Genomic DNA, 55,978 nt, shown 5'->3' on the forward strand with positions numbered 1-55,978 from the left:
GTACCACTCGCATCCGCCGAGAACGACCTGCACCGCCCATCCACCGAAAGACCCCGCTGCCGCGAGAACTCCACGAACATGCCGGGCGACGCCATCACGGTCGCGCCGCCCGCGAGGGCCAGATTCGTCTCGCCGGAGCGCAGCGACTGCACCGCCATGTGCAGCGCGACGAGCGACGACGAGCAGGCCGTGTCGACCGTCACCGCGGGTCCCACGAGGCCGAGTTGGTAGGCGATGCGCCCGGACATCACGCTGGGCGTGGAGCCGGTGAGGACGTTGCCCTGGACGGACTCGGGGGCGTCGTCCATGCGCGGCCCGTACTCCAGAGCGGTGGCGCCGACGAAGACGCCGGTGCGGCTGCCGCGCAGGGTGTGCGGGGCGACGCCGGCACGCTCGACGGCTTCCCACGCGGTCTCCAGGAGGAGCCGCTGCTGCGGGTCCATGGCACTGGCCTCGCGCGGCGAGATACCGAAGAACGCGGCGTCGAACTCGCCCGCGTCGTGCAGGAATCCGCCGTGGCGTACGGAGCTGCGGCCGGGCCGGTCCGGGTCAGGGTCGTAGAGGTCTTCGGGCCAACCGCGGTTCACGGGGAACTCGCTGATCGCGTCGGTGCCTTCGGCTACCAGGCGCCACAGGTCGTCGGGCGAGGCGATGCCGCCGGGGTAGCGGCAGGCCATGCCGACGATCGCGATCGGCTCCTGCGCGTCGACCGGGGCGGCCGCCCCCCTGTCGGCAAAAGCGGCGCTGGAGCCGAGGAGTTCGGCCTCGATGAAGGAGGTCAGGGCCTGCGGGGTGGGGTGGTCGAAGAGGAGTCCGCCGGGCAGTTTGAGACCGGTCGCCCGCGCGAGGGAGTCGCGCAGTTCGGTGGACATCAGCGAGCTGAAGCCCAGGTCCTTGAACGCGGAGTGCGCGGGAACCCGGTCGTCGGGCCCGTACTCGAGCACCTCCGCGATCAGGGTGTTGACCGCCTCGGCGACCGCACGGGTGCGGGCGAGCCCATCCAGCGCGGCGATACGGCGGCCGAACTCGCCCTGCGGGGAAAGCGTTCCGTCGGTCGCGACCGGGTCGGGCGCGGCTGCCGGGGCGAGTGGTGCGCGGCGGGTGCCGTCGAACCAGTACCGCTGACGCTGGAAGGCGTATGTGGGCAGCTCGACGGCGCCGGCGCCGGTGCCCGGGTCGCCGTACACCGCGGCCCAGTCGGTGGCCGCGCCGCGCACATATGCGGTAGCCAGGGCGCGCAGCGCGGAGCGGGGCTCGGCGCGGCCCGCGCGCAGTGCGGGCACGGCGACGACGGCCCGCTCGCCGTCCGGTGCGCGCAGGCAGGCCTCGGCGAGTGTCGTCAGGACGCCGTCGGGGCCGAGTTCCACGAGGGTGCCGGCGCCGGATGCCTCCAGGGTGCGCACGGCGTCGAGGAACCGGACGGGGCGGCGGACCTGCTCGACCCAGTAGCCGGGCGAGGTCAACTGGGCGTCGGTGGCGATCGCGCCGGTGACGGCGGAGACGACGGGGATACGGGCCGACGCGTAGCTCAGTTCATTCGCGGTCGCCCGGAAGGCGTCCAGCATGGCGTCCATGTGCGGGGAGTGGAAGGCGTGGCTGACGGTGAGCCGCTTGGTGCGGCGGCCGAGCCCGGCGAAGTGGGCGGCGACCCCTTCGGCGGCCGTCTCGTCGCCGGAGATCACCAGCGCGTCGGGGCCGTTGATCGCGGCGAGGGCGAGCCCGTCGGTGAGGTGTGCGGTGACCTCGTCCTCGGTGGCCTGGACGGCGATCATGGCGCCGCCCTCGGGCAGGGCCGCCATCAGGCGGGCCCGCGCGGCGACCAGCCGGGCGGCGTCGGGGAGTTCGAACACCCCGGCCACGTGGGCCGCGGCGAGTTCGCCGATGGAGTGTCCGGCGAGCGCGTCGGGTCGCAGTCCCCAGGACGTCATGAGGCGGAAGAGGGCGACCTCCACGGCGAACAGGGCGGGCTGGGTGAAGCCGGTGCGGTCCAGGCCGTCGCCGTCGGCGATCACCTCGGCGAGCGGCCGTTCCAGGAGCGGGTCGAGTTCGGCGGCGACGGCGTCGAAGGCGGCCGCGTACGCGGGAAACGCCTCGTACAACTCGCGTCCCATGCCTATGCGTTGGGCGCCCTGCCCGGTGAACAGAAAGGCCAGTGTGCCGGGTTGTACGGTGCCGCGCACCACGGACGGTCCTGTGCTGCCGTCGGCGAGGGAATGCAGCGCGGAGTGCAGTCCGTCCTGGTCGGCGGCGAGGGCGACGGCGCGGTGGTCGAAGGCCGTGCGGCGGGTGGCCAGGGCGAGGCCGACGGCCGCAGGCTGCTGTGCGGGCCGTGCGGCGGTGAACTCCCGCAGCCGATCGGCCTGTTCACGCAGGGCGCTGTCGGTGTGGCCCGAGACCACCCAGGGCAGCACGGGGGGCGCGGCGGCCTGCGGGGGCTCGTGGCGCTCGGGGGCCTCGGCGACGACGACGTGGCAGTTGGTGCCGCCCATACCGAAGGAGCTGACCCCGGCGACCAGTTGGTCGTCGGGGCGCGGCCAGTCGGTGAGCTCCCGTTGTACGGCGAGCCCGAGTTCGTCGAGGGGGATACGGGGGTTGGGGGTCGCGAAGTTGAGGCTCGCGGGCAGGGCGCGGTGGCGCAGGCCGAGCAGCGCCTTGATCAGTCCGGCGATGCCGGCGGCGCCCTCCAGGTGACCGATGTTGGTCTTGACCGAGCCGACCCGCAGTTCACTGCCTTCGCTGCGGCCGGCGCCCAGGGCAGCGCCGAGGGCGCGGGCCTCGACCGGGTCGCCGAGCGGGGTGCCGGTGCCGTGCAGTTCGACGTACTGCACTTCGTCGGGCGTGGTGCCCGCGTGCGCGTGGGCCTCGCGGATGACGGCCTCTTGGGCGGCGGCGCTGGGCACGGTGAGCCCGTCGGTGGTGCCGTCGTTGTTGACGGCGCTGCCGCGGATCACACCGTGGACACGGTCGCCGTCGGCGAGCGCCCGGTGCAGCGGCTTGAGGACGAGGACCCCGCCGCCCTCCCCGGGCACGAACCCGTTGGCGCGGGCGTCGAAGGTGTAGGTGGTGCCGTCGGGCGAGAGGGCGCCGAAGCGGGACTCGGTCACGAGGTTCTCGGCGAGCAGGTTGAGGTTCACGCCGATGGCGAGCGCGGCGTCGGACTCGCCGGAGCGCACGCTCTCGCAGGCCAGGTGGACGGCGACGAGCGAGGACGACTGGGCGGCGTCGACGGTGAGGCTGGGGCCCTGCAGCCCGAGGTGGTAGGAGACGCGGTTCGCGATGACGCCGCGGTTCACGCCCGTCATGGTGTGCTGGGTGACGGCGTCGGTGCCGTGCAGGTAGAGCAGGCTCGTGTAGTCGTCGCGCAGGGTGCCGACGAACACGGCGGTACGGCTGCCGCGCAGTGCGGCGGGCGGCAGCGCCGCGTCCTCCAGTGCCTCCCAGGCGAGTTCGAGGGCGAGGCGCTGTTGCGGGTCCATCGCGGCGGCCTCGCGGGGCGAGACGTGGAAGAAGGGCGCGTCGAAGTCGGCAACCGCGTCGAGGAATCCGCCACGCCCCGCGCCCGCGTCCGCGCCGGACGGGCGCCCGTCCGGCGCGGGGGTGATGGCGCTGCGGCCCTCGGCGAGCAACTGCCAGTAGGCGACCGGGTCGGGCGCTTTGGGAAAACGGCACGCCATCCCGATGACGGCGATCGGCTCATGCGGTCCACCGAGCGTGTCGGCGTCGGCAGTCATGGTGTCGTGCGCGTTCCTCGCCACGTCGTGTGCCCTCTCCCCTACTGCGTTTCTTCAATGGTTCGAGACTTATCTGTTCCGTTTTCGACCGTACCGACCGCTGATTTCCCACCTCCCAATGCCCGATCACAGAGCGGTAATCGGGCGGGCACCGGGAGAAGCGGAATTACGGCAGCCGAATTCCGAGGCGGTGGCTGAAGACGTCGCGCGGGTCCCATGCCGCCTTCACCCGCTGCAGGCGCGGGTAGTTGTCCTTGAAGTACAGCTCGGTCCAGGGGATGCCGGAGGTGTTGAGGGCCGGGTCGGCCATGTCCGCGTCGGCGTAGTTGATGTAGCAGCCGTCGTTGACGCCGCCGGGCCGCGGCACGCCGCCGGTCGCGGCGTAGACGTCCTGATAAGTGGTGCGGACCCATGCGTCGTGGAGCGCGTCGTCGGCCGGGTCGGTCCACAGGGGGCAGAACAGCAGCTTCGCGAAGGAGTCCCGCTGGGCGACGACGGTGTCGCCGGGCGCCGCCTCGCTGATCTTTCCGCCGTAGCTGACGAAGAAGATCATGCCGTACGGGCCGGGGTAGTCGGCGCGAGTCAGCGCCCGGTACACGGCCTTCAGCTGGGCGTTGGGCATCACCTTTCGTACGTACGCCGACTTGGCCTTCCAGCGGGGCACGGACGCCTCGACCATGCCGGACCATTCGGTGACGGCGTACAGCCACGGTGCCCGGTAGCGGTCCCCGACGTGGTACTTCACGCCGGTGCCCTTGCTGATGGCGGCGAGGTAGTCGTCGAGCAGCCGCTCCGCGTCCGGCACCGAGGTGGCGTCGACGGTGGTGCTCATGCGGAACGAACCGGCCGCCTTGTGCGTGGTTTTGAGCTGGGTGTAGAGGAACCGGCCCGGTGAGTCGGGCGCCGAGTTCTGCGCGTGCCACTCGTTGAAGTTGCGCAGGAGGCGCGTGAAGCTCCGCTCGTCGAGGTCGCTCCAGGACCAGCTGACGTCGGAGAGCAGCACCTCGGCGGGCGGCTTGGGCAGCAGCCGCGCCGGGTCGTCGCCCTCGGCGCCGGGCGAGCGCAGCCAGTAGCGGGTGATGACACCGAAGTTGCCGCCGCCCGCGCCGGTGTGGGCCCACCACAGCTCACGGTGGGGGTCGTCGACGTCGCGGGTGGCCACCACTTTGCGGGCGCGCCCCCGCTCGTCGACATGGACGACCTCGACGGCGTACAGGTGGTCGACGGTGAGGCCCCGCGAGCGGGACAGCGCGCCGTAGCCGCCGCCGACGATGTGGCCGCCGGCGCCGACGGTCGGGCAGGTCCCGCCGGGCAGCGATACGCCCCAGCGTTTGTAGAGGGTGCGGTACACGGTGCCGAGCAGCGCGCCGGGCCCGACGGATATGGCGCGCATCTGCGGGTCGTAGTCGATCTGGTCGAGTCCCGCCATGTCGATGACCACGCGGACACCGGAGTTGGCGACGAAGTCCTCGTCGCAGTGGCCGCCGCTGCGGACGGCGACCTTCAGGCCCTTGTCGACAGCTTCCTGCACGGCGGCCACGACCTGTTCCGCGGAGCTGACGACGCGTATGTAGTCGGGCTTGCCGACCCAGCGCTGGTTGGAGCCCGATATCAGGCCCAGGTACCGCGGATCATCCGGTGTGACGTGGACCGGGGCGGGGGCCGCGGCGGCACTCCCGGCTCCGGGCGCGGTGGGTGTGGCCGCTGCCGTCGCGGCCGTGCCAAGGGTCGCGGGTGCCGCCACGGCGCCACCGGTCACCGCGGCGCGTTTGAGCAGGCCCCGGCGGGAGAATTCGGTCATGACCGCGTACCTCCATGAGACATGAGGAGTGGGAGGGGCGACGGCGGCGCGGGCCGCCCTGTCGCTCCGTACGCGGACGATTCCAGCCAGGTCCCTTCGGCCGGTAACCCGCCGTCAACACGGGCTCCGGCCGGTCAAGACCGTGGGATGGGCGGCGGAAGGGATTCCGCCGCCCACGGTCCCCGGTGGGGTGTCAGACCTTCCAGGCGCCCTTGGCGGCGGCGGAGTCCACGAAGTCGGCGAAGGCGCGCGGTGCGCGGCCCAGTGCCTGCCGCACGCCGTCGGAGACCTTGCGCTCCTGGCCCGACTCGACCGGTCGCAGGGCCGCGGCCCACAGCTCGGCGTCCACTGCCTCGACGCCGCCCGCGGTGAGCTCCGCGACGAATTCCGCCACGGTCAGGGCCGTGTAGCGGGCGCTCCTGCCGGTGGCGCCCTCGATCAGAGCGAGCGCTTCGGAGATGGTCACGGGGGCGGGCCCGGACAGTTCGTAGATGCGCTCCGCGTGGCCGTCATCGGTGAGCGCGGCGGCCGCGACCTCGGCGATGTCCTCCACGTCGATCCAGCTGGCCGCGCCGTCACCGGCCGGCAGGCGCACCTCGCCGGCGAGGACGTAGTCGTTGAAGAGGCCCTCGTCGAAGTTCTGCGCGAACCAGCCCGGGCGCAGCACGGTCCAGGCAAGTCCGGATGCGCGTACGGCCCTCTCGGCCGCGAGGAAGCCCTCGCTGGTGGCATTGGACTCGCCGTAGTAGCCGGGGATGTCGACACCGCGCGCGGACAGCAGCACCAGGCGCCGGACGCCGGCGGCCACGGCCCGCTCCACGAAGGCGGGCAGGAGTCCCGCGGGGCCGCCGTCGAGCTGGACGACGTACACCCCTGACACACCGTCGAGGGCCGGTCCCCAGGTGCTGTCGTCGAGCCAGTCGAAGCGCTCGGCGCCCGTGCCGGAGCGGGAGGCCGCACGGGCGGGAACTCCTCGCTCGGTGAGCCGGCGCACGACGCGGCTGCCGGTCTTTCCCGTGGCGCCGATTACAAGAACGGTTGGTGTCGTCATGGTGGGGAGCATAGGTGCCCAACTGCCGTGCTCAGAGGGCCGGTTAACGGCCAGTGGGTGCGTCGTGAGGGCGCCCGGGCACCATCGGATGCGCGACCTCGTTGTCCGCGGTCGCCCTGCTCGACATGACGAATTGGGAGTTCCCGCATGACTGCCCTCACGAACAAGACAGCACTGGTGACCGGTGGCAGCCGGGGCATCGGGCGTGCCATCGCGCTGCGGCTGGCCAAGGAAGGCGCCCGCGTCGGCGTGCACTACGCCTCCAACGAGACGGCTGCCTCAGAGACCGTCGCCGCGATCGAGGCCGCCGGTGGCAGCGCCTTCTCCTTCGCCGCCGAGCTGGGTGTGCCCGGTGACGCCGACGCGCTGTGGAAGGCGTTCGACGAGCGCGCGGACGGCCTCGACATCCTCGTCAACAACGCCGGCCACCTGGCCCACGGCACGATCAGCGACGTCTCCGAGGGCGACTACGACAAGGTCTTCGCCATCAATGCCAAGGCCCCGTTCTTCATCATCCAGAAGGGCCTGGAACGGCTGCGCGACGGCGGCCGGATCATCAACATCTCATCCGGTGTCACCAAGGTCGCCTTCCCCGGCATGACGTCGTACGCCGCGTCCAAGGGCGCGGTCGAGGTGCTGACGCTGACGCTCGCGCAGACCCTCGGTGAGCGCGGGATCACCGTGAACGCGGTCTCCCCCGGCACCATCGAGACCGACCTCCACCCGTGGATGGCGGACCCGGACGCCAAAGCGGGGGCGGCCAAGTTCTCCGTGTTCAACCGGGTCGGCCAGCCCACCGACGTCGCGGACGTCGTCGCGTTCCTCGCCTCGGACGACGCGCGCTGGGTGACCGGCCAGAACCTCGACGCGAGCGGCGGTTCCGGTCTCGGCATCTGACCGCGCGCACAGCGGGAACGGCCAGGACGCTGCCCCAACCGGGCATGAACGAACGTCGCTTCCTCCACCACGGTCGCGGTGGGGGAAGCGACGTTCGTCATGCCGTGCGACGGCGTACCCTGCGGCTCGTGGCCGGTCAGGACGACTTGATGCCGAGGCCGTGGGTGAACAGGTTCTTCGGGTCCCACTTGGCCTTGGCCGCCTGCAGCCGGGGGTAACCGTCCTTGAAGTACAGGGTGCTCCAGGCGATCCCCGAGGTGTTCAGGGCCGGGTCGGCGAGGTCCGCGTCGGCGTAGTTGATGAACGCGCCGTCGTTGACACCGCCCGGACGCGGCACCCCGCCGGTGGCCGCGAACACATCGCGGTAGAACTCACGGCTCCACTTGAGGTTCTCCGCGTCCTCGGCAGCGGTGGCCCACAGGTTGACGAAGAGCATCTTGATGATCGAGTCGCGCTGCGGGGACGCGGTGTCCGCGGGCGCGAGCTTGTTGGCGGCACCGCCGTAGCCGACCATCTCGACCATGGCGGCCGGATTGTTGAAGTCACTGCGGGTCAAGTGGCGCCAGAAGGCCTTGATCTGGGCGTCGGGCATGGTCTTGCGCAGATAGGCCGACTTGGCCTTGAAGCGGCCCTTGCCCTCGAGGCCTGCGCCGATGCCCGGCCAGTTGAGGACGTTGTCCAGCCAGTCCACCCGCTTGCGGTCGTCGACGCGGTACGTCAGGCCGGTACCGGCCACCATCGCGGCCAGGTAGGCGTCGAGCAGCTTGTCGGCGTCGGGGGCGCTCGCGTCGATCTGCGTGCTCATCGCGAACTCGCCGTAGGAGCGGTGCCGCGGCTTGAAAGCGCTCCACAGCTTCGCGTACGGCGAATCGGCGGCGCAGTTGGCCGCGTGCCAGCGCGTGAAGTTGCGGAGGAGGCCGGTGAAGGCGGCCTCGGTCATGCCGTTCCAGGAGAAGGCGATCTCCGAGACGATCAGCTTTTTCGGAGCCTTGGGCAGGAGCCCGGCGGGGTCGGTGCCGGTGGCACCGAGGGCGCGGAACCAGTAGCGGGTGACGATTCCGTAGTTGCCGCCGCCGGCGCCGGTGTGGGCCCACCACAGCTCGCGGTTGGGGTCATTCGTCTCGCGGGTGGCGACGGTCGTGCGCACCGTCCCGGCGCGGTCCACGGTCACGATCTCGATGGCGTACAGATGGTCCACGCTCACGCCGTGCGAGCGGACCAGGGGGCCGTATCCGGCTCCTGCTATGTGGCCGCCGAGCGCCACCGTCGGGCAGGTGCCGCCGGGCAGCGTGACGCCCCAGTTGTCGTACAGGTGCTTGTAGACGCCGCCCAGTTGGGCTCCTGGCTGCGCGGCGATGGCGCGGTGGGTGCTGTCGTAGCCGATGTCCTTCATGGCCGAGATGTCGATGAGGACACGGACGCCGCGGTGGCTCGTGAAGTCCTCGTAGCAGTGGCCGCCGCTGCGGACCGCGAAGCGCAGGCCCTTGGCGAGGGTCTCGCGGACGGCCTGGGCGACCTGGGCGGTGCTGGAGGCGACGAGGATGTAGTCGGGGGTGCCGACCCAGCGGGCATTGGCCCCGGTGACCAGCTCGTCGTATCGCGGGTCGGTCGGCGTCACGGTGATCAGTTCCGGCCCGGCGATCGTCTCGGCCGCGCTGCGCTCGGCGAGGAACGGCGCGCCCGCCCAGCCGCCGAGCGCGAGCGCCGTACCGCCGACCGCGATGCTGCTCTTCTTCATGAATACCCGGCGAGAATGATGGCTCATTACCATTACCTCCATGAGGCTCGGATTCCAGAAACGTTTACGCATGGGGGATGGAATGCGGACCGAGCGGGTAGACAAAGAGAGGAATTGCCCCCGTCGCGCCGGGCATTGGCGCGTTCTTACCCCCGTGGCTCGCAACGACACCGGACCGTACCGGCCAGAATTCACAGCGGGCTCATCACGCGCTAATTCCGTTTGTGGAGGACCGCCGGGAGCACCACGAAGCTCCGTTGCGGTAAGGCGACTCGGGACAGTCGCCTTACCGCAACGGAGCTTCGTGGTAGTGGGGCCAGGCCTCAGGTGAGGGGGGCGAACGCCTCGCCGTCCGTGTCCCGGATGACGGCGCAGACATCGCGCAGCGCCGCCTCAAGCCGGTCGATCTCCTCGTCCGTCACGTATACGGACGGCTCGAAGCGCAGGGTGTTGACCGCGCTCGACGTCGGGAAGACGCGGATGCTGTGCGCCCGCAGGATGTGTCCGGCGACGTAGTAGCCGAAGTACCCGGTCGCGACGGCCTGACGCAGCGCCTCCCCCGGCGCGCGGGCCTGGTCGTGGAACTCCAGGCCGAGCATCAGACCCCGGCCCCGCACGTCCTTGACCACGCCGGGGAAGTCGGCCCGGACCGAGTGCAGCATGGCGAGCAGCCGCTCGCCGCGCTCGGCCGCCCGCCGGTAGACCGCGCCGTCGTCCGCCTCCAGGATGTCCAGAACCTTGTGCGCGATGAGGCAGGAGAAGCTGTCCTTGGCGAAGGTCGAGCTGTGCGACAGTTCGAACTCGGGGCCCCGGTACAGCGGTTTGCGCACCAGCATGACCCCGGCCTTGGCGATGCCGCCGCCCAGGCTCTTGGCCAGCGTGTAGTAGTCGCCGCGCAGGCCGATGCGGGTGGCCGCGAGGAAGGATCCGGTGCGGCCCATGCCGCTCTGGATCTCGTCGACCACCACCGGGATGGAGCGCTCCGCGCAGACCTCCTGCACCTCACGCGCAAACTCCCGGCTCAGCTCGTGGATGCCGCCCTCGCCCAGGACCGGCTCCAGGACGAAGGCCACGAGCAGCGGGAAGTCACGCTCCGCGAGGCGTACTTGACCGTCTTCCACGGTCGGTACGAGCAGCTGGGCGCGCTCCTCGTCGATGACTTTGCGCAGGGTGCCGGGCCGGTCGCGCGCCACGAACCGGGCCTGGGCGGCGAGGGCCCGATACGGCAGGCGGTAGTGCGGGTCGTCGGTCAGCTGCACGCTGCCGGCGAGCTTGCCGTGGTAGGCGCCCTCGGGGGCGAGGTACAGCGGCGGGCGGGCCAGTTGCGCCGCGTTGTGCCCGCGTACCTCGGTGACGAGCGCGTCGATCGAAGCCGCGAGGGCCGCGGGCACCGTGGCGGTGCCCGCAGCGACCCGGGCCACCACCTCCGTCAGCTGTCCGTCGATCTCATCGGTCAGCTCCGCAAGGCGCAGTCCGCGGTCGAGTTCAGCGTGTTTCATGGCCGCCTCGACGGCCTCCGCCCCGCTGTTGGCGAAGATCGCGTAGAACTCTTCGTCGTCGCATCGCTCGCGCCGCAGGACGCGGTTGAGCGCGGCCGCCAGGTCGCCTGCGTAGGGATGCCGGGAGAACTGGGCGTGTGCGGGGGTCTGTTCGTCGAGGAGTCGCTTGGCGTACGCGGTGATCTCGGGGTTGTTGTGCCCGAGCATCAGTGAGCCGTAGCCGCCGACGTAGTCGAGAACGGCGACCTCTTCGCCGTTCTCGCCACGTCGGTAGAGGGTGTTGCCCACGCCGCGTACGTACTCGACGTCCAGGCCGCAGGCGGCCAGCTCGGCGAGGATGAACGGCTCGGACAACTTCACTGCGGCGATCGTCTGTTCGGCGCCCATGCGGCCCTCTCAGGCCTGTCGGCCGGCCGGCTCGGCGGCCTCCGCGACCGCGGCTGCCCGGGCCGCTTCGACGGTGTCGGCGGGCGGCGGCCCGACGGTGTCGTCGGGCTCGGCGGGGGCGGCCGTGCCGATGGCGGGGATGCCCCGCAGCAGCGTGAGCACCACCACGGCCGTGAGCACCGCGATGCCGGCGCTGACCCAGGCCGTCGCGTGGAAGCCGGCCGTGAAGGCGTCGCGGGCCGCGGCGAGCAGTTCGTCACCGGGGCCCGAACTCAGCTTCTCCGCGGCGGCGGTCGCGCCTCCGACGCTGTCCCGCGTGGCCTCCGCGGCCTCGGCCGTGATGCCCGCGGGCGCGGTGTCGGCGACCTCGCCGCGGTAGACGGCTACGGCGACGCTGCCGGTGCCTGCGATACCGAGGGCCAGGCCGAGGTCGTACGCGGTCTGACCGGTGGCGGCGGCCGAACCGGCCTTCTCCGGCGGGGCCGCGCCGACCGCGAGGGCGGTGCCGAGCACGCTGATCGGGGCCACCCCGAACATGATGACGGTGAGGCCCATGGCGGCCGGGACGATGCCGTCCTTGTCGGGGCCTGCTTGCGCACTCAGCCAGAAGCCGACCAGGGTGATCACCAGGCCGCCCGCGATGACGAGGGCGGGCCGCGTCCGCCTGGCCAGGACCGGCGTCAGCTGCGAGCCCACGATGAGCCCGGCCGCGCCCGGGAGGAGCCATACACCGGCCATCAGCGGGCTGAGTTCACCGGCGACCAGGAGGTACTGCGGCACCAGGTACTCGACGCCGTTGAGCGCCATCATGCCGAACAGGAGCGTGAGCAGCGCGCCCGTGAAGGCCCGGTTGCGGAAGAAGCGCATGTCGAGGAACGGCGACTCCAGGTGGTTCTGCCGGCGTACGAACACCAACGCGATCACGACACCGATCACCATCGCGGCAATGTTCGCGAGGGACGCGCCGTGCTCCGCGGTCTTCTTGATGCCGTACACGATCGGCAGGATCGCGGCGAGGAAGAGGACGACGCTGGCGAGGTCGAGGCGCCCCGGGTTCGGGTCGCGGTACTCGGGCAGCAGCACGGGCGCGAGGAGCAGCGGCACCAGCATCACCGGCACGCCCATCAGGAACACCGAGCCCCACCACCAGAATTCGAGCAGCACACCGCCGACGACGGGGCCGATGGCGACGCCGAGGGAGAGCGAGGTGACCCACATGGCGATGGCCGTGGCCCGCTGCTTGGCGTCCTCGAACATGTGGCTGATGAGGGAGAGCGTCGAGGGCAGTACGGCCGCGCCCGCGATGCCGAGCAGCGCGCGGGCCGCGATGAGCATCCCGGGGCTGACCGCATAGGCGGCGAGCAGCGAGGAGGCGATGACACCGAGGGCGCCGAAGATCAGCATCCGGCGGCGGCCGATCCGGTCACCGAGTGTGCCCATGACCACCAGGAAGCCGGCGGTCATGAAGCCGTACATGTCGGTGGTCCACAGCACCTCGGAGCTGGTGGGCTGCAGGTCGGCGGAGAGATACGGCGTCGCCAGCCAGAGCACACCGAGGTCGGCGGTCATCAGGGTGACCGGGAGCAGGAGCACGATCAGGCCGAACCACTGCCGAGGGCCGGCGCGCAACCCCACCGCGGAGGAGGTGTTGGAGGACATGGGGGTTTCCCTTTCTTGATGTGGCCGCACAGCCGGTTCTCGAGGTGACGGCTCAGCCGGAATGGGTGCGGATGCGGTCGAGGATCTCGGCGGCCACCGTCCGCGGGTCCTGTTGTGGCTGCCAGTGCGAGGTCTCCTCGAGCGTCACGAACCGGTAGGGCCCGGTGACGTACTGCGCGGTCCGCTCGGCGGCCAGTTCGCTGACGGCCGGGTCGGTGCGGCTGTAGACGAAGGTGGTGGGCACAGCGACCGGGCCGAAGCCGAAGAAGTCGGCGACCAGGTCGTTGGCCCGGTACCAGTTCAGGGCCGCGTCGAGCGTGCCCGGACGGGTGTGGGTGGTGACGTAGCGCTCGATCTGGGCGTCGGTGAGGATGCCGTCACCGAGTTGCGTGAACCAGTTGTGCAGTTCGGTGGCGCCGTCGGCCAGGAAGTGGTCGGCCGCTCCGGGTGACATCAGGAACTTCACGTAGGTGGAGCTGCGTTGCTGCTCCTCGTCGACGCGGTAGGCGACCTGGTAGGCGTCCATGTGCGGGATGGCGAGAGCGGTGAGCGTGCGTACCCGATCGGGGTGTTTGGCGGCGAGCCACCAGGCCACGATGGCGCCCCAGTCGTGGCCGACGACGTGGGCGGTCTCGATGCCGAGGGCGTCGAGGATGCCGAGCGCGTCGGCGGCCAGGTGCTGAAGGCCGTAGGCGGGCACGTCGGTGGGACGGGCGCCCGGCGAGTAGCCGCGCTGGTCGGGTGCGACGGTGCGCAGGCCGGCCTGGTGCAGGAGCGGCGCGGTCTCGGTCCAGGACTCCTTGTTGTGCGGGAAGCCGTGCAGGAGCAGCACCGGTTCACCGTCGCCCGGCCCGTCCACCTCGACGTCGAACTCCAGGACGTCCAGCTTGATCTGATGGGTCGTCATTTCTGGACCGTCCCGGCCAGGACGGCCTCGATCTCGGGGGTGTGCAGGACGGAGGGCGGATCGACGAGGCCGATCACGCGACAGTAGGCGCGGGCAACGGCGGCGTCGCGGGAAGCGGCCTCCTGCACCTGTGCGATGAAGGCGTGCGCCTGCAGCACCTCTTCGGTGCGCTCACCCTCGACCTCGGGGAAGCTGAGGTCGGCTCCGACCGCCATCTCCCAGCAGCCGTCGATGGCGTCCTGGGCGAGGTCCTTGAAGTACGGGATGGGGTCGGGCCTGTGAGTGTCGGCGAGGTGGCGGCGCAGCACCAGGGAGCCGAGCGCGGCGACGGTCATGCCCTGGGCGTAGCTCGGGTTGAAGCTGCAGACGGCGTCGCCGATGACGAGCAGCCCGGCCGGGAAGTCGGTCATGCGCTGGTAGTGGCGGCGCTGGTTGGCCGGGAACTTGTAGGCGACCGGGTCGTCGATCGGCTCTGCGACCTGGAGCACTTCGTGGATGTCGGGGGCGGCCAGGGACTTGATGAAGTCGTGGAAGCCCTCGGGGTCGGTGGGCGGGTGGTCGCCGAGGATGCCGTAGGCCGTGACGATGGCGCGGCCGCCCTCGATCTTCTGGCAGATCGCGCCGCGCGGAACTACGGCGGAGGCGACGGTGTTGATGGAGATATTGCCCTCGAACGCCTCGTCCGGAATCCGGTAGAAGCGGGTGGTGTAGCCGAGGCCGATCTTGTGCTTCTCCTCGGGGACCGCCTCGTAGCCGAACTCCTGCAGCCATACGGGGGTGCGCGAGCCGCGCCCGGTGGCGTCCACGACCAGGTCGGCGTGGACGGTCTCCTCGGTGCCGTCGCGGCGGACGACGACACCGGTGACGGTGCGGCGGTCCTCGCAGGTCTCCAGGCGCAGGATGTCGGTCTGCTGAAGGAGGCTGATCTCGGGCAGCGCGAGGACGCGCTCGCGCACATGCCGCTCCAGGAGGGGGCGGCTGAGGGTGAGCACCATCAGGTCGGAGGCGGTCTTGTGCAGCCGCTTGCCGTTCATGATCCAGCGGACGTCGTCGGCGACGTCACCGCTCTGTGCGCCGGCGCGCTTGAGCTCCTCGGTGATGCCGGGGAAGTACTCCTCGGCGATCTGCTGGCCGCGGGCGAGCAGCCCGTGCAGATGGCCCCCCTGGGGCAGGCCGCGACGCAGGTCGTCCGGGCCGGTCAGTTCGTCACGGTCGACGACGACCACTTCCGCGAAGGTCTCGGAGAGGGCACGGGCGCAGAAGAGCCCCGCCAGACTGCCGCCGAGTATGATCACGCGCCCTTCGCGTTGCCTGGTCATAGTGGTCATCTCTCCTCGGTTTCGCACTGCGCGCCGCGACGGCACCGGCGCGGTGAACGGGAAGGTGAAATAGGAAGGTGCAAGGGGCAGCGGGAGGGCACTGTCACCACCGCGTGCGCCCGTATCGACGTTAAGGGCGGCTGTTCCATCGCCCGCCCATTGCACGGCAATGCGGGGGTCATCGAGCGGTGGCCTCGCCTCGCGGGCGGGCGCGGGTGCGGGTCGGCACGGCGTGAGCGTGGGCGCGGGTCAGCGCAGCGCGGCCGCCCGCCAGTCGGTGAGCGCCGTCTGCGCGGCCACTGGCAGACGCCGGGCGACGACGGTGAGGAGGAGACCGTCGTGGTGTGCCCAGCGGCCTTCCGCCCGGGTGATCTGGGGGGCGTGCGGACAGTGCAGGGCGGCGGTGAAGACGGGGCTGTCGGCGCTGAAGGAGATGACCGCGTCGCCGAAGTCGGGGCGCTGCCCGGTGAGCGGGTACCAGCTCTTGTAGATGGCTTCCTTCATCGAGAACAGCAGCCGGTCCCAGTGGATTTCGGGCTCGGTCCGCGAGCAGCGCTTGATGAGGTCGAGCTCCTCGCGGATGGCGATGGACTCCAAGACGCCTTCGGGCAGCGGGCCGTTGGTCTCGGCGTCGATGCCGAGCGTGTTCACGACGGAGGTGCGGGCGAGGGCCACGGCGCGGTAGCCGTTGCAGTGGGTCATGCTGCCGATGACGCCGTCGGGCCAGCGGGGCGCGCCGTGCTGGTCGGGCAGGACGGGCCCCGGCGGGAGGCCGAGGCGGGCGAGCGCACGGCGCGCGCAGGTCCGCACGGTGGTGAACTCGTCGCGCCGCTTGTCGACGGCGTTCTTCACGAGTTCGGCTTCTGCCGGGTACAGCGGCGCGTCGGGCAGGTCGCGGGTGGCCTCCTCCGCGACGACGCCGGGCGGGAGTATGTCCTGGATCATGACTGGTCAGCCTTCGGTGCGGTGGTCGGGGAGGATGTGGCGCAGTCCGGGACTGGGGTGGCCGGGGCGGCGCCATTCGCGCGGATAGCCCACGGACACCTCCTCGAAGCGCACTCCGTCGTGCCAGGTGACCCTGGGTATGTGGAGGTGCCCGTAGACCACGGCGCGGGCGCGGAAGCGCCGGTGCCAGTCCGCGGTGCGTACGGTGCCGCACCACTGCGCGAACTCGGGGTGGTGAAGGATGTCGGTGACCTCCCGGACCAGGGGGAAGTGGTTGACGAGCACCGTGGGCAGCTCCGGGTCGAGGGCGGAAAGGCGCCGCTCGGTCTCCTCGGTCCGTGCCTCGCACCATGCTTCGCGGCTCGGGTAGGGGGCCGGGTCGAGGAAGAACTCGTCGGTGCACACCACGCCCTTGTCGTACGCGACGGCCAGGGACTCCTCCTTGGTCGTGGTGCCGGGGGCGCGGAACGTGTAGTCGTACAGGACGAACAGGGGCGCCACGGCCACGGGGCCGCCGGGCCCTTCCCACACCGGGTAGTCGCACTCGGGCGTGTGCACGCCGAGGCCGCGGCACAGTTCGACGAGGAGGTCGTAGCGGGCCTGGCCGCGCAGCTGGATCGGGTCGTCGCGGGGCGTCCACAGCTCGTGGTTGCCCGGGGCCCAGATGACCTTGGCGAAGCGGTTGCTGAGCATTTCGAGTACGGAGGCGATGTCGTCGTACATCTCGCCCACGTCGCCCGCGACGATCAGCCAGTCGTCGTCGCTCGTGGGGCGCAGCCCTTCGGCGAACTTCCGGTTGTCCTCGTACACGACGTGCAGATCGCTGATGGCGAGGAGGCTGCTCCGGGACCGGCTCATGCCTACTCCTTGATCTCGCAGATCGCGGCGCCCGAGCTGACGGCGGCGCCGATCTCGGCGGCCAGGTCCTTGACGGTTCCCGACTTGTGGGCGTTCAGGGGCTGTTCCATCTTCATCGCTTCGAGGACGACGATCAGATCGCCTTCGGCGACTTCCTGGCCCTCTTCGACGGCGATCTTCACGATGGTGCCCTGCATCGGCGAGGTGAGGGTGTCGCCCGAGACGACCGGGCCCGCCCTCCTGGCGGCGCGGCGCAGCGGCCGCGCCCCGGCGGCCAGCCCGGTACGGGCCAGCTGCATGCCGAGCGCTGCGGGCAGAGACACTTCGAGGCGCTTGCCGCCGACCTCGACGACGACGGACTCGCGGCCGGCCTCGTCCTCGTCCACCTCGGCGGGGGTGGCCGCGAAGGGCTTGATGTCGTTGCCGAACTCGGTCTCGATCCAGCGGGTGTGGACCGTGAACGGGTCGGCGGAGCCGGTCAGTTCGGGTCCGAAGGCCGGGTCGGCGACGACGGCCCGGTGGAAGGGGATGGCGGTGGCCATGCCCTCGACCTTGAACTCCGCGAGCGCGCGGGCGGCGCGCCGCAGGGCCTGCTCACGGGTGGCGCCGGTGACGATCAGCTTGGCCAGGAGTGAATCCCAGGCGGGGCCGATGACGCTGCCGGATTCCACGCCCGCGTCCAGGCGGACGCCGGGGCCCGACGGCGGGTCGAAGAGGGTGACGGTGCCGGGGGCGGGCAGGAAGCCTCGCCCGGGGTCCTCGCCGTTGATACGGAACTCGAAGCTGTGGCCGCGGGCTTCGGGGTCGCCGTAGCCCAGGGCCTGACCGTCGGCGATCCGGAACATCTCCCGGACCAGGTCCAGGCCGGTGACCTCCTCGGTGACCGGATGCTCCACCTGCAGACGGGTGTTGACCTCCAGGAAGGAGATGGTGCCGCACAGGCCGACGAGGAACTCGACCGTGCCCGCGCCCACGTATCCCGCCTCGCGCAGGATGGCCTTGGACGCGCGGTACAGCTCCGCGTTCTGCTCCGGGCTCAGGAACGGCGCCGGGGCCTCCTCGACCAGCTTCTGGTGACGGCGCTGAAGGGAGCAGTCGCGGGTGGAGACGACGACCACGTTGCCGTGGGTATCGGCCAGGCACTGCGTCTCGACGTGGCGTGGCTTGTCGAGGTAGCGCTCCACGAAGCACTCCCCGCGGCCGAACGCGGCGACCGCCTCACGCACCGCCGAGTCGTACAGTTCCGGCACTTCCTCCAGGGTGCGGGCGACCTTCAGGCCGCGTCCGCCCCCTCCGAAGGCAGCCTTGATCGCGATGGGCAGGCCGTGCTCATGGGCGAAGGCCACCACCTCGTCCGCGCCGCTGACCGGATCCGGCGTGCCCGCGACCAGGGGTGCCCCGGCCCGCTGGGCGATGTGCCGGGCGGCGACCTTGTCCCCCAGGTCCCGGATCGCTTGCGGAGGCGGTCCGATCCAGACCAGGCCCGCGTCCAGGACCGCCTGCGCGAACTCGGCGTTCTCCGACAGGAAGCCATAGCCGGGATGGACGGCGTCGGCACCCGAATCCTTGGCGGCGGCGAGCACCTTGGCCATGTCCAGATAGCTGGCGGCCGGAGTGTCACCGCCCAGGGCGAACGCCTCGTCCGCCGCGCGCACATGGAGTGCGTCGCGGTCCGGGTCGGCGTAGACGGCCACACTCGCGATTCCCGCGTCCCGGCACGCCCGGGCCACACGGACAGCGATCTCGCCTCGATTGGCTATCAGCACCTTGCGCACTATGACTCGCTTTCAGGCGGTTTCAGCGATACAGCAAGGGCGAGGGGCCGCCGACGCCGTCGGGCGCGCGAAGTGGTGGCGTGCCGACAGATCCCCCGCATGTACGCCGCCGGACCGGTAACCGCGATCAGGCGGTACTCGACTTCACGCTAGCCAGCCCCGCCCAGCAGGCGGTCATCGCCCGGAAATCCCCGGGGCCCGAGCGCGGGGAGAGGCGGATTACCGGCCCGTGAGCGCCGTACGCGCAGGTCCGGGCATGCGCCGGTGCGGAGGGCACACTTCCCGAAGTCTCCTGGGGCGCAGGAAGGTTGGGGCCGCTCCCGGTGCCGCTGGTCTACAACGGTAGCGAGCCTGGCCGAGAGGAGTTCACGATGCACGGGACACGTGCCGCTGGATCACGTCACCGCACGGGTGGGCGAGCGCACCCGGGTGAAGAAGTACGCCGGGGGACAGCATGATCGGCCGTCGTGGGTTCCTCGGGGCGGCCGGTGCGGCCGGCGCCGCCGTCGTGGTGGGTTTTGATCCGCTGGGCCGTGTGTGGGTCACCGAGGCCGAGGCGGCGACCGTGCCGTTCGCCGGCGTCCCGGCCCTCGACGGTGAGCTCGCGCTCGACGACGCGGCACGGGACGGGGCCGCCACCGACCTCGGCAACATCGTCTTCCACCGGCCCCGTGCGGTGCTCCGTCCGGGTTCGGTGCGCGACATCTCCGTGATGGTGCGGTTCTGCCGGGTGCACGGCTTGACCGTCTCGCCCCGCGGGCAGGCGCACACCACGTACGGGCAGGGCCTGTCCGACGGGCTCGTCATCGAGAACCGGCATCTCGACCGGATCCGCCCGCTGGGCCCCGATGCCGTCGAGGTGGACGCCGGGGCCAGGTGGCGGGAGCTGGCCGAGGCCGCCTACGCGCAGTCGCCGCGGCGCACGCCGCCGGTCCTGACCGGCTACACCGCCCTGTCCGTGGGCGGCACGCTGTCCGTCGGCGGCATCGGCGGCATGGTCGGAGGTCTGCACACCGGCCTTCAGGTCGATCATGTGCGGGAGCTCGAAGTGGTCACCGGGACCGGGGAGATCGTGCGCTGCTCCCGCGAGCGCAAGGCGGAACTCTTCCACGCGGTGCTCGGCGGGCTCGGCCAGTGCGGTGTCATCACCAAGGCCGTGATCGAGCTGGTTCCCGCCAGGGAGCGCGCCCGCACCTACACGCTGCGGTACGACGACAACGCGGCCTTCTTCCACGACCTGCGGACGCTTGTCGAACGGCCGGGCGTCGACCACGTCTACGGCGAATTCGTCGCCCCGGGCACGTCCCCCACGTACAAGCTCTATGCGGCGGTCCTCCACGACCGGTCCGCGCCGCCCGACGACGCGGCGGTCACCCGCGGTCTTTCCGCCACGGCGGAGATCGCGGACGCGGACTATCTGACGTATCTGTTCGCGATCGACGAGGCCATCGACGCGGTGCGGGAGTCCGCGAACTGGGACCGCCTGGTCAAGCCCTGGCTGGATGTCTGGCTTCCGGGCTCCACCATCGAGGACTACTTCGCCGAGATCATGCCGACGCTCACCCCGCGCGACATCGGGCCCTTCGGCGCCGGTCTGATCTATCCGCAGCGGCGGGCCCACACGACCAGGCCGTTCCCACGGCTCCCCGAACCGGACGGGTCACCCTGGGCGTATGTCGTCGACCTCAACACCGTGTCCGAATCCACGGCTCCCGACGAGGCGTTCGTGACGGAGATGATGGAGCGCAACCGGCGGCTCTTCGCCCGCACCCGGGCGCACGGAGGGGTGCTCTACCCGATCGGCTCGGTGCCGTTCGCGGCGGACGGCTGGCGCACCCACTTCGGGGCGGCGTGGCCGGCCTTCCGTGCGGCAAAGCGGCGCTACGACCCCGGTCATGTGCTCACCCCGGGGCCCGGCATCTTCGACGGCGCCTGAGCTGTGGCCTTATGCGTTCCGGGAGCGCTCCTGTGGAGCGTCTGACACAGCCCTGAAAGAGTTCTGACTCTTCTGCATTGAGGCTTTACGGGAGCCGAAGATAGCTTCTCGTAATCTCGCCGTCCCTGTGTCCCGCGGAGCGGATATGCCTCTGAGTGAAGAAATCAGCGAAGAGATCAGCGAAGAGAGTACCGGCGTCGAATTCGCGCCCAGGATTCATCACCTGGGTGTGCAGACGGACGATCTGCGCAACTGCCTCGACTGGTATGTGGAGTTCTTCGGCGCGGAGGTGAAGTGGGACCTCGACCGGTTCTCCGAGCTGACGCGCAGCCGGCTGCCCGGTATCGGAAAGCTCGTGGAGGTCGCCGTCGGCACCGGCCTTCGGTTCCACCTCTTCGACCGGTCCGCGCACAGCGGCCGGGTGCCGGACAGCGAGGGGTTCCAGTTCCAGCACGTGTGCCTGCAGGTGGATGGCCCCGCGCAGCTCGACGCCGTGCGGCGCCGGTGGTGGCGGCTGCACGACTCGGGGCGCTTCTCGTTCGTACGGGACGAGCCGCCGACCCCGGTCGTCGTCGACGACGACGGTGTACACAGCCTGTATCTGCTCGACGTGAACGGCCTGGAGTTCGAGTTCACTCATGTGCCGGACGGCCCCCGATGAGCAGCGGCGCATGGGATTTCGGGGACTTTCCCTACGGCCTCGAAGCGCTGGTCATGCCGCCGGTGCCCGGCACCCGGGGGGCACCCTCGCAGCCACAGCCACAGCTACAGCCACAGCGACCGCAGCCGCTCGTGACCGTACCCGACGGCGATCCGGAGCTGATCTCCCGCGAGGTGCGGCTGCTCACCGGCGCCGTCCCCACACTCGTCACCGACGCCGCGCCCGTGCACGGCCTCGCCCCCGCCCCCGCGTACGACCAGCTGTTCTGGTTCCGCTGGATCACCGGGCACCAGGCGACCTTCGCCCTGTGGCGGCTGATGGGCGGACTGCTCGAAAGCACGGCGGGCGCCGCCGGGCGGGCGGAGGATGGCCCGGACGCGGCGGCGGTCAACGCCCTCGAGGCGTATGTGCACGCGTACTGCGCGCTGCTCCTGTACAGCGGGTCAAGTCCGCGGCGGGTCTACCAGAGCCTGATCCGGCCGGTGATGTTCCTCCAGCACCGCGGGTTCAGCGGCACCTGGGCCCCGGACTTCGCCCAGGTGCGGCGGCTCCTTCGGGGACGACCGCTGCCGTGGACCCACGGCGAGCGCGCCGCGGGCCTGCGGGCGGCGGTGGACGCCCACCGGGAGGTGCACGACAGCGTGGCGGCCCGGCTCGTACCCAGCGGGCGTTCCCTGCTTCAGCAGTCCATCGCCGAGACGCCGGTCCGGCCGTCGGAGCGCACGACGGTGCTCTACGACAACTTCTTCCTCACCCTGCGCGGCCAGGTCGAGGACCGGGACGTCGTCGTCCAGCTGCTGCGCCGGCTGCGGGCCGTGGCGCTCGACCTGTCCGTCAACGGCCTGTATCCGCTGGGGCGGGACGCCGACGACGGCGAGGGAACGGTGGTGGCCGCCGCCGAGCGGCGCGTGGGGATTTCCCTCTCCGCCGCCGCGGAGCACGCCACCGGGCTGCTCCGGCAGGAGCGGCCCGCCGCGTGACGTCCGATGCCGAACGCCCCTCGTGGGCGGTCGGCCCCTGTGCGAGAGGAGGGCGCAGCGATGCGCCATGGAGTGCTGCTCCTGCCCGAACACCGCTGGCCCCGGGCGCGGGAGCGCTGGCGGCTCGCCGAAGAGCTCGGATACGACCACGCCTGGACGTACGACCACTTGATGTGGCGCTGGCTGAGCGAACGGCCCTGGTTCTCGGCCGTGCCGACGCTCGCCGCGGCGGCCGTGACAACCTCGCGGATCGGTCTCGGCACGCTGGTGGCGGGGCCCAATTTCCGCCACCCGGTCGACTTCGCCAAGGAGTTGGTGACCCTGGACGACCTCTCGGGGGGCCGGACGGTGTGCGGGGTGGGGGCCGGGGCCGAGGGCTTCGACTCCCGGATCCGCGGTGACCGGCCGCTGTCACGGGCCGAACGCGGCGCCCGCTTCGAGGAGTTCGTGGCCGTGTTGGAACGGCTCCTCGGGCAGCACAGGACCAGCTTTGAGGGCGACTGGTACACCGTCGCGGACGCCGTCGTGGAGCCGCGCCCGCTGGCCGCGCCCCGGCTGCCCCTCGCCGTGGCGGCCGCCGGGCCCCGGGGCATGGCCCTGGCGGCACGGCACGCCGACATCTGGGTGACCAGCGGCGCGCCGAACGTCTTCGAAGCCGAACGCTTCGACCGCGTACTGCCTTTGCTGAAGGAGCAGTTGGCCGCGGTCGACCAGGCGTGTCTCGCCGTGGGCCGCGACCCGGCGACGCTGCGGCGCCTGCTGCTCACCGACGCGCAGGTCGGGGGCGTCCTCGAGACGGTGGGCAGCTACCAGGACGCGGCCGGGGCCTTCGAGGACGCCGGTTTCACCGACCTGGTCGTGCACTGGCCACGGTCCGAGGCCCCGTTCCAGGGCCGCGAAGAGGTCCTGTTCGCCTTCGCGGAAGCCGAGCTGAGGGAAGGGCGATGAGCAGCGGTGAAGGTACGGCGACGACAAGAGCAGAGGAGGGGTGGCGATGACGAGGGCCGAGGAGGTGACACGCATGGAACAGGTGGAGTTCGAAGTGGTGGGCATGTTCGGCGCCGAGACCGGCGGGGGCAGCCCCCTCGGGGTGGTGTACGGCGCTGAGGGGCTCGCCGGAGCGGAGATGCGGCGGATCGCCGACCGCTGTGACGCCGACGAGACGGTGTTCGTGCTGCCGCCCACGCTGCCGGGCGCCACGCACCGGGTGCGGGTGTTCAACCGGCGCGGCGAGTCGCCGTTCGGCGGACACTCGGCGGTGGGCACCGCGGTAGCCCTGGTGCGGTCGGGGCGCCTCGCGCCGGGGCGGGTCGCGCAGCAGTGCGGCGACCGGCTCCTGGAGCTGTTCGCCGACGCGAGACGCGCCACCGTCAGCGCCACGGGACCGCTCGAATCCGCCCGCCCCGACCCGGCTCCGCTGCTGGCTGCGGTCGGCCTCGACGCCACCGATCTGGGCGCGGGGCCGGTGCTCGGCGCGGGGTTCGGGCCGCTGTTCCAGCTGCTGCCGGTACGCGATCCGGAACGGGTGCGGGCGGCGCGGCCGGACTTCGCGGCCATGGCGCGCGGCGCCCTGGCCGATGTGTTCGTCTTCCACTGGGACACGGCCGCGCACACCGCCACGGCCCGCATGTTCGCCCCCGGCTACGCGCTTGACGAGGACCCGGCGTGCGCCTCCGCCGGACTCGCTATCGGTGTGTGGCTGCAGACTCAGGGGCTGCTGCACACGCGGCGCAGTTACGCCTACCGGGTCGAGCAGGGCGGGGTCGCCGGCCGCCGCGGCGTCCTGGAGTGCACCGTCCGCGGGGGCGCCACCGGGGCGCTCACGGCCACCGTCACGGGCGGCGCGCCCGGCGAGCGGTCCGGCCGCATCCCCCTCGTCACCCGGCCCGTCACGGAAGGTTCCTGATGCTGCTCAGGCCCGAACTGCACGGCACGCGTGGTGCCGTGTCCAGCACGCACTGGCTCGCTTCGGCGGCGGGAGCCGCCATGTTCGACGAGGGCGGCAACGCCTTCGACGCCGCGGTCGCCGCCGCTTTCGTCATCCAGGTCGTCGAACCGCACCTCAACGGTCCCGGCGGCGACGTGCCGATCCTGCTGCACGACGCCCGGCGCGCAGGCACCGTGAAGGTGATCGCCGGGCAGGGCCCGATGCCACGGGCCGCGACCATCGAGCACTTCCGCGGTCTCGGCCTCGGCGCCGTGCCCGGCTCCGGACTGCTCTGCGCCGTGGTGCCCGGCGCCTTCGGTGCCTGGCTGACGCTGCTGCGCGACCACGGCAGGCTGCCGCTCGCGACAGTGCTCGCGCCGGCCGTGCACTATGCCGGGCACGGCTATCCGCTGCTGCCCAAGGCCGCCGCGATGATCGAGGTGATGGCGCCGCTGTTCCGCACCGAGTGGGCCGAGTCGGGGCGCACCTTCCTGCGTCCGGACGGCAGCGCCCCGAAGGCGGGCGAGCGCCTGGCCAACCCGGCGCTCGCCCGCACGTACAGGCGCGTCCTGGCCGAGGCGAAGGCGGCGCGCGGCGGCCGCGAGGCGGGCATCGAGGCGGCGCTGCGGGCGTTCTACGAGGGTTTCGTGGCCGAGACGCTCGACTCCTGGCTCGGCGGTGGTGCCGAGCTGATCGATGCCACGGGCCACCGCAACAAGGGGCTCCTGCGGGGTTCCGACCTGGCGGGCTGGCGGCCGGACGTGGAGCGTCCCGTGTCCCTCGACTACCGGGGCCATCTGGTGCACAAGCCGGGGCCCTGGTCCCAAGGGCCGGTGTTTCTCCAGCAGTTGGGGCTGCTACGGGACGCCGGGCTCGCCGAGATGGAGTTCGGCGGGGCGGACCACCTGCACACGGTGGTGGAGTCCGCGAAGCTGGCCTTCGCCGACCGGGAGGCCTGGTACGGCGATCCGCGGTTCACCGACGTACCCCTCGAAGCGCTGCTCGACCCGGAGTACGCGGCCAAGCGACGCGCCCTGATCGGGCCCACGGCCTCCCTGGAGCTGCGGCCCGGCTCGCCGGGCGGAAGGCCGCCGCGCCTGCCGGAGCTGCCCACGGCCGCGGAGGTGCGCGGGGGCCTCGGCTGGATGGAGCAACTCGCGGACGGCATACCGGCCGTGGTGCTGCTCAGCCAGGCCAAGGGCGACACGTGCACGGTGACGGCCGCCGACCACGAGGGCAACGTGGTCGCCGCGACGCCCAGCGGCGGCTGGCTGAAGAGCTCGCCCGTGGTGCCCGGTCTCGGCTTCCCGCTCGGCACCCGTGGCCAGATGGCCTTTCTCGACCCGGGCCATCCCAACGCACTCGCGCCGGGCAAGCGGCCTCGGACCACGCTCAGCCCGTCCCTGGTCCTCAAGGACGGTCGGCCGTATCTGGCGTTCGGTACGCCGGGCGGCGACCAGCAGGACCAGTGGACCCTCAACGCCTTCGTCGCGCATGTGGAGTTCGGGCTCGGCCCGCAGGCGGCGGTGGAGGCCCCGGCCTTCCACACCGACCACGTGCCGTCGTCGTTCACGCCGCGCGTGGCCCGGCCCGGCACTATGACCGTGGAGCGCTCCTTCGGCCCCGAGGTCGTCGCACGCCTCCGGGAGCGCGGGCACGACGTGCGGGAGGTGGACGCGTACTCCCTCGGCAAGGTGTGCATGGTGGGTGCAGGCGCGGACGGCGGGGTGCTCGGCGCGGCCAGCCCCCGTGGGCAGCAGGCCTACGCGGTGGTGCGCTGAGGGCACGGTGTGCGCTGAGGGCGCGGCGGGCGCTGCCGTTTCACACGCCCGCGTGGCCGGCTTCGCCCAGGGTCCGGCGGACGTCTCCCGCCGCGTAGTGGGTGCGGCGGCCGCTGGTGCGGCGGTCCCAGTCGTTCTCGCTGGCCAGGCGGTAGACGCTGCCGCGGGCGATGCCCCACAGGGTGCTGATGTCGGCGGGGCTGAGCCACTGGCCCCGCGATGCGGTGCGCTGCGGTCCGCTCCAGCTGTGCAGCGGGTCGCTGTCGCAGCGGACATGGGCCGGGGCGCCGCGGCCGCGCGCCGCGTGGGCGACGAGGGTGCCCTCGCAGCCGGGGGCCGGGCAGGCCCCGGCCCTCGCGCGCACGGCCGTCACCGACTCCCCGGGCCGTGCGACGCGTTGGGCCCGAGCGGTCAGGGCGGCGATCTCCGACGTGAACGCCTCGGCCGCCGGGTGCCGGACGAGGAAGTCGAGATGGCGGGCGAGGAAGGCGCTGAGCGCGTCGACGTCACGCCGTGGCGCGCGAAGGCCGCGCTCCTGCACCGTGAGCCCCGCCCAGGAGGCGAGCGTGGAGAGCATCGCTGCCCGTAGATCCGCCGCCGGAGCGTGCAGGATTCCGCCCCGACCCTGCCGGGGTGCGGGTGAGCGTTCCCAGGCGGGCGGGCGGGCGCGGTCGTGACGCTCGCCCAACTCCCGGTAGAGGGCGGGGAGTCGAAGGAGTTCGTGGGCGAGCCGGGTGCGGCGGTGTGCGGTGTCCTGGACGTGGTCGTGGTCGCTCATCGGCGGCCGTCCCTTCCCGTTGTCGGTGTCCCGTCGACATGTCTCAGCCCACGGCCGCCCGCGGGGCATTCCTCAAAGTCCGGTTCTGAACCTTCCCTGAAGACGCCTTCAAAGAGCGCTCAATGAGCCCTGAAGTTCCTTTGAAACGAACGTACTTGACCCCTGTACAGGGCCGAAGACAACAATTCCTACAGTGCGCGTCGACTGTGTCCACGCGAGATCTGGAGCACATCAAGTGGAATTCACCCGCGAGTGGGCGGAGAAGATGGATCTCGACGACCCGCTCTCCGCTTTCCGTGAGAAATTCGCGCTGCCGGACGGCGTGATCCAGCTGAACGGGAATTCGCTCGGCCCGTTGCCCCGCGCCGTGCCGGGTGCCCTGGAGCACGCGGTGCGCCGGCAGTGGGGCGAGCATCTGATCCGCGCCTGGAGCGAGGACGGCTGGTGGGACGCACCTGAGCGGGTCGGCGACCGGATCGGGCGGCTCATCGGGGCCGCGCCCGGTCAGATCGTGGTGGGCGAGTCGACCTCGGTGCAGTTGTTCAACGCGGTGACCGCCGCCGCCCGGCTCTCGCCCGGCCGCCGCGTCCTGGTGTCGGACGCCGCGAACTTCCCCACCGACCGCTATCTGGCCGCCTCGGTGGCCCGCCTCCTTGGCCTCGATCTGGTCGAGGCGGTGCCCGCCGACCTCGGTGAGGTGCTGCGACGCCACCATGGCGAGATCGCCGCGGTGCTGTGCGGCGCCGTCGACTTCCGCACCGGTGAACTGTTCGACGTCGCCGGGCTCACCAGGAGTATCCACGCGGCGGGCGCCGTCGCCGTGTGGGACCTCAGCCACGCGGCGGGCGCGGTGGTGCTGGATGTCGACGGCGCGGACGGCGCGGGCGTCGACCTGGCGGTGGGGTGCGGCTACAAGTACCTCAACGGCGGCCCGGGAGCGCCCGCCTATCTGTACGCCGCCGCCCGCCACCACGACGTACTCGATCTGCCGCTGACCGGCTGGCACGGGCACGAGCGGCCGTTCGACATGGCCGGGGGATATGTGCCCGCGACCGGGATCACGCGGGCCAGGACCGGCACCCCGCACATCCTGTCGCTGCTCGCGCTGGAGGCGGCCCTCGAACCCCTGGAGGCCGCGGGCATCGAGGCGGTGCGCCGCCGCAGCCTGGAGCTCGGTGACCATCTGCTCCAGCTCCTCGACTCAGACGGCGAGTTCGAGGTGGTGACGCCACGGGCGGCGCATCGACGCGGCGGGCAGATCACGCTGCGCCACCCCGAGGCACCGAAGATCGCGGCGGCCCTGACGGCACGCGGCGTGATCACCGACGCCCGCCCGCCGGATCTGCTGCGGCTGTGCCTCAACGGCCTGTACCTGTCCCGGACCGATGTCTTCGACGCAGTGACCGCGCTGCGGGAGGTGACCTCTTGACCACCACCGAAGTGGACGAGCCCAACGCCTACGTCAGTTATGCCCGCATGGACGAGCTGCACCGGCTGCAAGTGCCCAGGACCTCATCGCCGTACGAGATGTCCTTCCTGCTCATCAGCCACGTCAAGGAACTCCTTTTCCGCATGGTCCACTTGGAAGTCGACCAGGCCCGGGACCTGCTGTGCGCGGACCGGCCCGATGACGCCTGCCGGGCGCTCGCGCGTGCGGTGCGCAGCCAGCGGGTCCTTTCCGGCTGCTGGGAGTCCATGAACGCGATGCCGGCGGACGAGTTCCTGGCCTTCAGGGACACGCTCGGCAGCGCCTCCGGCACTCAGTCCTTCATGTACCGGCTGCTCGAGTTCACACTCGGCAACCGCGACCGGGCCGTCGTGCGCCCCGCCGACCTGGAGTCCTTTCCCGAGCTGCGCGCGGAGCTCGCGCGACCCAGCCTGTACGACGAGGCGCTGCGGTTCCTCGCCCGCCACGGGCACCACGTGCCCGAGCGGGTCACCGGCCGCGACCCGGCCGCGCCGTACGAACCCGACGAGGCGGTGGAGCAGGTCTGGCTGCGGATCTACCAGGACCCGCGGGGGCAGCGCGTCGCCCACGATCTGGCCGAGCAGCTCCTCGAAGTGGCCTATCAGTTCTCGCGCTGGCGGGCCTCGCACCTGCTCGTGGTGGAGCGGATGCTCGGCGGCAAGCGGGGCAGCGGGGGCAGCGACGGCGCCTCCTGGCTGCGCGCCATCAACGAACACCGCTTCTTTCCCGAGCTGTGGACCATGCGCTCGCTGCTGTGAGGCATCAGTTCTCGACCAAGGAGTCCCCATGAATCAACTCGGTCTCGCCATGGGCCAGGAGGCGTACGCGAGCGCCGTGGCCGAACATCAGGACCGCGAGCAGGAGTTCACCCTGCTGGACCGGAAGTGGCACCAGCTCGGCGGCGTGCTCGGCGCGGAGTACAACCACGCCACGGGCCTGTTCGCGTCCTGGCTGCCGCACGCGGGCGTGCGCACCATGCTGGAGATGGGCTGCGGCTGCGGCGTCGCCTCTGTGATGGCCGCGCTCGGCGGTGTGGAGCGGGTGACCGCCCTCGACATCAACCCGGCGGCGGTGCGCACCACCGGTCTGAACGCCCGCAGGCACGGTGTCGCGGACCGGGTCGACGCCCGCTCCAGCGATCTCTTCGCGGCCCTGAAGCCCGAGGAGACCTTCGACCTGATCTTCTGGAACTCGCCGTTCATCGAGGCCCCACCGGAGCAGGGGCACGACTCCGACCTCGCCTACCACTTCTTCGACCCGGACTACGCGATGCACCGGCGGTTCTTCGCCGGGGCCGCCGAGCGGCTCGCCCCCGGCGGTCGGCTCTTCCTCGGCTTCTCCTTCGCGATGGGCAGTCCGCGGCGGCTCGAAGAGGCCGCGGGGGCCGCCGGGTTCACGGTGCGGATCTCCCGGCAGGAGGCGTTCGACGTGCCGGCCGCCGACCTCGGCAGCGATCCGGTGTACGCGGAGCACGCCGACGGCGCCTCCCAGGTCCGTATCGACTTCACCCTCCTGGAGCTGACCCGATGACGCTCGCCCCCAGTGAGCCGCGCCGTGCCCCGCGCGGCGGGCCGGACACCGTGCCGTTCCATGTGCCGCATGTCGCCGCCGCCCAGGACGGCTATATGCGCCGGGTCCTGGACTCCGGTGACATGGACGGCGACGGGCCGTTCAGCGCCAGGGCCGCCGAGCTGATCGGCGAGATCACGGGCGCCGGGCAGGTCCTTCTCACCCCGTCGTGCACCTCCGCCCTGGAGATCGCCGCGCTGCTGCTCGATCTGGGGCCGGGGGACGAGGTGGTGATGCCGTCGTTCACGTTCGCGCCGACGGCCAGCGCGTTCGCGCTGCGCGGCGCCGTGCCGGTGTTCGTGGACTGCAGACCCGACACGCTCAACCTGGACGAGTCGCTTCTGGAGGCCGCGATCACTCCACGGACCCGTGCGATCGTCGCGGTGCACTACGCGGGCGTGGCCTGCGAGATGGACGAGATCCAGCGGATCGCGGACGCGCACGGCATCCCGGTGATCGAGGACAACGCCCATGGTCTGGGCGCCAGTTACCGCGGCCGCCCGCTCGGCGGCTTCGGGGCGCTCGCGGCGCAGAGCTTCCACGCCACGAAGAACGCGCACAGCGGCAAGGGCGGCGCGCTGCTCGTCAACGACGAGCGCCTGACCGACCGGGCCACCGTCATCCGGGACCGGGGCACCAACCGGCAGCAGTTCTTCCGCGGGCAGGTCGACAAGTACCGCTGGGTGGACCTGGGTTCCAGTTACATCCTGCCGGAACTGCTCGCGGCGCTGCTCGCGGCGCAGCTGGAGGAGTTCGACACCATCCAGGGGCGCCGCCACGCCGTATGGAGCCGCTACCAGGAGTCCCTGGCCGGCTGGGCGGAGCGGGAGGGCTTCGCGCAGCCCACGGTGCCCGCGGACCGTACGCACTCGGCGCATCTGTACCACCTCCTCGCCCCGTCCGAGGCGGACCGGGCGGCGCTGCTCGCCCATCTCGCCGAACGCGGGGTGCAGGCCACCTTCCACTTCCTGCCGCTGCACTCCTCACCGGCAGGGGTCAAGCACGGCCGCAGTGCGCCGGGGGGCTGCCCCGTCAGCGAGCGGGTCGCCGACCGTCTGGTGCGGCTGCCGCTGCACACGCACCTCAGCGACGCGCAGACGGAGCGGGTGGTCGAGGCCCTCCTTTCGTTCCGCTCCGGCGCTCCCCGAGCCACCGACCACGAGGGACTTTCATGAGTACAGGGACTTTCACCAGCACCGGCACCAGCACCGGCGCGAGCACGCAGGAAGGCGCCGAGCCGGCGCAGGGCGTCTACCGGACGGTCACCACGTGCCGGGTCTGCGGCAGTGAACGCTGGCAGGACGTGATCTCCTTCGGCCGGGTGCCACTCGCCAACGGCTTCCTGGAGCCCGCCGACTCCTACCCCGACGAGGGGGCGTACCCCCTGGAGGTCGTCTCCTGCCGGGAGTGCCGGCTGCTCAGCCTGACCGCGGTCGTCGACCCGCAGGTCCTCTACCGCACGTACTCCTACGTCACCTCCGACTCGGAGACGATGGCCCGGCACATGCGCACGGTGGTCGAGCTGTCCCGTGAGCGTCTCCCGGCGGGCGACGGGCTCGTGGTCGAGCTCGGCAGCAACACCGGGGACCAGCTGCTCGCCTTCAAGGAGGCGGGTCTTCGGGTGCTCGGTGTGGACCCGGCCCGCAATCTGGCCGCGATCGCCGGGGAGCGGGGCGTGCCCACGGTGGCCGAGTACTTCGACTCGGCGACCGCGAAGGCGGTGGCCGCCGAGCACGGCAAGGCGTCGCTGATCCTGGGCCGCCATGTGTTCGCGCATATCGACAACGTGGCGGATGTGCTCGCCGGGGCGCGGGAACTCCTCGCCGAGGACGGCCTGTTCACCGTGGAAGTGCCCTACGCGGTGGACCTGGTGGAGCGCCGGGCCTTCGACACGATCTACCACGAGCACCTCTCGTACTTCCTGATCTCCACCCTGGACCGGCTGTTCGCCCGGCACGGCCTGCGCACCGTGGACGTGCGGCGGATGGCGGTGCACGGCGGCTCGGTCCTGGTCTCCGCGGGGTTCGCGGAGGGTCCATGGCGGACCCACGAGCGGGTGCGGGAGCTGATCGACCTGGAGCGGGACGGCGGCTATCTCTCCGACGGCGTGTACGAGGAGTTCGCGGCCGGGGTCGAGAAGATCTGCGCCGAGCTGACGGACCTGGTGCGCTCCCTGGTCGCCGACAGGCATCGGATCGCCGGATACGGGGCGTCGGCGAAGGGCACCACGCTGCTCTCCGTCCTGGGCCTCGGCCGGGGCGAGATCGAGTTCTGCACGGACACCACGCCGCAGAAGCAGGGCCGGGTCACGCCCGGCACCCACATCCCCGTGCTCGCCCCCGAGGACGTGGTGCGGCCACCGGACTACTATCTGCTGCTCGCCTGGAACTACGCCGAGGAGATCCTCCGCAAGGAGTCGGACTTCCTGGACGCCGGGGGCGGCTTCGTCATTCCGGTGCCCGAACCACGGGTGCACCTGCGGGCGGTGACGGCCCGATGAGCGGCAAGGACGCCGACGGCGACCCGATGGGCGCGCTCGTCCCGGTGCTCTTCGGGTACGCCGCCTTCCAGCAGCTCAACGCGGGCTGCCGGCTCGGGCTCTTCGAACTCCTCGACTCCGCAGGGCCGTTGTCGGCGGAGAAGGTGGCCGAGGGGCTTGGCATCCCGCGGCGCGGCGCCGATGTGCTGCTCCTGGGCACCACGGCGCTCGGCCTCACCGAGACAGAAGACGGCGCCTACCGCAACGGGCCCCCCATCGCGGCCGCGTTCCGCGACGGACTGTGGTCGGTGCTCAAGGACATCGTCGAGTTCCAGGACCGGGTGTCGTATCTGCCGGCCGCGGACTACGCCGAGTCGCTGCGCACCGGCGAGAACGCAGGCATCCGGCACTTCCCCGGCACCACCCGCGACCTGTACACCCGCCTGTCCGGTGTGCCGGGTCTGGAAGACCTGTTCTACCGGTGCATGCATTCCTGGTCGCGGCTCTCCAATCCGGTACTGATCGAGGAGACCGACTTCTCCGGGGTGTCGCGACTCCTGGACGTGGGCGGCGGTGACGCGGTCAACGCCATCGCCCTGGCCCGCGCCCACCCGGAGCTGCGCATCACGGTCCTCGACCGGCCTGGCGCCCTGGAGGTCGCCGAGCGCAACATCCGCGAGGCAGGCCTCCAGGAGCGGATCGGCACCAGAGCCGCGGACATCTTCACCGACCCCTACCCGGACGGACACGACGCGGTGCTGTTCGCGCACCAGTTGGTGATCTGGTCGCCGGAGCAGAACCTCGCGCTGCTGCGCAAGGCGTACGAGGCGGTGGAGCCGGGCGGCCGGGTGCTCGTGTTCAACGCGTTCAGCGACGACGACGGCGCGGGCCCGCTGTACGCGGCCCTGGACAACGTGTACTTCACGACGCTGCCGTTCAAGCACTCGACGATCTACCGCTGGGCGGACCACGAGGCCTGGCTGCGCGCGGCGGGCTTCACCGACGTCCACCGCACCACGAGCCGCGGCTGGACCCCGCACGGCGTGCTCAGCGCCCGCCGCCCGGCGCCGTGAGCGGCACCGGCACGCGGGCCAGGGCCGTCGTCGACGCGCAGTTGTCGCCCAGTACGCGGGCCCGGGACGCGGGCGCGACGCTCGCCCGCTACCGGTCCCGCAGCCAGGCGGCGCTGCGCGCCTTCGAGCACAGGGCACAGGTGGCGTACGGGCCCCATCCGGCCGAGCGGCTGCATCATTTCCCGCCGCGCCGGCCGGACGCGCCGCTCCTCGTGTTCGTGCACGGCGGCCACTGGCAGGAGTCGGGCAAGGACGACTCGTGCTTCCCTGCGCCCGGCCTCCTCGCGGCCGGCGCCGGGTATGTCGCCCTCGGCTACGGCCTGGCCCCGGCGCGCACCCTGCCCGAGATGAGCGGCTCGGTGCGCCGAGGCCTGGCCTGGGTGCGGGAGCATGCCGTCGGGCTCGGCGGGCGGCCCGACGCCGTGTACGCGGCGGGCAGTTCGGCGGGTGCGCATCTGGTGGCGATGGCCGCGGACGTGCCGCTGGCGGGCCTGGTCCTGCTGAGCGGCCTGTACGACCTGCGCCCTGTGGTGGACAGCTACGTCAACGACGCCCTCGGTCTGGACGCGGCGACGGCCGGGCGGCAGAGCCCGCTGCTCCGGCCGCCGCCGCGCACGGCCCGGGTGCTCATGGCCCGCGGCCGGGAGGAGACCGAGGAGTACGCGCGCCAGCACGAGCGGTACGCCGACGTGCTGCGGGCCCACGGCACGTCGGTCACCTCCCTGGTGGCCGCGGGCCGCGACCACTTCGACCTGCCGATCGATCTGGGCGACCCGAGTACCGCGCTCGGCCGCGCGGTGGCGGGACTCCTCGGCACGGCCCCTGAAGTTCCGTGAGAGGGGACCGGGTTGATGCCGACGACACGCACGACGGAGGTGATCGGCGTATGACAGCGGACACGGCACGCACGACCGTGCGGGAGCTCGCCGTCGCGGGCGCCCTGGAGATCGTCCCCCCGGTCTTCCCCGACGAACGGGGCCTTTTCAGCCCGGTGTTCCAGGAGTCGGAGTACGAAGCCGTCCTGGGCGCGGGGACGTTCCGGGTCGCCCGCGGTGCGCTGAGCGTGAACCGTGCGGGCGTGGTGCGCGGGGTGCACTACACGCACGGGCACCCCTGCACGGCGAAGGTGGTGCTGTGCGCGGCGGGCGAGGCCCTGGACTTCGTGGTGGATGTGCGCGCCGGGTCCCCGACCTTCGGCCGCTGGGACGCGATCCGGCTCGGCGCCGGGCGGCCGAGCGCCGTGTACTGCCCGCCGGGCGTCGGACACGCCTTCGCCGCCCTCACCGAGGACACCGCCCTGGTGTACCTGCTTTCGACGCCGTACCGGCCCGAGGACGAGCGGGCCGTGTCGGTGCTCGACCCGGAACTCGCGCTCCCGCTGCCCGGGAGCGCCGCGAAGCGGGTGCTCTCCGCGCGTGATCTGGCGGCGCCGACGCTCGCCGAGGCGCTGAGCGGCGGTCTCCTTCCGCCGTATGGACCCGAGGAGGCCTGACGCATGAAGGGCATCATCATGGCCGGCGGTTCCGGCAGCCGGCTGCGGCCGCTGACCGGCGTGCTCTCCAAACAGCTGCTGCCGGTCTACAACAAGCCCATGATCTACTACCCGCTCTCGGTGCTCATGCTGGCCGGGATCCGGGACATCCTGATCATTTCCTCACCGTCCCATCTGCCGCTGTTCCGCGCCCTGTTGGGCGACGGGAGCAAGCTCGGTCTGCGGCTCACCTACGCCCGGCAGCAGCGGCCGGGCGGCATCGCCGAGGCCTTCAGGATCGGCGCGGACCACATCGGCGACGACGCGGTGACGCTGGTCCTTGGCGACAACCTGTTCCACGGCCCGGGCTTCTCGGCGCTGCTGCGGGAGCGGGTGCGGAGCCTGGACGGCTGCACCCTGTTCGGGCATCCGGTGCGGGACCCGCAGCGCTACGGCGTAGCCGAGGTCGACGCGGTGGGACGCCTGCTGAGCGTCGAGGAGAAGCCGCTGCGGCCACGCTCCGACCTCGCCGTCACCGGCCTGTACATGTACGACAACGACGTCGTGGACATCGCCGGGAAGCTGACGCCGTCCGGGCGCGGCGAGCTGGAGATCACCGACATCAACCGTGTGTACCTGGAGCGGGGCCGCGCCGAACTGGTGCGGCTGGGGCGCGGCTTCGTATGGCTGGACACCGGCACGCACGACGCGCTCCTGGAGGCGGGGCAGTACGTGCAGATCCTGGAACAGCGCCAGAGCGTGCGGATCGCCTGCCTGGAGGAGATCGCCTACCGGATGGGGTTCATCGGCGCCGGGCAGCTGCTTCGCCTCGGCGAGGAGCACGCGGACACCGACTACGGCGCCTACCTCCTGGACCTCGCCGATCGGACCGCGGCGGAGCGCCGGGTGCCGGACGCCCCGCCGCCCGATCTGCTCGACCCCAGCGGACTGCCGTCCCTCACCGTCCCCGTGCCCCGCCCCTAAGGAGCTGACCGACCGTGCGTTATCTGTTCACGTCCATGCCCGTCACCTCTCATCTGATGCCGATGGTGCCGCTCGCGCACGCGCTGCAGGCCGCGGGCCACGAGGTCCTCGTCGCCACGAGCGGACCCGCACAGCGCACCGCGGAGGCCGCGGGCCTTGTCACCGTCGATGCGGGCGGGGCCAGGCGGGCCCGCGAACCGTACGACGCGCTGCTTCGCACCCTGGAGAAGTCGGGCGCCGGCAGCGCCCCCGACGACGAGACCTCGCTCGCCGTGCACGGCCGGGCCTTCGGCGAGGTCGGCGCCCGCATGCTGGACGACCTGATCGACATCGCACGGGCCTGGGGCGCCGGCGCCGTGGTGTACCCGGGCATCCACTCCGCCGCGCTCGTCGCCGCCCGCGCCGTGGGCGCCGTGGGGGTGCTGCACGGCTACGGCACGCCGCTGCCGACGTTCGGCCCGGCCCTCGACCATCTGGCGCCGCACGCCGAGCGCGCCGGGGTCGACAAGGTCACCGAGGCGGAGATCGAGATCGACGTACTGCCCGGCTCGCTCGCCAACTTCACCGATGTGCCCACCGACATCGGCAAACCCGTGCACCGGGTGGAGATGCGCTACGGCGCGTACAACAACGGCGGCACGCTGCCGCACTGGGCGCTGCGCCGCGCCGACCGGCCGCGGGTGGTGGCCACCTGCGGCTCCGCGGCGGTGATGACCCGCGAGGGCGCCCTGTACCGCGACATCGTGCACGCCACCGGTGAGCTCGGCGCCGAACTGGTGCTGCTCACCGCGGGCGCCGAACTGCCCGAGCTGCCCTCGCGGCTGCCCGCCCATGTGCGGCCCGAGCGGTGGGTGCCGCTGCGGGAGCTGCTCGTGGGCAGCGACGCGGTCGTGCACCACGGCGGCTCGGGCACGGTGCTCAGCTCGTTCGCGGCGGGCGTCCCGCAGGTGTCCCTGCCGATGCCTGGCACCGTCAACGTCTCCAACGCGCGAAGTGTCGCGGCGCGGGGCGCGGGCCGCACCCTCGACATCGACGCGAGCGGACCCGAGGAGATGACCGAGGCGCTCGCCGCGATCCTGGGCGATCCGGCGCATCGGCGGGCCGCCAAGGAGGTGTCGGCGGAGATGGCGGCGATGCCGTCGGCGGCGGTGGTCGCCGCCCGCGTCGACGGGTTCGTCAGGGAGTTGCGGTGAGGATCGCCGTCGTCGGCGGCGGCCCAGCGGGGCTGGCCGTCGCCGTGTTCGCGCGGCTGCTCGGGGAGCCGGACGACGTCACCGTGTGGGAGCGGCGCGGCGGTGACGACACCTACGGCTTCGGGGTGATCCTGCCGTCGGCGGCGCTCGCCACGCTGCGGGGCGCCGACCCGCGGCTCGCGGACGTGCTCGCCGGGCACCTCGTCTCCTGGGACCGGATCACCGTTCGGCGCGGGGAGCGGCCCCTCTCCGCCCCCGCGCCCCGCCTCGGAGCGGTGGACCGTCGCGTACTGCTGCGTGAACTGCGCCTGCGTTGCGTCGAGTTGGGGGTGCGTCTGCACCAGGGCGGCGAGGCTCCCGACATGCACCGGCTCGCTGCCGAATACGACTTGGTGGTGGCCGCGGACGGGGCCCGCTCGACGGTCCGCGGCGCCCGCTCCGACGCGTTCGGCACCACCCTGGAACGGCTCGACCCGCACTACACGTGGCTGGGCGCCGACCGTGCCTTCGACGAGCTGACCTTCCTGGTCGCCGACACCGGCCGGGGTCCGGTGACGGCGCACACCTACCCGTACGGGCCAGGGCGCAGCACCTTCCTGGTGGAGGCCGCGCACACGCCGGACACCGCCGAGGTTGCGCGGCTGTTCTCCGAGCCCCTGGGCGGGGCCCGGCTGCTCCACAACGGATCACGCTGGGAGCGGTTCCCGCAGGTCACGAATGCCCGCTGGGCGGACGGCAACGTGGTGCTCGTCGGGGATGCCGCACACACAGCGCACTACTCCATCGGCTCGGGCACCCGTCTCGCCCTGGACGACGCGCTCGCCCTGGTGACGGCGGTGCGCACCGAGGCGGGCCTTGATGCGGCGCTCGCCGCGTACGAGGCGGGCCGCCGTCCCGCCGTGGAGCACGCACAGCGCCTCGGCCGGGCGAGCGCCGCCTGGTTCGCCGGGCTCGGCCCGCCGGACGGCGCCGCTCCGGATCGGCTGCTCGTCGACCTGGTCACCCGGGGCGGCCGTATCTCGATGGCCGACCTGGCGGCGGATGGCGAGATGCCGCGGCCCGTGGGCAGAGTGGGGCACCGTATGTGACGTCGGGAAAGACCGGCGAAAGAGACGTACCGGAACAACGGGACCGGCCAAGCAACGGAAGGCATGCCCAGATGAACCAGGACGACCGGAAGCACATCGTGGTGACCGGTGCACGCGCCAACAACCTCAAGGGGCTGACCTTACGGATTCCGCAGGACGCCCTGACCGTGGTCACGGGTGTCTCCGGCTCCGGCAAGTCGTCCATCGTGTTCGACACCATCGCGGTGGAGTCGCAGCGCCAGCTCAACGAGGTCTTCCCGGCGTTCATCCGCAACCGGCTGCCGCGCTACGAGCGCCCCGAGTTCGACCTGATCGAGCATCTCACTCCGGCCATTGTGGTGGACCAGAAGCCGGTGGGCGGCGGCAACCGCTCGACGGTGGGCACCATGACCGAGGTCAGCCCCGTCCTTCGGGTGATGTTCTCGCGCTACGGGGAGCCCAGCGCGGGCCCGTCCAACCTCTACTCCTTCAACGACCCGCAGGGCATGTGCCCCGACTGCCAGGGCCTGGGCACCACCCTTCAGCTGGACCTCGACAAGCTTCTCGATCACGACAAGTCCCTCAACGAGGGGGCCATCCGGCACAGCAACTTCGCCGTGGGCACCAACTACTGGAAGCGGTACGCGCAGATCCGGCGGTACGAGAAGGGCCGCGCCCGCGACACCGAGCTCGCGCCGGTGCTCGACCCGGACAAGCCGCTCACGAAGTACACGCCCGCCGAGATGGAGCTGCTCCTGTACGGGGAGGGCTTCCAGACCACCCGGCCCGACGACTTCAACAACGTGGCCATCAACGACTACGAGGGCCTGGTCCTGCGGTTCACCCGGCGCTTCATCAAGCCGGGCCTCGACTCCCTCAAGGACAAGGAGCGGCGCGCCACCGAGCAGGTCGTCACCGAGCGGACCTGCCCGGCCTGCGCGGGCGCCCGGCTGAACGAGGCGGCGCTCGCCTCGCGGATCGAGGGCCACAACATCGCCGACTACTCCGCCATGGAGATCGGCGACCTGATCGCCGAACTGGAGCGGGTGGCCGGCCGGTGGGCTGGCCCTGTGGTGCCGGCCGCGCTCGCCGCGCTCCGCCGTATCGAGCGGGTCGGCCTCGGCTATCTCACCCTGGACCGGCCGACCCGGACCCTGTCGGGCGGTGAGGGGCAGCGCTTGAAGACGGTGCGGCACCTGGGCTCGGCCCTGACCGGCATGACGTACATCTTCGACGAGCCGAGCGTCGGTCTGCACGCGCACGACGTGGACCGGCTCGGGCGGCTCCTGCTCGACCTCCGGGACAAGGGCAACACGGTGCTGATCGTCGAGCACGACCGTGATGTCATCGCGCTCGCCGATCACATCATCGACGTCGGTCCGGGCTCGGGCGTACACGGCGGCGAGATCGTGTTCACCGGGACCGTCGCGGAGCTCGCCGCGAGCGACACCGTCACCGGCCGGCACTTCCGGGCGCTGCCCGGCCTCAAGCCGGAGCCGCGCCCCGCCACCGGGAAGCTGCCGGTGCGCGGCGCCTCGCTGCACAATCTGCGGGACGTCCATGTGGACTTCCCCACCGGGGTGCTCACCGCGGTCACCGGCGTCGCCGGGTCCGGCAAGTCCTCGCTCGTGTCGGGGGTGTTCACCGCCGAGCACCCCCAGGCCATCGTGCTCGATCAGTCGGCCGTCGGCATCAACCCCCGCTCGACACCCGCCACTTACACCGGCATCTGGGACATCGTGCGCAAGATGTTCGCCAGGGAACACGGCCTGGACGTCAGCCTGTTCAGCTTCAACGCCAAGGGCGCCTGCCCCGAGTGCAAGGGCCGCGGCACCATCACCACCGACCTGGCGTTCCTCGACCCGGTCACCACGGTGTGCGAGGTGTGCGGAGGCACCCGGTACCGCGCGGATGTCCTGGAGCACCGCCTGGGCGGCCGCAACATCGCCGAGGTGCTCGATCTGACGGTGGAGGAGGCCCAGGACTTCTTCGACGAGCCGGGCATCGTGCGCAGGCTCGCGCCACTGCGCGAGGTGGGGCTCGACTATCTGACCCTGGGGCGGCCGCTTTCCATGCTGTCGGGCGGCGAGCGGCAGCGCGTCAAGCTCGCCGACCGGCTGCACGAGAGCGGCAGCGTCTATGTCTTCGATGAGCCGACCACCGGCCTGCACATGGCCGACGTCGGCAATCTGCTCGCCCTCTTCGACCGCCTGGTGGAGGCGGGCAATACGGTCGTGGCGATCGAGCACGACCTGGACGTCGTCAAGCACGCCGACTGGGTGATCGACATCGGTCCGGGCGCGGGCGAGCACGGCGGTCAGGTGGTGTTCACCGGCACTCCGGCCGCGATGGTCTCCGACGCCGACACCACCACGGCCCGCTATTTGCAGGCCTCACTGCCGGGTGGCGCCGACTAGCGGCCCGCACCGCACCGCACCGGATCCCTAACGGCCCGGCGCTGAATGGCTCGACTGCCGTTCAGCGCCGGGCCGTTCGCATGCCACCCCCACCCTTTGTTCACCGACGCTGGAGGAAACCGTGCACACCGACGAGGAGTTGACGGACGTAACCGTCCTGCCGGCGGCCTTCGAGGCCGTCGCCGCCCGGGACGCTTCGAGGACCGCCCTGGAGTTCGGCGCGGCCTCGCTCTCCTACGGGGAGCTGAACGCCGCGGCCAACCGGCTCGCGCACCGGCTGCGCGCCGAGGGCGTGCGGCCGGGCCGCCGGGTCGGCGTCCACATGGCCCGTGGCCTGGAGCTCTACACGGTGATCCTCGCCGTCCTCAAGGCAGGGGCCGTGGTGGTGCCGCTCAATCCCGCGCACCCGGTGGCCGTGCGCCGCGCGATCGCCGAGGAGGCGGGGCTGCTCCTCACCCTGCGGGACGTGCCGGCCGGGCTCGGATCGGTGACCGTCGAGCGGGACGCCTTTGAACTCATCGCCGACAGCGCGGAGTTGGACACCGGGAACCCGGGCCTGTCCGGCGCGTCCGCCGACCCGGAGAGCACCGCGTTCATCCTGTTCACCTCCGGCTCCACCGGCCGCCCCAAAGGTGTGCGGATCACACACCGGGGCATCTCCCGGGTGGCCCGCCACAACGGCGAGGTCGAGGTCAGGGCCGACGACGCGTTCCTGCAGCTCGCCCCATACTCCTTCGCCGCCTCCACCACCGAGATCTGGCTGAGCCTGCTGCACGGGGCCCGGGTGGTGGTCGCGCCGCAGGCGCTGCCGTCCCTGCCCGATCTGGCCCGCACCCTCACCGAGCGCCGCGTCACCTTCCTGAACCTGCCGAGCGGACTGTTCAACCTCCTGGTCGACACCCACCCCGAGGCGCTCGCCGGAGTACGGACCGTCATCGTCAGCGGTGACTTCCCCTCCCCGCCGCACCTCGCCAAGGCGCTGGCCGCGGTCGGCGGCACCGTCTACAACGCGTACGGCTGCACCGAGAATTCGGCGCTGACCGCGGTGCACGCCCTGACCGGCGACGCCGTGCGCGGCGGCGCGGTCCCGGTGGGCCGTCCGCTGCCCGGGGTCGGCATGCACGTCCTGGACGAGAACCTGGCGCCCTGCCCGCCCGGCGAGGTGGGCGAGCTGTGCCTGAGCGGCGCCGGGCTCGCCGCGGGCTATCTGGACCAGCCCGAACTGACCGCCGGGAAGTTTCCCGTGCACGAGGGCATACGGCTGCTTCGCACCGGCGACCGGGCGCGCCGCACACCGGACGGCGAGATCGTCCTGGTGGGCAGGACGGACCACATGGTGAAGATCCGCGGGTTCCGCGTGGAGCTGCGCGAGGTCGAACTCGCCGCGGAGAGGACCGGGTTGGTGGAGCGGGCGGTGGTCCGTGCGGTGGCGGCACAGGACGGCCTGAAGGAGCTCGTGCTGTTCTGCACCACCGCGGCCGGTGAACCGCCCGGAACCGAGGCGCTCCTGGACGAGCTGCGGGGTCTGCTGCCCGACTACATGCTGCCCGCGCGCGTCCACCACCTGCCCGAACTGCCCCTGAACCACAACGGAAAGCTGGACCGCATGGCTCTGCAGGAGCCGCGCGCGCTCCTGGTGGACCCGCCGGCCACCGCGGCCCGCGGCGGCGCGGGCGATACGGCCGAGAACCCCATGGCCTCCGTGATCGTCGGCCTGCTCGCCTCGGTCACCGGCCAGGAGCCGATCGGCACCGGCGACTCCTTCCTCCTTTCCGGCGTCAACTCTCTGCAGCTGATCCGGCTCGCCGTGAGCCTCCAGGAGGTGCTCGGCGTCGAGGTCGGTGCGGAGGACGTCTTCCGCCTGGACAGCGCGGCGGCCCTGGCCGACCACATCCGCGCGATACGCGAGGGCCGCACGGAGGTGCCCGCACATGACTGACACCGATGTCCCCGCCACGGTGAGCGGTTCACAGGACCCGCTGCTCACCGTGGCCCTCGACCGATGGCGCCAAGTCGCCCGTGCACCGCGGGCCACAGCGGACACCCCGTTCGGTGCGCCCGCGGACGGGCCCGTGCTCGGCGCCTACGCCGCCGACCTGGGCGCGCTGCTCGCGGTGGGCGTCGACCCATACGACATCGCCCGCTGCGGCACCCCGCGGGCCCTGGCCGGACTCCTTCGCGAACGGCGCCGGAGCGGCACCGACTCAACTACCGGCACGGAGAGTTCACGTACGGCAGCAGCGACCGAATCGGGTGAAGCGGCCGGGGCGATGGAGAAGCGCGGCACCTGGCAGGCCACCCCCGGCCAGTCCGGCATCTGGTACCTCAGTGAGTTCGGGGACGCCCCGACCGCGTACAACTCGCCCATCCTGCTGCGCACCGCGCAGCGCCTCGACCCGCATCCGCTGCGGCGTGCGCTGCGCCATGTGGTGGCCCGGCACGACAGCCTGCGCACCACCTTCGAGTCCACCCCCGACGGACGGCTGCTGCAGCGGGTCGGCGCTGAACCCCGGTTCGGCTTCGCCGCGGGCGCCGTCACCGGGGAGGACGAACTGCGCCGGTGGGCCGACGAGTTCGCCGTGAAGCGCTTCGATCTGGCGGCGGGGCCGCTGCTCGACGCGGCCTGTCTCGACCTGGCGTCGGGCGGCACCGCCCTGCTGGTCAACGCCCACCACGCCGTGTTCGACGGCTTCTCGTGGTCGGTGCTCCTGACCGAGTTGCTGTCCGTCTACCGTGCCCTGGCCGCGGGCGAGGAGCCGCCGCGCTCCCCCGCGCCGCCCCAGTTCCGTGACGTCATCACCGCCCGGCGGCAGGCGGTCGCCTTCCACAATCCCCAGTTCGCCGTGGACTCGCTCGCGTACTGGACCAGGCACCTCGCCGACCCCCCGGCGCCCCTCGACCTGGCCCCCGGCCGTGCCCGCGGGCAGGCCGCGGCGACCGCCGCGAGCGTGCGCACCGTCTTGACCGCCGCCGAGACCGGGCGGCTTCGCGAGCGGGCCGCGGCCGAGGGCATGACCCCGCTGATGGTGCTGCTCACCGCCTACGCGGCGCTGCTGCACCGGCACACCGGGCGCGCGGACCTGACCGTCGGCCTGCCGGTGTCGCTGCGCGAGCGGGCCGACGACCAGGACGTCATCGGCCACCTGGTCAACACGGTCGTCCTGCGCCACCGGATGGACCCGGCGGACACCGGCCGCGAGCTGCTCGCCCGCACCCGGGCCGAGGTGCTCGGTGCGATGCGCCACAAGGACGTGGCGTTCGAGCAGGTCGTCGAGGCCGTCAATCCCGGCCGTGACGGCGGCGGCGCACCGCTGTTCCAGACGATGGTGACGCTGATGCCCGCCGACCGCCGCGCACTGGGCGGGGCGGCCGGTGACCTCCTGGGCGGCGCCTCTGACGGGTGGCGGCACCTGAGTTCCGCCCCCAAGTACGACCTGGTCCTGGTGGTGGAGGAGGGCACGGACGACCTGGCGCTGGTCTTCGAGTACGACCCGGGGCGCCTGGACCCCGAGGTCGCCGAGCGGATACCCGGCCGGTTCCGCACCCTGCTCACCGGGCTCACCGAACGGCCCGGCACCCCGGTCGGTGAACTGGACTGGGTGCCGGACGCGGAGCTGGCCGAGCTGACGGACGTGTGGCACGGGGCGACCGACGAGCGGCCCGCGCGGCAGTCGCCGCACCGGCTCTTCGAGGAGCGGGCGCGGCTCACGCCGGACGCGGTGGCGGTCGAACCCGCCACCGGGCCCGCATGGACGTACCGCGAACTGGACGCCGCGGCCAACCGGTTGGCGCGGGCACTGCGGGAGCGGGGCGCTGACACGGGGCACCGGGTGGCGCTCTCCCTCGAGCGCGGCGTCGACGCGGTGGTGGCGCTGCTCGCCGTGGTGAAGACCGGCGCCTCGTATGTGCCGCTCGACCCGGCGTATCCGCGCGAGCGGCTCTCCCTGATGCTCGCCGACGCCCGCCCTCGGCTCCTGCTCACCCGGGGCCGCCCGCCGGTGGAGCTGCCCGACGGCACCGCCGTGTTCGACCTCGACGCCGAGGACCGGTTCGTGGCGGGGCAGGCGGAGCGGGCTCTGTCGGTGTACCGCAGGCCGGGCGACGAGCTGTACGTCGTCTACACCTCGGGCACGACGGGCCGCCCCAAGGGCGTGGTCATCAAGGACCTGACGATCACCAATCTGGTGCACCGGCAGGCGGATCTGTCCGGGCCGCACGCGGGCGCACGCACCCTGCAGTACATGTCGCTGTCCTTCGACGTCTCGTTCGAGGAGATCTTCGGCACGCTCGGCGCGGGCGGCACCCTGGTCCTCACCGACGAGGACACCCGCACCGATCTGCACCGGCTCGCCGCGCTCCTGGCGGAGCGGCGGGTGGAGCGGGTCTTCCTGCCGTATGTCGCGCTGCAGGAGCTGGCGTCGGTGGTGGTACACGGCGGACGGGCGCTGCCGCACCTGGCGGAGGTCTACACGACCGGCGAGCAGCTGGTGGTCACCCCGCAACTGCGGCGGATGTTCGCCGACTTCACGGACGCGGACCTGGTCAATGTGTACGGCCCGTCGGAGGCGCATCTGTGCACCGGGCACCGGCTCACCGGAGACCCGGCGCTCTGGCCGGAGCGGCCACCGATCGGGCACACCGTCGGCAACGTCCGGATGTACGTCCTGGACGAGCGGCTGCGGCCGGTGCCATTCGGGGTGCCGGGCGAGCTGTACGTGGGCGGAGACGTGCTGTCGCCCGGCTATCTGAACCTGCCGGGCCAGACCCGGGACCGCTACCGCTCCGACCCGTTCGTGGCGGACCCGGGCGCCCGGCTCTACCGCACCGGCGACCTCGTCCTGTGCACGCCGGCCGAGGGCTTCACCCATCTGGGCCGGGTGGACGAGCAGATCAAGATTCGCGGCTACCGGATCGAGCCCGCGGAGGTGGAGGCGGCCCTGAACGACCTGCCGTCGGTCACCGCTTCGGCGGTGGTCGCCACGGAGTACGGGCCCGGTGACCGGCGCCTGGTGGCGTTCGTACGTCTCGACGGCGCCACCTCTGATGCCCAGGACGGTGAACTGCCGCTCGACGAATCCGAGTTGCGGGCCGCACTCGGGGTGGGCCTGCCCTCCTACCTGGTCCCGTCGCGGTTCGTGCGGGTCGGACGGCTGCCCACCGGGCCGAGCGGCAAGACCGACCGGGCCGCCCTGGCACAGCGGGCCGCGCGACTGCCCGCCCCGCGCCCCTCCGGGCGCTCCGGGCGGGTCCTCACCGGCACCGAGCGACGCGTCGCCGGGATCTGGGCCGAGCTGCTCTCCGGCGCCGACGCGGGTCCCGACGACGACTTCTTCGCCCTGGGCGGGCACTCGCTGCTCGCGGTGCGTCTGCGGCAGGCCCTGCAGGACGCATGGGGGGTGGAACTCCCGCTCGGCGCGCTACTTTCGGCGCCGACGGTGGCGGGCATGGCGGACCGGGTGGAACGGGCCCTCACGGGCCGTGACACCTTCGATGACGGGCCCGACCTGTGGGCGGACACCCGCCTGCCAGCCGGGTTCTCGACCGCGTCCGCGGCGCCGGCGGTCGCCGCGGACGCGGCCCGTACGGTGCTGCTCACCGGGGTCACCGGTTTCCTCGGCATCTATTTGCTGCGCTCGCTGCTCGCCGCCGGCTCGGAGGTGCACTGCCTGGTGCGGGCGGACTCGCCCCGGGCGGGTCTGGCCCGGATCCTGGAGACCGCCCGCCGCTACCGGACCGACGACGGTCTCGACCTGTCCCGGGTACGGGTCGTCGCCGGGGACCTGGCACAGGAGCGGTTCGGTCTCGGCGCGGCGGACTACCGCGACCTGGCAGGACGGATCGAGGCCGTGTACCACGCGGCGGCGCACATCAACTTCGCCGCGCCGTATGTGTCGGTGAAGCCGACGAACGTGGACGGCTTCGTGCGGATCGCCGAGTTCTGCGCGCAGACGGTGCTCAAGCCGCTGCACCACATGTCCACCCTGGCGGTCTTCGCCCCGGGCGGACCCGCCCGTGAGTTCACCGAGGACAGCGTGCCCGACACGGCCGACGGGCTCGGCATCGGCTACGCACAGAGCAAGTGGGTCGCCGAGCGTCTCGCGCTCGCGGCCCGCGACAAAGGTGTGCCGGTGACCGTGCACCGGATCGGGCGGATCGGGCCCGACACGGTCAGCGGGGCGTGCCGCACGGACGACTTCTTCTGGCTGCAGATCAAGAGCTTCCTCCAACTGGGCGTCGCGCCAAAGGAGTTGGGGGCTCCGGTGGATCTGCTTCCGGTGGATGTGGTGGCCGACGCGGTGGTGCGGCTCGCACGCGCCCCCGAGGCACACAACCGCGCCGTGCATGTCTTCCACCCGGCGGGCCTGGACTGGGAGTCCGTGCTCGGCGCGGTGGCCCGAGTCGCCGGGGCACCCCGACGGGTGTCCACCGCCGCGTGGCTGGCCGCCCTGGAGTCCGCACCGGACGAGACGGCCACCACGGCCGCCAATGCTTCCGCGGGCAACAGCTCCGGACCCTCGCTCGCGAGCCTCGTGCCGCTGTTCCAAGAGGGCGTCATGGAGCTGGGCGAGCACCGCTACCGCAACGACGAAACGGTGGCGCTCCTGAAGGACCTCGGTCTGGAGCTGCCGGCCGCCGACCCGTCCTGGATCACCGCGATGATCCGCTACTTCACCGAGTCCGGGCAGATCACAGGCGCCCGGGTGCCGTGAACACCGTTGTCGCGGCCAACCGGACGACAGGCCAATCAGACGAAGGGACACCACCGTGTCTGAGCACAGCATCGTGCCGGCACCCGGGCGCCGCCCGCGGGCCGTGATCGTGGGAGCGGGCCCGGTGGGCTGCCTCCTCGCCGTGGAACTGCGCCGCCGGGACTACGAAGTGGAGCTGTACGAGAAGCAGGAGGCGGACGGCGTGGCCGACACCGGCTCCGGCCGCTCGTTCAACCTCACCCTCACGGTGCGCGGCACCAGCACCCTGCACCCCGAACTGCGCGAGCGCGTCTACGCGGAGGGCACGGTGCTCACCCGGCGCATCGTGCACCACAGGGACGGCACCCTCACCCACCAGCCGTACGGCACCGATCCCAGCCACCATCTGCTGTCGGTGCCGCGGGCGGCGCTGCACCGCCTCCTCCTCAAGGAGGCGGTGGAGGCGGGTGCGACCGTGCACTTCGGGCACACCTGTATCGCCGCCGACGCGCACCGGGCCGAGGCCGTGTTCGTCACGGCCGACGGCGGTGTGAGCCGGGCGAGCGGCGATGTCCTGATCGGTTGCGACGGCGCGAACAGTGCGCTGCGCTACGAGTTGTCGAAGTCGGGCGCCCGGATGCGGATCAGCCAGGAGTACATCTCGCACGGCCATGTGGAGCTGACCCTCGACAGCGGCGGAACGGGGCGCCTCCGGCAGGACGGCATGCATCTGTGGCCGCGCGGCGACCACTTCCTGCAGGCCCAGCCGAACCGGGACGGCACCGCCACCACCACGTTGTTCATGCCGGTGGAGAACCGCGGCGGCGAGCTGCGGCTCTCCGCCTTCGACCGGCGGGAGGCGGTGCGCGGCCACTTCGACCGCGAGTACCCGGACATCGCGGCGGCGTTGCCCCGGGTCGCCGGGGACATCTGGGACACCCGCCCGGCGCTTCTGAAGGTGGTGCGCTGCGCGCCGTTCCACTACGGCCGCGCGGTCCTCGTCGGTGACGCCGCGCACACGATCGTGCCGTTCTACGGCCAGGGCATCAACTGCAGCTTCGAGGACGTCGAGGTGCTGTGCGAGCTGTTCGACCGGCACCTGGCTCCCGGCGGTGACCGGCACGCCGCGGTCAGGGCCGCGGTCGCGGAGTTCAGTGAGGTGCGCGGCGCGCCGGGGCAGGCGATAGCGGATCTGTCCCTGGCCAACCTCCAGGAGCTGAGCGCGCACGTCGACGACGAGGCGTTCCATCTGCGCAAGGCCCTGGAGCGTCGCCTGCACCGGCACTACCCGCAGGAGTTCGCGCAGCTGTATCACCTCGTGGCGTTCACGCGGGTGCCGTACGACGAGATCGTGCGCCGCTCCCGCTGGGACAAGGAGGTCCTGGACGAGTTGTGTGCCCGCTTCGATCCACGCACCCAGGCGGGAGAGATCATCGCCCGCTACCCGGAGTTCGCCCGCCGCCCCGCGGCTCTGTCACCTCAGGGAGAGCACTGACATGCCTTGCAACCCGTACGACTTGGAGCTCGACCCCCGCTACAGCGCCAAGGGGGCGCGGGCGGCGTCCTGGTCGAGGACGCGCGGCGCGCTCGCCGGCGCCGAGCTGTACTGGATCTCGACGGTGCGGCCGGGGCCCGTGCCGCGGCCGCATCTGACGCCGGTGGCGGGCGCGTGGTACGACGGCGCGCTGTGGTTCTGCTCGCTTCCACAGGAGCGCAAGGTGCGCAACCTGCTGCGCAATGCCCGCTGCACCCTGCTCACCGGCGTCAACGCGCTGTCCAGCGGCACGGACATCACTCTGGAGGGGACGGCGGAACACGTCACCGACGACCGGCGCCTGGAGGCGGCGGCGCGGGTGTTCCGCGCCAAGTACGGTGCGGCCTGGGACTACGTCGTCGACGGCGGTGAACTGTCGGGTGCGATCGGCCGGGCCTGGGCCTTCGCGGTGGCGCCGGAGACGGTGTTCGCCTTCTCCAAGGACCCGATGGCGCAGACGCGCTGGCGTTTCACCGTGTGAGCGGCGGGGTGGCCCGACCGCTCGGGCGCCGTGGGTCAGGCCCCGACGGCGCGCGGTCCTGGCCGCAGGTCCTGCGCCGCCTCAGCCGCCTCAGCCGCCTGAGCCGCCTCCGATTCCGGGCCGGGCGCCGCGCCCGGCATGTCCTGTGCGGCCCCGCCGAAACGGAAACCGATCCCCCGGATCGTGGTGATCCAGTCACTGCCGCCCAGCTTGCCGCGCAGGCTGCTGACGTGCGTGTCGATCGTCCTGCTCGCCTGCACGCTGATCCGGTTGTCCTGCGGGTAGTCCCACACCTCGGACATCAGCTCGTGCCGCCGGAAGATCCGGTCGGGTTCCGCCGCGAGGGTGTGCAGGAGGTCGAACTCCTTGCGGGTCAGGGCGAGGCGCCAGCCGTTGAAGCGGGCCTCTCGCCGCGACAGGTCGATGACGAGCGGTCCGAAGGTGAGCTCTTCGCCGTCCACCGGCACCTGGCGTGTCCCCTGGGGGGACCGCGGCGAAAAGGCCCTGCGCAGCACCGCGTTGATGCGCGCCACCAACTCCCGTTCCCGGTAGGGCCATCCGATGCAGTCGTCGCACCCGGCTTCGAGCAGCAGCACCGTGTCCACCTCGGCCGCCCCGGAGGCGAAGCCGATGATCGGCACCTCGCTGCGCTGCCGGATGCCGCGGCACAGCGACACCCCGTCGAGGTCGGGCAGATCGGTGTCCAGAAGGATCAGGTCGTACGCGTCGAAGACGTCGAGGAGCTCTCGGCCCGTGCCGACGAGTGAGGTCTCGTAGCCGTGCCGGCCCAGGTCGCGGCGGAGTGCGTGCGCCGCGTCGCAGGCGGTCCCCACCAGGACGCACGCGTCGAAGCCGGTCGGTTCGTCTTCGACAGCCACCCTCGGCTCCCTCGGCTCGGCGGGGACGCGCTCCGTACGGCCCACCCAACCGCCAGGAGCCGCCGGTCGGTCCGCGCCCGTGCACCCCGGGCACGACTATCGCAAGTCGCCGGTGCGCCGTCATCGCACCGGCCGCCACCCTGTAACCGTCCCGAGCTCCAAGGAGCCTGCTGTGACCCTTCGCATCCTCGTCACCGGCGGCGCCGGTTTCATCGGTTCGCACTACGTCAGAACCCTGCTCGCCGACCCGGACCGCGACGACGTGCACGTCACCGTCCTCGACCGCCTCACCTACGCGGGCAACCGCGCCAACCTGGACGAGGTGCGCTCCCACCCGGGGCTTCGTTTCGTCACCGGGGACATCTGCGACCCGGACCTCGTCGACCGGATCGTGGCGGGCGTGGACGACATCGTGCACTTTGCCGCCGAGACCCATGTGGACCGTTCCATCAGCGGTTCCCAGGAGTTCGTGCGCACCAATGTCCTGGGCACCCAGACGCTCCTGGACGCGGCCCTGCGGCACGGCGTGCGGCGGTTCGTGCATGTCTCCACGGACGAGGTGTACGGCTCCATCGCCCAGGGCTCCTGGCGGGAGGACCACCCGCTGCGTCCGAGTTCGCCGTACTCGGCCTCGAAGGCCTCCTCCGATCTGCTCGCTCTCAGCTTCCACACGACGTACGGCCTCGATGTACGGATCACACGCTGCTGCAACAACTACGGCCGCAACCAGTACCCGGAGAAGCTGATCCCCCTGTTCGTCACCCGGCTCCTGAGCGGCCTGCACGTGCCGTTGTACGGCACGGGCACCAACTCCCGTGAGTGGCTGCACATCGACGACCACGTGTCCGCCCTGGAGGCGGTGCGCACCGCGGGACGTGCCGGGGAGATCTACAACGTCGGCAGCGGCGTCGAGCTGACCAACCGCGAGCTCACCGGACTGCTCCTGGAGCACTGCGGCGCCGGCTGGGACAGCGTCGAGCAGGTCGCCGACCGCCTCGGGCACGACCTCAGATACGCCGTCGACACCTCCAAGCTGCGCGCCGAGCTCGGCTGGGCACCGCGCCACGACTTCGCCTCGGCCCTCGCCGACACCGTCGACTGGTACCGCAAGAACGACGGCTGGTGGGCGGACGGGGCGGCGCGGACGCACGGTGCGGGACACCCCCCGCAGGCAGTACACGCGGCTGGACCGACCACGGCCGGAAAGGGAATCCGATGACCACCACCGACCCCGACGGCCCCGCCACCGGCCCCACCCCGCGCGCCGGGGCGAAGGAGTGGCTCGGCCTCGCCGTCCTCTCGCTGCCCGCGATGCTGATCGTGATGGACATGACGGTGCTGCACCTGGCCGTGCCGCAACTCAGCGCCGATCTCTCGCCCAGCGCGCCCCAACTCCTGTGGATCACCGACATCTACGGCTTCATGGTGGCCGGCTTCCTGATCACCATGGGCCATCTCGGCGACCGGATCGGCCGCCGCCGGCTGCTGCTCGCCGGGGCCGTCGCGTTCGCGGTGGCCTCGGTACTGGCCGCGTACGCCACCGGTCCCGGCACGCTGATCGCGGCACGGGCGCTGCTCGGCCTGGCCGGGGCGACCCTGATGCCGTCCACCCTTTCGCTGCTTCGCACGATGTTCGTCGACGAACGGCAGCGCACCATCGCCATCTCCGCGTGGATGATGTGCTTCACGGCGGGCGCCTCGATCGGCCCGCTGGTCGGCGGCGTGCTGCTGCAGCACTTCTGGTGGGGTGCGGTGTTCCTGATCGGCGTGCCCGTGATGCTGCTGCTCCTCGTGCTCGGTCCGGTGCTTCTGCCCGAGTACCGGGCGCCCGCGGCCGGCCGACTCGACGTCACCAGCTCCCTGCTGTCCCTCGCGGCCGTGCTGCCCGCGGTGTACGGGCTCAAGGAGATGACTCGGCACGGCCTCGGCGTACTGCCGGTCCTGGCCGTGGTGTTCGGTCTCGCGGCGGCGATGGTGTTCCTTCGCCGCCAGCGCCGGCTCGCGGACCCTTTCGTCGACCTCGGCCTCTTCGCGGAGCCCCGGTTCCGGGTGTCCCTCGGCACCTTGGCGACCCTGACGTTCGTGATGTTCGGCATCAACCTGTTCATCGTGCAGTCGTTGCAGCTGGTGCACGGTCTCTCGCCGCTCGCCGCTGGCCTGTGGATGCTGCCGGGCAGCGTCGGCGGCATCGTCGGGACGGTGGCGGCCACTTCGGCGCTTCGCCGGGTGCGCCCCGCGTATGTCATGGCCACCTCGCTCGGCGCGGCCGCGGTGGGGCTGCTGCTCGTCGCCCTGGCGGGCCCGTCCGATCCGGCGCTGCTCGTGACCGGTCTGACGGTGATGGCCTCAGGGATAGCCCCGGCTCTCAACCTCGGCACGGACATGGTGGTGAGCTCCGCGCCGCCGGAGCGCGCGGGCGCGGCTTCCGCGGTCTCCGAGACCAGCAACGAGTTCGGCGGCGCCCTCGGCCTTGCCGTGCTCGGCAGCATCGGCACCGCCGTGTACCGGGGTCAGGTCACCGACGACCTGCCCGCCGATGTGCCCGCGACGGCCGCGGGCGCCACCGAGGACACCTTGGCGGGCGCCCTGTCCGTGGCCGATCGGCTGCCGGACGCGACGGCCGCACGCCTCCTCGACCTGGGCCGCGAGGCCTTCACCAGCGGCCTGGCCGCCATGGCCACGGTCGGCGCCCTGCTCGTCGCCGCCTCGGCGCTCCTCGTGGCCGTCACCCTGCGGCACGTACGGCCGGGGTCGCCGCCCGAGGAAGCGAGGGAGAAGGAGCGGGTCGCCTGAGGAGGCGGGCGCCGCCACGGCGCCCCGACCGCGGGCCGCGTCAACCGCCGCCGCGGCCCACCGCCACCTGGTCCACGTTCAGCGTGCGGAGTGTGAGCTTGGGCAGCAGCAAGGTGTCCAGGCGCATCAGCGTGCGCAGGGCGTGGCGGCGCCTGCGGCGGGGGCCGTCGTCACCGATGACCTGTCCAATCCTGCGGGTGGGCAGGGTGACCTGGCCCTGGCGGATCTTCGCGAGCAGGATGTGGGAAAGCTGGTCGATGGTGGCGTCGGCCAGGGCGGGCAGGGTCAGCGTCGCGCCCTGGTACTGGCCGCGGCCCCACGTCGGCCTGCGCCGCAGCAGGCTCGGCCGCGCCGCGAGGACCAGCATGATGGACAGCTGTTCGGCGGAGTCCATGAACTGCTCGAGGAAGTCCAGGCTCGTGTCGTCCAGTTCGTGTCCGTCGTCGACGAAGATCACCAGCGGGTGGTCGGATGCCACCGCGCGCAGCAGGCGGCACCCCGCCTCCCGCAGGACATCCACGCGGTGGGGCGCCGGGCCCTCGTCCCCCGCGTGCATCAACTCGGGGAGTTTGGCGCTGAGTTCGGTGGCCTCGGCCGGGTGCGCGATCCACGCGTACACGATCTGCTGGAGGAGCCCGGCGCGGGTCTCCGCGTCGCTGCCGTCCGGGGCTCCGCACAGCGCGGTCAGGATGTTCCTGAGCAGGCCGAGCGGCCGGTCGGCACCCTCGGGGCCGCACACGACGAACTCGACGTCCTCCCAGGAGGCCGTGGCGCGCCGCTCGAACTCGAGCAGCACCCGGGTTTTGCCGACCCCGCCGTTGCCCAGCACGGTGACGGTCTGGGGCAGGGAGCGGTGCCGCGACCGGCCGAGGAGCCCGGCCAGCACCTCCAGTTCGTAGTCCCGGTCCACGATCGGAATCGAGGGATGGGTCAGGGACCGCCAGTGCACACGGCGCACCTTCCAGCCCCCGGCCCCGCCGCCCGACGCGGCGTAGCGGACGATTCCCCCGGTGGTGGCGCGCGTGTGGGTGCAGGCGCGCACGGTGCCCGCCGCGGTGTGTGCCATCAGGGTCCGGGAGGTGTCGAGGAGCGGACCGCCGAGTACGGGTACGTCCGTGGCCCCTCCGTCCGGCTGCTCTGTCCTGACCTCTCCGGTCACCACGGTGGCGCGGATGCTGACCGACTGCTCCGGGGCCTCCTCCTGGCCGCCGGGCGCCAGCATCGCAAGGGCGGTGGACACCGCTCGCTCGGCCGCGTTGACGCCTTCGAACAGGGCGAGCAGCGCGGGGCCTGCCGGGGCCGCCATGACTCCGCCGAAGTAGTCGGCCGTGTGCCGCAGGGTCTCCGGGAGCGCGGCGAGGGCCCGATCCGCGCTCGCGGCGTCCGTGGCGGCGCCGAAGTCGACCGCGGCCTGCATCATCACCACGCTGCAGGGTTGTCGTGGACCGTCCGGCGGCAGGGCGGGCGTGAGGCCGTCGTCGGGGACGGCGCGCACCGGCTCGGCGTACGCCGCGGAGGGCTCGGGGGGCTCGGGGGCGGCCGGCACGGCGGGCGGGGCGGCGGTCGGTAGCGGCGATGCGCCCGGTGCGCGGGCCTCGGTGACCAACTCGACGGCTTCCCGGCGGGCTTGGGGCACGAGCAGCGAGTCGTCGTGGCGCAGTATCGACTGCTGCAGCTGCTGGAGCCCACGCCCGGGCTCCAGGCCGAGCTGGTCGACGAGGCGGGAGCGTACCCGGTTGTACACGCCGAGCGCGTCCGTGTGGCGCCCGCCGCGGTAGAGGGCGAGCATGAGCTGCCCGCACAGCCTCTCGCGCAGGGTGCCCGTCTCCACCTCCGACTCGATCTCACGCAGTACGGAGTGGTGTCGGCCGAGGGCGAGTTCGGCGTCGAAGTAGTCCTCGAGGACGTCCACCCTGGTGTTCTCCAGGCCGGCCAGCTCGGGCCAGGCGTAGCCTTCCTCCACGAGGTCGGCGAGCGCGGCGCCGCGCCACAGGCCCACAGCTTCCCGCAGCAGCGCCGCGGTGCCCGCCGCGGACCCCTCAGCCAGCCGGGTCCGCCCTTCCTTGGCGAACCGCTGGAACTTGCACAAGTCGACGGATTCTGGGTCCAATTGCAGAACGTAACCGGGCGGCCGGGTACTCAGTGAAGGCCTGCCCTCGGCGTCCTGGCGTTCGTTGAGCAGGACGCGCAGCCCCCAGATGGCGTTGTGGAGGATCTTGCGCGCCGTGTTGGGCGCTTCCTCCATGGGCCACAGCGCGTCCATCAGGACGCTGGTGGAGACCACACGGTTGGTGTTGAGGAGGAGGAATCCCAGGACGGCACGCTGCTTGGTGCCCTGGATTGGCACGCTCTCCCCGTTGTCGCACATTTCCAAGGGTCCAAGCACACGAAACTTCATGATTGTTCCTCGCTCCTCCCGAATACGGTGACCGTTCCGCGGATGGCCTGGGCGAGCGGAACGACTCGCTGACGGCGCCGGGTGTGGGCCCGTCTCCGCCGGCATCGGTGGCACTCACCCGCGGACGGGCAGGGAAGCGGTTCCCCCGTTCATGCTCCGATGGTGGTGTGCCCTCCTTGCGCGGGCCACGCGGCGGCGGCCCCGCTGCCGACCAGTGGATGATCCGCGGCCAGGGGGCCCACGGCGCCCGCGCCGCCCGGCGATCCGAGCTCCTTGAAGATCTCGGCGTTCGCGGACTCGAACTGTCTCCACTGCGCGGGGAGATCCTCCTCGTAGAAGATCGACTCGACTGGGCAGACCGGCTCACAGGCACCGCAGTCCACGCATTCGTCGGGATGGATGTAGAGCATCCGTGGGCCCTCGTAGATGCAGTCGACGGGACACTCGTCGATGCAGGCCTTGTCCTTGACGTCTATACAGGGCTGCGCGATCACGTAGGTCACGGAGACTCCTCGTTATCTGATGCGGCGGGTCAGGGGGCATCAGCGGGTAACGGTCCAGATGTCTTTGCCGGTGAGCAGTGCGGCGAGGTCGCCCTTGCCGTTGTGCTCGATGGCGGTGTCGAGTTGGTCGGACATCAACGTGTCGTAGACCGGGCGTTCGACGTCGCGGAAGACACCGATGGGGGTGTGGTGCAGGGTGTCGGGGTCGGCCAGGCGGGACAGGGCGAAGGCCTGGGTGGGCGAGGTCGAGTGCGCGTCGTGGATGAGGATCTGTGACTCGGTCTCAGGTGTGACCGGGACAACTTTGAGATCGCCGGTGGCCGCGTCGCGCACGACACCCTTGCTGGCGTC

Annotated in this window: 40 protein-coding genes and 1 pseudogene; 25 read left to right on the forward strand and 16 right to left on the reverse strand. The window is 71.9% G+C overall.

The window, feature by feature from the left end:
* From AC5P1C_RS37220 to AC5P1C_RS37230, 3 genes are all read right to left on the reverse strand, one after another.
* The coding region (locus AC5P1C_RS37220; protein WP_493870392.1) for a type I polyketide synthase at positions 1-3,731 on the reverse strand (3,731 nt) is incomplete at its 3' end.
* Between the two features lie 166 nt (positions 3,732-3,897).
* Entirely contained in the window at positions 3,898-5,532 is a 1,635-nt protein-coding gene (locus tag AC5P1C_RS37225; RefSeq protein WP_493870393.1) for an FAD-binding oxidoreductase, read from the reverse strand.
* A 193-nt stretch (positions 5,533-5,725) separates the two neighbouring features.
* Positions 5,726-6,583 (reverse strand): NAD(P)H-binding protein, encoded by an 858-nt coding sequence (locus tag AC5P1C_RS37230; RefSeq protein ID WP_493870394.1) that lies wholly within the window; start codon positions 6,581-6,583, stop codon positions 5,726-5,728.
* Between the two features lie 147 nt (positions 6,584-6,730).
* Here AC5P1C_RS37230 and AC5P1C_RS37235 point away from each other — a divergent pair, with 147 nt between their 5' ends.
* Positions 6,731-7,480 (forward strand): SDR family oxidoreductase, encoded by a 750-nt coding sequence (locus AC5P1C_RS37235; protein WP_493870395.1) that lies wholly within the window; start codon positions 6,731-6,733, stop codon positions 7,478-7,480.
* Between the two features lie 136 nt (positions 7,481-7,616).
* On the opposite strand, the gene AC5P1C_RS37240 is transcribed toward AC5P1C_RS37235, so the two are convergent.
* The 8 genes from AC5P1C_RS37240 to AC5P1C_RS37275 all read right to left on the reverse strand — a co-directional run bounded on the left by AC5P1C_RS37240 (position 7,617) and on the right by AC5P1C_RS37275 (position 18,567).
* Positions 7,617-9,245: an FAD-binding oxidoreductase gene (locus AC5P1C_RS37240; RefSeq protein ID WP_493870396.1), complete on the reverse strand. Its 1,629-nt coding sequence runs from the start codon at positions 9,243-9,245 to the stop codon at positions 7,617-7,619.
* Positions 9,246-9,541: 296 nt separating this feature from the next.
* Positions 9,542-11,104 (reverse strand): aspartate aminotransferase family protein, encoded by a 1,563-nt coding sequence (locus AC5P1C_RS37245; RefSeq protein ID WP_493870397.1) that lies wholly within the window; start codon positions 11,102-11,104, stop codon positions 9,542-9,544.
* A 9-nt stretch (positions 11,105-11,113) separates the two neighbouring features.
* A complete protein-coding gene (locus AC5P1C_RS37250) occupies positions 11,114-12,763 on the reverse strand; it encodes an MFS transporter (RefSeq protein WP_493870398.1) in 1,650 nt (549 codons plus the stop codon).
* A 52-nt stretch (positions 12,764-12,815) separates the two neighbouring features.
* Entirely contained in the window at positions 12,816-13,670 is an 855-nt protein-coding gene (locus tag AC5P1C_RS37255; protein ID WP_493870399.1) for an alpha/beta fold hydrolase, read from the reverse strand.
* Complete coding sequence (locus AC5P1C_RS37260; protein WP_493870400.1) at positions 13,667-14,989, reverse strand: FAD-dependent oxidoreductase; 1,323 nt, start codon at positions 14,987-14,989, stop codon at positions 13,667-13,669. Before AC5P1C_RS37260 ends, AC5P1C_RS37255 begins: the two co-directional genes overlap by 4 nt.
* Positions 14,990-15,238: 249 nt before the next feature.
* The gene (locus AC5P1C_RS37265; RefSeq protein ID WP_493870401.1) at positions 15,239-15,934 is read right to left on the reverse strand and encodes a 4'-phosphopantetheinyl transferase family protein; all 696 of its coding nucleotides are present in this window, start codon (positions 15,932-15,934) and stop codon (positions 15,239-15,241) included.
* A gap of 6 nt (positions 15,935-15,940) precedes the next feature.
* A complete protein-coding gene (locus AC5P1C_RS37270; RefSeq protein WP_493870402.1) occupies positions 15,941-16,792 on the reverse strand; it encodes a metallophosphoesterase family protein in 852 nt (283 codons plus the stop codon).
* Positions 16,793-16,794: 2 nt separating this feature from the next.
* Positions 16,795-18,567 (reverse strand): acetyl/propionyl/methylcrotonyl-CoA carboxylase subunit alpha, encoded by a 1,773-nt coding sequence (locus AC5P1C_RS37275; protein WP_493870403.1) that lies wholly within the window; start codon positions 18,565-18,567, stop codon positions 16,795-16,797.
* Between the two features lie 454 nt (positions 18,568-19,021).
* Between AC5P1C_RS37275 and AC5P1C_RS37280 the strand changes: the two genes are divergently transcribed.
* The 6 genes from AC5P1C_RS37280 to AC5P1C_RS37305 all read left to right on the forward strand — a co-directional run bounded on the left by AC5P1C_RS37280 (position 19,022) and on the right by AC5P1C_RS37305 (position 25,852).
* Positions 19,022-20,503, forward strand: coding sequence for an FAD-binding protein (locus AC5P1C_RS37280; RefSeq protein WP_493870404.1), 1,482 nt, complete (start codon positions 19,022-19,024; stop codon positions 20,501-20,503).
* A 145-nt stretch (positions 20,504-20,648) separates the two neighbouring features.
* Complete coding sequence (locus AC5P1C_RS37285) at positions 20,649-21,164, forward strand: VOC family protein (RefSeq protein ID WP_493870405.1); 516 nt, start codon at positions 20,649-20,651, stop codon at positions 21,162-21,164.
* A 131-nt stretch (positions 21,165-21,295) separates the two neighbouring features.
* Positions 21,296-22,144 (forward strand): 3-methyl-L-tyrosine peroxygenase-related protein, encoded by an 849-nt coding sequence (locus AC5P1C_RS37290; RefSeq protein WP_493870406.1) that lies wholly within the window; start codon positions 21,296-21,298, stop codon positions 22,142-22,144.
* 60 nt (positions 22,145-22,204) lie between these two features.
* On the forward strand, positions 22,205-23,092 hold the full coding sequence (locus AC5P1C_RS37295) for an LLM class flavin-dependent oxidoreductase (RefSeq protein WP_493870407.1): 888 nt from the start codon (positions 22,205-22,207) through the stop codon (positions 23,090-23,092).
* Between the two features lie 46 nt (positions 23,093-23,138).
* Positions 23,139-24,050, forward strand: a complete 912-nt coding sequence (locus tag AC5P1C_RS37300) for a PhzF family phenazine biosynthesis protein (protein ID WP_493870408.1) — start codon at positions 23,139-23,141, stop codon at positions 24,048-24,050.
* Positions 24,050-25,852: a gamma-glutamyltransferase family protein gene (locus AC5P1C_RS37305; RefSeq protein WP_493870409.1), complete on the forward strand. Its 1,803-nt coding sequence runs from the start codon at positions 24,050-24,052 to the stop codon at positions 25,850-25,852. Before AC5P1C_RS37300 ends, AC5P1C_RS37305 begins: the two co-directional genes overlap by 1 nt.
* A 40-nt stretch (positions 25,853-25,892) precedes the next feature.
* On the opposite strand, the gene AC5P1C_RS37310 is transcribed toward AC5P1C_RS37305, so the two are convergent.
* Positions 25,893-26,630 (reverse strand): hypothetical protein, encoded by a 738-nt coding sequence (locus AC5P1C_RS37310; protein ID WP_493870410.1) that lies wholly within the window; start codon positions 26,628-26,630, stop codon positions 25,893-25,895.
* Between the two features lie 235 nt (positions 26,631-26,865).
* Here AC5P1C_RS37310 and AC5P1C_RS37315 point away from each other — a divergent pair, with 235 nt between their 5' ends.
* From AC5P1C_RS37315 to AC5P1C_RS37390, 16 genes are all read left to right on the forward strand, one after another.
* Positions 26,866-28,059 (forward strand): kynureninase, encoded by a 1,194-nt coding sequence (locus tag AC5P1C_RS37315; RefSeq protein WP_493870411.1) that lies wholly within the window; start codon positions 26,866-26,868, stop codon positions 28,057-28,059.
* Complete coding sequence (locus tag AC5P1C_RS37320) at positions 28,056-28,856, forward strand: tryptophan 2,3-dioxygenase (RefSeq protein ID WP_493870412.1); 801 nt, start codon at positions 28,056-28,058, stop codon at positions 28,854-28,856. Before AC5P1C_RS37315 ends, AC5P1C_RS37320 begins: the two co-directional genes overlap by 4 nt.
* 28 nt (positions 28,857-28,884) lie before the next feature.
* The gene (locus AC5P1C_RS37325) at positions 28,885-29,628 is read left to right on the forward strand and encodes a methyltransferase (protein WP_493870413.1); all 744 of its coding nucleotides are present in this window, start codon (positions 28,885-28,887) and stop codon (positions 29,626-29,628) included.
* Positions 29,625-30,842, forward strand: a complete 1,218-nt coding sequence (gene rffA, locus AC5P1C_RS37330; RefSeq protein WP_493870414.1) for a dTDP-4-amino-4,6-dideoxygalactose transaminase — start codon at positions 29,625-29,627, stop codon at positions 30,840-30,842. The genes AC5P1C_RS37325 and rffA overlap by 4 nt, the downstream gene beginning before the upstream one ends.
* The gene (locus AC5P1C_RS37335; protein ID WP_493870415.1) at positions 30,839-32,167 is read left to right on the forward strand and encodes a class I SAM-dependent methyltransferase; all 1,329 of its coding nucleotides are present in this window, start codon (positions 30,839-30,841) and stop codon (positions 32,165-32,167) included. Before rffA ends, AC5P1C_RS37335 begins: the two co-directional genes overlap by 4 nt.
* Positions 32,164-33,219, forward strand: coding sequence for a methyltransferase (locus tag AC5P1C_RS37340; protein WP_493870416.1), 1,056 nt, complete (start codon positions 32,164-32,166; stop codon positions 33,217-33,219). The genes AC5P1C_RS37335 and AC5P1C_RS37340 overlap by 4 nt, the downstream gene beginning before the upstream one ends.
* Complete coding sequence (locus AC5P1C_RS37345) at positions 33,216-34,055, forward strand: alpha/beta hydrolase (RefSeq protein ID WP_493870417.1); 840 nt, start codon at positions 33,216-33,218, stop codon at positions 34,053-34,055. Before AC5P1C_RS37340 ends, AC5P1C_RS37345 begins: the two co-directional genes overlap by 4 nt.
* Before the next feature lie 50 nt (positions 34,056-34,105).
* Positions 34,106-34,711, forward strand: a complete 606-nt coding sequence (locus tag AC5P1C_RS37350) for a dTDP-4-dehydrorhamnose 3,5-epimerase family protein (RefSeq protein WP_493870418.1) — start codon at positions 34,106-34,108, stop codon at positions 34,709-34,711.
* A gap of 3 nt (positions 34,712-34,714) precedes the next feature.
* On the forward strand, positions 34,715-35,674 hold the full coding sequence (rfbA, locus tag AC5P1C_RS37355; RefSeq protein ID WP_493870419.1) for a glucose-1-phosphate thymidylyltransferase RfbA: 960 nt from the start codon (positions 34,715-34,717) through the stop codon (positions 35,672-35,674).
* Positions 35,675-35,688: 14 nt separating this feature from the next.
* Entirely contained in the window at positions 35,689-36,867 is a 1,179-nt protein-coding gene (locus AC5P1C_RS37360) for a glycosyltransferase (protein ID WP_493870420.1), read from the forward strand.
* Complete coding sequence (locus AC5P1C_RS37365; protein WP_493870421.1) at positions 36,864-37,955, forward strand: FAD-dependent monooxygenase; 1,092 nt, start codon at positions 36,864-36,866, stop codon at positions 37,953-37,955. Before AC5P1C_RS37360 ends, AC5P1C_RS37365 begins: the two co-directional genes overlap by 4 nt.
* A gap of 71 nt (positions 37,956-38,026) precedes the next feature.
* Complete coding sequence (locus tag AC5P1C_RS37370; protein WP_493870422.1) at positions 38,027-40,351, forward strand: excinuclease ABC subunit UvrA; 2,325 nt, start codon at positions 38,027-38,029, stop codon at positions 40,349-40,351.
* A gap of 121 nt (positions 40,352-40,472) precedes the next feature.
* Positions 40,473-42,290 carry a non-ribosomal peptide synthetase gene (locus AC5P1C_RS37375; protein ID WP_493870423.1) on the forward strand — a complete coding sequence of 606 codons (1,818 nt, stop codon included), beginning with the start codon at positions 40,473-40,475 and terminating at the stop codon, positions 42,288-42,290.
* Entirely contained in the window at positions 42,283-47,061 is a 4,779-nt protein-coding gene (locus AC5P1C_RS37380) for a non-ribosomal peptide synthetase family protein (RefSeq protein ID WP_493870424.1), read from the forward strand. The genes AC5P1C_RS37375 and AC5P1C_RS37380 overlap by 8 nt, the downstream gene beginning before the upstream one ends.
* A gap of 55 nt (positions 47,062-47,116) precedes the next feature.
* Positions 47,117-48,535 carry an FAD-dependent oxidoreductase gene (locus AC5P1C_RS37385; RefSeq protein WP_493870425.1) on the forward strand — a complete coding sequence of 473 codons (1,419 nt, stop codon included), beginning with the start codon at positions 47,117-47,119 and terminating at the stop codon, positions 48,533-48,535.
* Between the two features lies 1 nt (position 48,536).
* Positions 48,537-49,055 carry a pyridoxamine 5'-phosphate oxidase family protein gene (locus tag AC5P1C_RS37390; RefSeq protein ID WP_493870426.1) on the forward strand — a complete coding sequence of 173 codons (519 nt, stop codon included), beginning with the start codon at positions 48,537-48,539 and terminating at the stop codon, positions 49,053-49,055.
* A 35-nt stretch (positions 49,056-49,090) separates the two neighbouring features.
* Here AC5P1C_RS37390 and AC5P1C_RS37395 read toward each other — a convergent pair whose 3' ends face one another.
* The gene (locus AC5P1C_RS37395) at positions 49,091-49,933 is read right to left on the reverse strand and encodes a response regulator transcription factor (protein WP_493870427.1); all 843 of its coding nucleotides are present in this window, start codon (positions 49,931-49,933) and stop codon (positions 49,091-49,093) included.
* A gap of 172 nt (positions 49,934-50,105) precedes the next feature.
* On the opposite strand from AC5P1C_RS37395, the gene rfbB reads away from it, so the two are divergent.
* Both rfbB and AC5P1C_RS37405 read left to right on the forward strand, forming a co-directional pair.
* Positions 50,106-51,152, forward strand: a complete 1,047-nt coding sequence (gene rfbB, locus AC5P1C_RS37400) for a dTDP-glucose 4,6-dehydratase (RefSeq protein WP_493870428.1) — start codon at positions 50,106-50,108, stop codon at positions 51,150-51,152.
* Positions 51,149-52,726 (forward strand): MFS transporter, encoded by a 1,578-nt coding sequence (locus AC5P1C_RS37405; RefSeq protein ID WP_493870429.1) that lies wholly within the window; start codon positions 51,149-51,151, stop codon positions 52,724-52,726. The genes rfbB and AC5P1C_RS37405 overlap by 4 nt, the downstream gene beginning before the upstream one ends.
* A 40-nt stretch (positions 52,727-52,766) precedes the next feature.
* On the opposite strand, the gene AC5P1C_RS37410 is transcribed toward AC5P1C_RS37405, so the two are convergent.
* The 3 genes and pseudogenes from AC5P1C_RS37410 to AC5P1C_RS37420 all read right to left on the reverse strand — a co-directional run.
* Positions 52,767-55,073, reverse strand: coding sequence for an ATP-binding protein (locus tag AC5P1C_RS37410; RefSeq protein ID WP_493870430.1), 2,307 nt, complete (start codon positions 55,071-55,073; stop codon positions 52,767-52,769).
* A gap of 200 nt (positions 55,074-55,273) precedes the next feature.
* Positions 55,274-55,627 (reverse strand): ferredoxin, encoded by a 354-nt coding sequence (fdxA, locus tag AC5P1C_RS37415; protein ID WP_493870431.1) that lies wholly within the window; start codon positions 55,625-55,627, stop codon positions 55,274-55,276.
* 39 nt (positions 55,628-55,666) lie between these two features.
* Positions 55,667-55,978 (reverse strand): annotated as a pseudogene (locus tag AC5P1C_RS37420) (2-oxoacid:ferredoxin oxidoreductase subunit beta); the annotation flags it as partial.

The sequence above is a fragment of the Streptomyces sp. A18 genome (assembly GCF_059026065.1).

Coding starts and splice junctions, on each gene's coding strand:
- AC5P1C_RS37260 (WP_493870400.1), bottom strand. CDS start 14,989: ATGACCAGGCAACGCGAAGGGCGCGTGATCATACTCGGCGGCAGTCTG.
- rffA (WP_493870414.1), top strand. CDS start 29,625: ATGACGCTCGCCCCCAGTGAGCCGCGCCGTGCCCCGCGCGGCGGGCCG.
- AC5P1C_RS37245 (WP_493870397.1), bottom strand. CDS start 11,104: ATGGGCGCCGAACAGACGATCGCCGCAGTGAAGTTGTCCGAGCCGTTC.
- AC5P1C_RS37335 (WP_493870415.1), top strand. CDS start 30,839: ATGAGTACAGGGACTTTCACCAGCACCGGCACCAGCACCGGCGCGAGC.
- AC5P1C_RS37340 (WP_493870416.1), top strand. CDS start 32,164: ATGAGCGGCAAGGACGCCGACGGCGACCCGATGGGCGCGCTCGTCCCG.
- AC5P1C_RS37250 (WP_493870398.1), bottom strand. CDS start 12,763: ATGTCCTCCAACACCTCCTCCGCGGTGGGGTTGCGCGCCGGCCCTCGG.
- AC5P1C_RS37350 (WP_493870418.1), top strand. CDS start 34,106: ATGACAGCGGACACGGCACGCACGACCGTGCGGGAGCTCGCCGTCGCG.
- AC5P1C_RS37325 (WP_493870413.1), top strand. CDS start 28,885: ATGAATCAACTCGGTCTCGCCATGGGCCAGGAGGCGTACGCGAGCGCC.
- AC5P1C_RS37280 (WP_493870404.1), top strand. CDS start 19,022: ATGATCGGCCGTCGTGGGTTCCTCGGGGCGGCCGGTGCGGCCGGCGCC.
- AC5P1C_RS37295 (WP_493870407.1), top strand. CDS start 22,205: ATGCGCCATGGAGTGCTGCTCCTGCCCGAACACCGCTGGCCCCGGGCG.
- AC5P1C_RS37265 (WP_493870401.1), bottom strand. CDS start 15,934: ATGATCCAGGACATACTCCCGCCCGGCGTCGTCGCGGAGGAGGCCACC.
- AC5P1C_RS37240 (WP_493870396.1), bottom strand. CDS start 9,245: ATGAGCCATCATTCTCGCCGGGTATTCATGAAGAAGAGCAGCATCGCG.
- AC5P1C_RS37225 (WP_493870393.1), bottom strand. CDS start 5,532: ATGACCGAATTCTCCCGCCGGGGCCTGCTCAAACGCGCCGCGGTGACC.
- AC5P1C_RS37370 (WP_493870422.1), top strand. CDS start 38,027: ATGAACCAGGACGACCGGAAGCACATCGTGGTGACCGGTGCACGCGCC.
- AC5P1C_RS37390 (WP_493870426.1), top strand. CDS start 48,537: ATGCCTTGCAACCCGTACGACTTGGAGCTCGACCCCCGCTACAGCGCC.
- AC5P1C_RS37310 (WP_493870410.1), bottom strand. CDS start 26,630: ATGAGCGACCACGACCACGTCCAGGACACCGCACACCGCCGCACCCGG.
- AC5P1C_RS37230 (WP_493870394.1), bottom strand. CDS start 6,583: ATGACGACACCAACCGTTCTTGTAATCGGCGCCACGGGAAAGACCGGC.
- AC5P1C_RS37285 (WP_493870405.1), top strand. CDS start 20,649: ATGCCTCTGAGTGAAGAAATCAGCGAAGAGATCAGCGAAGAGAGTACC.
- AC5P1C_RS37300 (WP_493870408.1), top strand. CDS start 23,139: ATGACGAGGGCCGAGGAGGTGACACGCATGGAACAGGTGGAGTTCGAA.
- AC5P1C_RS37305 (WP_493870409.1), top strand. CDS start 24,050: ATGCTGCTCAGGCCCGAACTGCACGGCACGCGTGGTGCCGTGTCCAGC.
- AC5P1C_RS37405 (WP_493870429.1), top strand. CDS start 51,149: ATGACCACCACCGACCCCGACGGCCCCGCCACCGGCCCCACCCCGCGC.
- rfbA (WP_493870419.1), top strand. CDS start 34,715: ATGAAGGGCATCATCATGGCCGGCGGTTCCGGCAGCCGGCTGCGGCCG.
- AC5P1C_RS37380 (WP_493870424.1), top strand. CDS start 42,283: ATGACTGACACCGATGTCCCCGCCACGGTGAGCGGTTCACAGGACCCG.
- AC5P1C_RS37235 (WP_493870395.1), top strand. CDS start 6,731: ATGACTGCCCTCACGAACAAGACAGCACTGGTGACCGGTGGCAGCCGG.
- AC5P1C_RS37270 (WP_493870402.1), bottom strand. CDS start 16,792: ATGAGCCGGTCCCGGAGCAGCCTCCTCGCCATCAGCGATCTGCACGTC.
- AC5P1C_RS37255 (WP_493870399.1), bottom strand. CDS start 13,670: ATGACGACCCATCAGATCAAGCTGGACGTCCTGGAGTTCGACGTCGAG.